Below are 57671 nucleotides of genomic sequence, written 5' to 3'. Positions count from 1 at the left end.
TGGCGTCGGCGATGCAGGCGCGCCGCATTCTCGAACTCGGCACGCTGGGCGGCTACAGCACCATCTGGCTCGCGCGCGGTGCAGGGCCGGAGGGGCGGGTGGTGACGTTGGAGTTCGATCCGCGGCGTGCCGAGCTCGCTCGGGCCAACCTGGAACGGGCGGGTCTGGGCGACCGGGTCGAGGTGGTGGTGGGCGCGGCACTGGACACCTTGCCGACGGTGACCGGCGGCCCGTTCGACCTGGTATTCATCGACGCCGACAAGGAGAACAACGCCGCCTATTTGGAGTGGGCGATCAAGCTGGGCCGTCCCGGCACGGCGGTCGTGGTCGACAACGTCATTCGCGGCGGCAAGGTGCTGACCGAGGCCGACGATGTCAGGGTCGCCGCGACGCGGGGCACCCTGCAGCTGATGGGTGAGCACCCGCGCCTGGACACCGCCGTGCTGCAGACGGTCGGCGTCAAGGGCTGGGACGGATTCGCGATGGCCGTGGTGCGCTGAGTCGACTTTCGAGGGTGCGTCAGCTGCGCAAAATCGGCGGTTTCGGCGCGGTGGACGCACACCCGAGGCGGTGGACGCACACCCGGCGCGTCAGCCGCAGACGGCTCCGTTTGCGGCCGAGCCCACCAGCTTGACGTACTTCGCCAGCACGCCGGTCTTGTAGCGCGGCGGCGGGGGAGTGAAATCCTTTTGCCGAGAGGCGAACTCGTCGGGGTCGACCAGCACGTCGAGGGTGTGGTTGGCCACGTCGAGACGGATCTTGTCGCCGTCGCGCAGGAAGGCGATCGGGCCGGCGTCGACGGCTTCGGGCGCCACGTGCCCCACGCACAGCCCGGTCGTCCCGCCGGAGAACCGGCCGTCGGTGAGCAGCAGCACGTCCTTGCCCAGCCCGGCGCCCTTGATGGCGCCGGTGATGGCGAGCATCTCGCGCATGCCGGGACCGCCCTTGGGCCCCTCGTAGCGGATCACCACCGCGTCGCCGTGGGTGATGGTGCCGTCCTCGAGCGCGTCCAGCGCCGCCCGCTCGCCGTCGAAAACCCGCGCGGTGCCTTCGAACACGTCGGAATCGAAACCGGCCGACTTGACCACCGCGCCTTCGGGCGCCAGTGATCCGCGCAGGATGGTGATGCCACCGGTCGGGTGGATCGGGTTGTTCAGGGCGCGCAGCACCTTGCCGTCCGGGTCCGGCGGCGCGATGTCGGCCAGGTTCTGCGCCACGGTCTGGCCGGTCACGGTCAGACAGTCACCGTGCAGCAGGTCGGCGTCCAGCAGTGCTTTCATCACCACCGGCACCCCGCCGATGTGGTCGACGTGCGACATCACGTGCCGGCCGAACGGCTTGACGTCGGCCAGATGCGGCACCCGCTTGCCGATGCGGGTGAAGTCGTCGAGGGACAATTCGACCTCGGCCTCGCGGGCGATCGCCAGCAGGTGCAGCACCGCGTTGGTCGAGCCGCCGAACGCCATCACCACCGCGATGGCGTTCTCGAACGCCTCCCGGGTGAGGATGTCGCGGGCGGTGATGCCCTTGCGCAACAGTTCGATGACGGCCTGACCGCTGCGGCGGGCGAACCCGTCGCGGCGGCGGTCGGTCGCCGGGGGAGCGGCGCTGCCCGGCAACGACATGCCCAGGGCTTCGGCGGCGCTGGCCATGGTGTTGGCCGTGTACATGCCGCCGCAGGCACCCTCGCCGGGGCAGATCGCCCGCTCGATGGCGTCGACGTCCTCCCGTGGCATCAGGCCGCGGGCGCACGCGCCCACCGCCTCGAACGCGTCGATGATGGTGACCTCGCGTTCGGTGCCGTCCGACAGCTTGGCGACACCCGGCAGGATCGACCCCGCGTAGAGGAACACCGAGGCCAGGTCGAGGCGGGCGGCGGCCATCAGCATGCCGGGCAGCGATTTGTCGCACCCGGCCAGCAGCACCGAGCCGTCCAGTCGCTCGGCCTGCATCACGGTTTCGACGCTGTCGGCGATCACCTCGCGCGACACCAGCGAGAAGTGCATCCCCTCGTGTCCCATGGAGATGCCGTCGGACACCGAGATCGTCCCGAACTCCAGCGGGTAGCCGCCCGCGGCGAAGACGCCCTCCTTGACGGCCTTCGCCAGCCGGTCCAGCGACAGGTTGCAGGGGGTGATCTCGTTCCAGGACGAGGCGACCCCGATCTGCGCCTTGGCGAAGTCCTCGTCGCCCATGCCTACCGCGCGGAGCATTCCGCGGGCGGCGGCCTTCTCCAGGCCGTCGGTGACGTCGCGGCTGCGGGGCTTGATGTCGGGTTCAGGCATGCAGCAAGTATGCGGTGCGGCGGCATCCCGCCAAAATCGTTTATGATCGAGAGGTAATACCCCGTCGGGGTATGCCATGGCGTTTGGGAGACTTGATGACGGCAGCACACGGGTACGCGCAGCAGAAGGACAATTACGCCAAGCGGCTGCGTCGCATCGAGGGTCAGGTGCGCGGCATCGCGCGCATGATCGAAGAGGACAAGTACTGCATCGACGTCCTCACCCAGATCAGCGCCGTCAACAGTGCCATGCGGTCGGTGGCGCTGAACCTGCTCGATGAGCACCTGAACCATTGCGTCACCCGTGCGGTGGCCGACGGTGGTCCCGAAGCCGACGAGAAGCTGGCCGAAGCCTCGGCCGCCATCGCACGCCTTGTCCGTTCCTGACCGGGCGTGTTGACACCCAATGTTTGGGTAAAGCCCGGATACGTTGCGTACGGTTATCACGGCGCAATCGTGTCGCCACCCCAACACCATGACTGCCGAATCGGGAACCATCGCCGCAACCGCACGAACGTGGACGCCACGGATCGCGGTTCAACTTGCGGTGCTCGCCGCGGCGGCCTTCATCTATGTGACCGCGGAGCTGCTTCCCGTGGGGGCCCTGTCGGCGATCGCGCGCAACCTGAACGTCAGCGTGGTCTTGGTGGGCACACTGCTGACCTGGTACGCGTTCGTGGCGGCGGTGACCACCGTTCCGCTGGTGCGCTGGACCGCGCACTGGCCGCGGCGCCGGACGCTGTTGCTGAGCCTGGTGTGTCTGACGGTCTCGCAGCTGATTTCGGCGCTGGCGCCCAGCTTCGCGGTACTCGCCGCCGGCCGGGTGCTGTGCGCGGTGACGCACGGCCTGCTGTGGTCGGTGATCGCTCCGATCGCCACCCGCCTGGTGCCGCCCAGCCACGCCGGACGCGCCACCATGTCGATCTACGTCGGAACCAGCCTGGCGCTGGTCATCGGTAGCCCACTGACCGCGGCCCTGAGTCTGATGTGGGGCTGGCGGCTGGCGGCCGTGTGTGTCACCGTCGCGGCCGCCATCGTGACGGTCGCGGCCCGGGTGGTGCTGCCCCCGCTGACGCTCACCACCGACCAGTTGCAGTACGTGGGCCGACGCTCGACGCATCACCGCAACCGGGCGCTGATCATGGTGAGCCTGATCACGATGATCGGCGTCACTGGGCACTTCGTCTCCTACACGTACATCGTCGTGATCGTCCGTCAGGTCGTCGGCGTGCGCGGGCCCAACGTCGCGTGGTTGCTGGCCGCCTACGGAATCGCCGGGGTGCTTGCGGTGGCATTGGTGGCGCGTCCGCTGGACCGCCGCCCCAAGGGGGCGATCATTGTCTGCATGGCGGGGCTGACGGCCGCGCTGGCGGTGCTCAGTGCGCTGGCCTTCGGCTGGCATCGCTCCGCGACGACGGCGCTGGTGGTCGGGACGGCGGCGATCGTGCTGTGGGGCGCCATGGCCACCGCGGTGTCTCCGATGCTGCAGTCGGCGGCGATGCGTGCCGGCGCCGACGACCCGGACGGCGCCTCGGGCCTGTACGTCACGGCGTTCCAGGTGGGCATCATGGCGGGATCGCTGGCCGGTGGCCTGTTGTACGAGCGCAGTGTGGCGATGATGCTGACCGCGTCGGCAGGACTGATGGGTGTCGCGTTATTGGCGATGGCAGCGATTCGCCCGATCGTCGATACAGCAGATTCGGCAATTTCACAGGGCGACTAACGGCGCAGGTCAGCGGCCTGAACTGGGCTTGGTAACGGTCGCGGCGGGTTCAGCGAATGGCAATTTGGGGTTTCTGCTGTGCCACACTGGGGCCAGTTCAGGTCTTGAAGTAGGTGACCGGAAGGAAAGAGTATGTCGCGCTCGATGAGGGGCCGCACGAGGGCTGGCCTCGTCGCCGCTCTCAACGCATTCGGAGTCGCTGCGGTGCTCATGATGGGCGCCGGACCGGCCCTGGCGGACCCGGACGAGGCGCCCGGCGACCCGGGACCGGTGGTGGCGCCCGTGGACCCGCCCGCGCCCGAGCCGTTGCCGATCGCTCTGCCGCCGCTGCCCGATCCGTTCGGCCTCCCGCCGGGTGACCCGGCCGCGGTTCCGGTGGCGTCCGGGCCGGTGGCCGGCCAGGACCCGACGCCGTTCGTTGGCGAACCGCCGTTCCGGCCGCCGTCGTTCAACCCGGTCAACGGGGCGATGGTGGGTGTGGCCAAGCCGATCATCATCAACTTCCAGGTGCCGATCGCCGACCAGGCGATGGCCGAGCGCGCCGTGCACATCTCGTCGATCCCGCCGGTGCCGGGCAAGTTCTACTGGATGACGCCGTCGCAGCTGCGCTGGCGGCCGCTGAGCTTCTGGCCCGCCAACACGGCGGTGAACATCGACGCCGCCGGCACCAAGTCCAGCTTCCGCACCGGTGACTCGCTGATCGCGACGGCCGATGACGCCACGCACCAGATGACGATCACCCGCAACGGTGTGGTGCAGCAGACCTTCCCGATGTCGATGGGGATGGCCTCCGGTGGGCACCAGACGCCGAACGGCACCTACTACGTGCTGGAGAAGATGCCGACGGTGGTGATGGACTCCTCGACCTACGGGGTGCCGGTCAACTCGCCGAACGGCTACAAGGTGACCGTGTCGGATGCCGTGCGGATCGACAACAGCGGCAACTTCGTGCACAGTGCCCCGTGGTCGGTGGCCGACCAGGGCAAGCGCGATGTCAGCCACGGGTGCATCAATCTGGCGCCGGCCAATGCCAAGTGGTTCTTCGACAACTTCGGCAGCGGCGACCCGATCGTGGTCAAGAACTCCGTCGGCACGTACAACAAGCCCGACGGCGCCTCGGACTGGCAGCTCTAACTTCTAACGCCGAGCAGACGCAAAGTCGCCCTTTTCGATCCTGAAAAGGGCGACTTTGCGTCTGTTCGCGGGGATGAGTTATGTATAGCATCATACATATGCGAAGTCCCCGAGAGCGGATGGTGGTGTCCGCGGCCCTGCTGATCAGGGAGCGCGGTGCGCGGGCCACGGCGATATCCGACGTGCTGGCGCACAGCGGGGCGCCCCGCGGGTCGGCCTACCACCACTTCCCGGGCGGGCGCACGCAACTGTTGTGCGAGGCGGTCGACTTCGCCGGCGAGCACATTGCCGCTCTCATCGCCGAAGCGGACAGCGGTCCGGCGCTGCTGGACCTGCTGATCGAGAAGTACCGGGAGCAGCTGCTGGCGACCGAGTTCCGCGCGGGTTGCCCGATCGCGGCGGTCTCTGTGGAAGCGGGCTTCGACCAGGACGACCGGGACCGGATGGCCCCGGTGGTGCAGCGGGCGGCGGCGGTGTTCGACCGTTGGTCGGACCTGATCGCCCAGCGCTTCATCGCCGATGGCATCGCCGCGGAGCGGGCCGCTGAGCTCGCGGAGTTTGCGACGGCCGCGCTGGAGGGCGCGTTGCTGCTGGCGCGGGTGCGACGCGACCTGGCGCCACTGGATCTGGCTCACCGCCAGGTGCGCGAGTTGATCGAAAGGAATCTGCCCCATGAATGACTGGCAGCCCACCGCGTGCATCCTGTGCGAGTGCAACTGCGGCATCGTCGTACAGACCGAAGGCCGCACCCTCGCCCGTATCCGGGGCGACAAAGAGCATCCGGCGTCGCAGGGTTACACCTGCAACAAGGCGTTGCGGCTGGACCACTACCAGAACGGCCGGGGCCGGCTGACCTCGCCGCTGCGCCGGCGTGCCGACGGTAGCTATGAGGAAATCGATTGGGACACAGCGATCGTCGAGATCGCCGAGGGTTTCAAACACATTCGCGACAGCTACGGTGGCGACAAGATCTTCTACTACGGCGGCGGTGGGCAGGGCAACCATCTCGGCGGTGCCTACAGTGGCGCGTTTCTGAAGGCGCTGGGCTCCAAGTACCGGTCAAATGCGTTGGCGCAGGAGAAGACCGGCGAGGCGTGGGTCGACGCACAACTCTACGGCGGTCATACCCGCGGCGAGTTCGAGCACGCCGAGGTGTCGGTGTTCGTCGGCAAGAACCCGTGGATGTCGCAGAGTTTCCCCCGGGCGCGGGTGGTCCTCAACGAGATCGCCAAGGATCCGCGGCGCTCGATGATCGTGATCGACCCGGTCGTCACCGACACCGCGAAGATGGCCGACTTCCATCTGCGGGTGCGGCCCGGAACCGACGCCTGGTGCCTGGCCGCGCTGGCCGCGGTCCTGGTGCAGGAAAACCTCTGCAACGAAGCGTTTCTCGCCGAGCACGTGCACGGTGCGGACGCTGTGCGGGCGGTGCTGGCCGACGTGCCGGTCAGCCAGTACGCAGGGCGGTGCGGGGTGGACGAGGAGTTGTTGCGCGCGGCGGCGCGTCGGATCGGGACGGCCGGCAGCGTCGCGGTGTTCGAGGACCTCGGCGTGCAGCAGGCGCCCAACAGCACGGTGTGCTCCTACCTGAACAAGCTGTTGTGGATCCTGACCGGCAACTTCGCGAAAAAGGGTGGCCAGCACCTGCATTCGTCGTTTGCGCCGCTGTTCAGCACCGTCTCGGGACGCACGCCGGTGACCGGAGCGCCCATCATCTCCGGTTTGGTGCCGTGCAACGTCGTCCCCGAGGAGATCCTGACCGACCACCCGGACCGGTTCCGGGCCATGATCGTCGAAAGCAGCAACCCTGCCCACTCGGTGGCCGACTCGGCCGCGTGCCGCGAGGCGTTCCGGTCGCTGGAGCTGCTGGTTGTCGTCGATGTCGCGATGACCGAGACCGCCCGACTGGCGCACTACGTGCTGCCCGCGGCGTCGCAGTTCGAGAAGTGTGAAGCCACCTTCTTCAACCTCGAATTCCCGCACAACGCAATGCAGTTGCGGCACCGGCTGTTCCCGCCGCTGCCCGGCACGTTGCCGGAACCGGAGATCTGGGCGCGGCTGGTGCGTGCGCTGGGCGTGGTCTCCGATGAGGATTTGCGGCCGCTGCACGAGGCCGCGGCACGGGGGCGTCAGGCGTATGCCGAGGCGTTCCTGGGTGCCGTCGCGGGCAACCCGACGCTGGCCCGGGTGCTGCCTTTTGTGCTGTACGAAACGCTGGGCCCGACGCTGCCGGACGGGTTGGCCGGCGCCGCGGCGTTGTGGGGACAGGCGCAGAAGACGGCGATGACGTACCCCGACGCCGTCCGGCGGGCCGGGCACGAAGACGGCAACGCGCTGTTCGACGCGATCATCGGCAGTCCCTCCGGCGTGACGTTCACCGTCCACAACTACGAGGACGACTTCGCGCTGATCGGCCACAGCGACCACAAGATCGCTCTAGAGATACCCGAAATGCTCAGCGAGATGAAGGCTTTGGCGGCCGATCCGGAGCGGCTGACCAGCGACGAGCTGCCGATCGTGCTGTCGGTGGGGGAGCGGCGCGCCTACACCGCCAACGACATCTTCCGCGACCCGTCCTGGCGTAAACGCGACGCCGACGGGGCGCTGCGGGTCAGTGTCGAAGACGCCCAGGCCCTCGGCCTGCACGCCGGCGGCCGGGCGCGCATCACCACGGCGGCCGGCAGCGCCGAGGCCACCGTCGAGATCACCGAGACCATGCTGCCCGGACATGCCGCACTGCCCAACGGTTTTGGGCTGGACTACGTGGGCGAGGACGGACGGACCGTTGTCCCCGGGGTGGCTCCGAACGCGCTGACGTCGACCAAGTGGCGCGACCCCTATGCCGGCACGCCCTGGCACAAGCACGTGCCAGCGCGTATCGAAACGGTCGGCACACCCCGGCGATCAGACGCAAAGTCGCACGCATAGCCGCGGTTTCGTGCGATTTCGCGTCTGCTCGCGCCGGAAAGGTGCGCCCTGCCCGCGCCGGAAACGCTAGTTCCAGATGCGGACGCGCCGCGGCGGCTCCAGGAACAGCTCGTCGGACTCCGAGACGTCGAAAGCCTCGTAGAACGCGTCCACGTTGCGGATTACCCCGTTGCAGCGGAACTCCGGGGGCGAGTGCGGGTCCACCGCGAGACGCCGGATCGCTTCGGCGTCACGGGACTTCGTCCGCCACACCTGGGCCCAGCCGAAGAACACCCGCTGCACGCCGGTAAGTCCGTCGATCACCGGCGCGGGTTGCCCGTTCAGCGACAGCTGGTAGGCCAGCAGGGCGATCGACAGGCCGCCCAGGTCGCCGATGTTCTCACCGACGGTGAAGGCGCCGTTCACGTGGTGACCGTTGTCCAGCCCGCGGGGCGTGTACGCCTCGTACTGCTCGATCAAAGCTTTTGTGCGGGCGCCGAACTCGGTGCGGTCGTCGTCGGTCCACCAGTCCACCAGGTTGCCGTCACCGTCGTACTTGGCGCCCTGGTCGTCGAAGCCGTGCCCGATCTCGTGGCCGATGACCGCCCCGATGCCGCCGTAATTCGCCGCGTCGTCGGCCTCGGCGTCGAAGAACGGTGGCTGCAGAATGGCTGCGGGAAAGACGATTTCGTTCATCCCCGGGTTGTAGTAGGCGTTGACGGTCTGCGGTGTCATGAACCACTCGTCGCGGTCGACGGGCCCGCCGAGCTTGGCCAGTTCACGGTCGTGGTTGACGGCGTAGCCGCGCTGGAAGTTGCCGTACAGGTCCTCGCGATCGATCACCAGCGCGGAGTAGTCCCGCCAGGTGACCGGATAGCCGACCTTGGCGGTGAACTTGTCGAGCTTGGTCAGCGCGCGCTGCCGGGTCTCCGGTGTCATCCAGTCCAGGTCGCTGATGCTGATCCGGTACGCCTCCTGCAGGTTGGCCACCAGCGTGTCGATGCGGTCCTTGGCCCCCGGCGGGAAATGCCGCTCCACGTAGAGCTTTCCGACGGCATCGCCCATCAGGGTCTCCACCAGCGCGACCGCCCGCTTCCAGCGGTCCCGGATCTGCTCGGTGCCGGTCAGCCGCCGGCCGTAGAAGTCGAAGTCCGCCTCGACCATCGCACTCGTCAGCCACGGCGAACGGGCGCGGATCAACCGCCAGCGCGCCCAGCTCTTCCAGTCTTCGAGGTCTTCGCTGCCCCACAGGTCGGCGAAGGCGGTGAGGTAGTCCGGTTGGCGGACAACCAGTTCCGCGACGGCCTCGGGGGTGATGCCCAGCCCGGAGACCCAGCCGGACCAGTCGAAGCCCGAGGTGTTCTCCAGCTCGGCGAAGGTGCGCAAATTGTAGGTGAGCTCGGCGTCACGGCGCTTGACCACGTCCCAGTGGGCGGCGGCCAGTTTGCTCTCCAGCGCCACGATCCGGCCGGCGGTGTCGGCATGGTCGTCCGCGGTGCCCCCGAAGACGAGGCCGAACATGGTGGCGATGTGCCCCGGGTAGGCGGCGAGCACGGCGGCGTGCTGCTCGTCGCGGAAATAGGACTCGTCGGGCAGGCCGATGCCCGACTGCGAGAAGTGCACCAGGTAACGGCTGGAGTCCTTGGAATCGGTGTCGACGTACAGTCCGACACCGCCGCCCACCCCGGTGCGTTGCAGCGCGCCGACGACGGCCGCCAGCGCGCTACGGTCGGCGGCGCCGTCGATCACGGTCAGTTCGTCGAGCAGCGGTTGCAGTCCGCGGCGCTCGACCGCGTCCTCGTCCAGGAAGCTGGCGTAGAGGTCGCCGATGCGCTGCTCGTCGGTGCCCGACGCGGCCTGGCTCTGAGCGGCCTGCATGATCAGGTCGCGCACCTGCTCCTCGGCCCGGTCGAACAAAGTCCGGAAGGCGCCGTCGGTCGCGCGGTCGGCGGGGATGTCGTACTCGGTCAGCCAGCGGCCGTTGACGTGCCCGAAAAGGTCGTCCTGGGGGCGTGCTGCTGGGTCGACGTAGCTCAGGTCGATGCCCGAGCGGATGGCCTCTACTGTCACCCCGCCATCCTTCCATCTCTTTTCGGGTGCAACGATCGCACCATGCCTGACCAGGACGCCGAAGACATCGACGACACCGAAGACACCGAAGACACCGAAGAAGACGACGAAGCTGATTCGCGGGTGTTCTCCACCTACGGCATCGCTTCGACGGTGCTCGGCCTGATCTCGGTCGCGGCGCTGGTGCTGGGCGGGCTGATCTGGTTCGGTCATCGCGACGACTCCGCCGAGCGGGTCTACCTGTCCCGGGTGATGGCGGCCGCGGCCGACTGGACGGAAATCCTGATCAACATGAACGTCGGCAACATCGACGCCAGCCTGCAGCGACTGCACGACGGCACGGTCGGACAGCTCAACACCGACTTCGAGGCCGCGATCATGGACTACCGGAAGGTCGTGGAGAAGCTGCAGGCCCGCAGCGCCGGCCAGATCGAGGCGGTGGCGATCGACAGCGTGCACCGCGACCTGGACACCGTGCCAGGCTCCCCGCGGCCGGTGGTGACGACGAAGCTGCCGGCATTCGCCACCCGGACCGACTCGGTCATGCTGGTGGCCACCTCGGTCAGCGAGAACGCCGGTGCCAAACCGCAGGTGGTGCACTGGAATCTGCGCCTGGACGTATCGAACGTCGACAACAAGATGATGATCTCCAAGCTGGAGTCGATCCGATGAGAAACGCATGGCGGCTCGCGGCGTTCGACGTGCTGGCACCGGTGGCGGCGCTGGTCGCGCTGTTCGGGATCGGCGCGGTGCTGGCCTGGCCGCGGTGGTGGGTGGCGGTGGCCGCCGCGCTCGCGCTGCTGATCGTCGAAGGCGTCGCGATCAACTTCTGGCTGCTGCGCCGCGACAGGGTCACCGTGGGTACCGACGACGACGCGCCGGTGCTGCGGTTGGCGGTTGCGTTCCTGGCCGCGGTCGCCCTGTGCGCGGCCGTGCTGACCGGATACACGCACTGGACGACCAAGGACGAAGACTTCAAGCGGGACTCGGTCGTGGTGGTTCAGGTCGCCACGGGCGTGGCCGAGGCGGTCGCGTCGTTCTCCCCGACGGCGCCCGGGGCGTCCATTGAGCGCGCCGCGTCGATGATGGTGCCGGACAAGGCGGGCAAATTCAAAGAGGAGTACACCAAGACCAGCGCGGACCTGCTGCAGCGCAAAATCACCGCGCAGGCGTCCACGCTGGCGGCCGGTGTCGAGGCCATCGGGCCCTCGGCGGCCAGCGTCGCGGTGATCATGCGGGTCACCCAGAACGCGCCCGGCCAGCCCGCCAGTCAGGCCGCCCCGGCGGTCCGGGTCACCTTGACCAAACGCGGCAACGACTGGCTGGTGCAGGACATCGTCCCGATCAATTCCCGCTGAGCGCCGGTGGAGCGCTAGTTGGAGTTGGCCGAGCGCTCGTTCTTCACCCGGACGAACCGGTCGGACAGCCTGCGCATCCGGATCATCAGCGACGCCGACGGGCTGACGCTGCCATCGAGGTAGGTCGCGAGATCCTCCGGAGCTACCCCGATTCGGGAGGCGAACTCCTGCTGTACCAGGCCGGACCGCTCCATCAGCAGCTTGACGTGCCGGGCCACCTCGGCGCGCTCATTGGCCTCCAGGTGGGTGCGAGCGCGCTCGAGTACCTCCCACAGCGCCTTGGCGATGCCGACGGGCCGCGACCCCCGCAGGATCTCTTCCACCTGGCGGGCGGTCCGGCCGTAAGGGTCGCGCTTGAGGGCGCCGGCGATGCGCTTCCAGGTGGCGATGTCCCCGCCCTGCAGGGCGGCGTGGATCGCGGCGGTGGACCAGAACTCCACCGGCTGATCAGGGTCCGGTCGCCGCACACCTTGGGGAGCAGGCGCAGGATTTCGCTGGTCGGCAGCCAACGTCACCTCGCCTCCTCCAGCATTGCCACGGCCACGGACAGGCAGCGCTGCCTGACCTCCTCCCAGTCTGCCCTCGCATCGGGCTCGGGCCAATCGTCGTCGAGGTCGGACGGGTCCGGATCCGCGAGCCGGCGAACCAACTCGGTGGCCATCCACTGCGATCGCGAAGACGAGCCGAGAGGCTGACAACAGTAATACCTATCCATCCCGGCCAGCACCACCGCGACGGTCTCCGGATCCATTGCGTCGACCATGTCAGCAAAATCGGCGTAATCGCGGCTGCTGTTACGGCTCATGATCAGGTAGCCCTTGAACCGCAGCGTTTCGGCCCCGGTCGGGATCAGCAAACGGTCGCCGGTCGGCAGCTGCACGTTGGTGGTCTCCACCGGGCTGCTGCGCCGGAAACCGTTCCTGGTCCCCTTGCTTTCCAGCGCGTCCAGTGCGACGGAGAGGCGGCCGCGCCACAGGGTCACCGGATGGATCGGGCGGTCGGCCAACGACATGGCACGGGCGATGCCGCTGCGGTACGCGAGACTGACCCTGCCGACCGGGCCGGTGGCCAGCGCCACCGTGTCGGCCTCCGCCGATTCCGGCTCGTCCTTGCGTGCGCAACCGGAGAACGCCAGCGGGTCCGCTACGCAAATGGCATCGGGGGCAAGGTGTTTGAGCTTGGCCGCGGACTTGATCACCACCCGCAGATCGGCGCTGGGCGCGATCGCGGCGGTGATGTCCTCGGGGATGACGACGACACCGCCGAGATCGACGTCGGGCAGCGGGCGATCGAAGTCGACGGACGGCAGGATCCGGCCCAGCCAGCCCGGTAGCCACCAGTTCCACTTGGAGAACATCGCCATCAGCGCCGGCACCATGACCAGCCGCACCACCGTGGCGTCGACTGCGATCGCGACGGCACACGCCACACCGATCTCGGCCACCAGCGGCATGCCCGCAAAGGCGAATCCACAGAACACCGCGATCATGATCAGCGCGGCGCTGGTGATGGTGCGGGCGCTGGTGCTGACCCCGTAGGCGACCGCGTCGCGGGTGTGGCCGGTCTGCAGGAAGCGTTCGCGGATCCGGGTGAGCAGGAAGATCTCGTAATCCATGGACAACCCGAACGTCATCGCGAGGACCAGCGGCGGCACGGTGCTGTCGATCGAGGTGAGATGCGGGAAACCGAGCGATTCGGCCCAGCCCCACTGGAAGACCATGACCAGGCTGCCGTAGGCGGCCGCCACCGACAGCAGCGTCATCAGCACACCCTTGAGCGCCAGCAGCACCGAGTGCACCGAGAGCAACAGCATGATGAAGGCGATCAGGGCGACGAACGCCAGCACGATGGGCTGGGTCTGCGACACCTGGTCGTCGAAGTCCTTGATCAGCGCGGTCGAGCCGCCGACGGAAACCTGGGCGTCGCCGCCGACCCTGGGCAGCTGGCTGCGCAACCAGTCGACGGTGTGCCGGGCGCGCAGGTCTTCGGGATCGACCGACAACACGGCGTTGAGCACGGCGCTCTTGTTGTCGGCGGCGTATTGCGGCGGCCCCACCGAGGCGACGTCGGGCGCCTGCGTCATCTTCTCGCGGATCGCCGCGAGCTTCTGGGCGCGCACCGGGACCGCGTCCTGTCCCTGCGGCCAGTCGGGGAAGTTCACCAGCACCTGAACGGGGCCGAGCGCGCCCGGGCCCAGTGCCTGCGACGCCGAGGCCACCCCCGCCCGGATTTCGTGGGAGGAGTCGAACTGCCGCAACAGACTGTTGCCCAGCACCATCGACAGCGCCGGTGCGGCCATCAGCAGCAGTACCGCCGAGGCCGCCACCGCGGAGATCCAGGGGCGGCGCATCACCCAGGTGACCCACCGGGTCCAGAACCGGGACACCGTGCTCTCCGGCCGGCGCGACCAGTGCAGCAGCGGCGACCTCTTGGCCGCCGCCCGGGAGAACGTCGCCAGCAACGCCGGCGTCAGCGTCGCCGACGTCAGCATCGCGACCGCGACGGCGAGGATGGCGCCGGTGGCCATCGATCTCAGCGCCGGGGTGTTGATCACGTAGATGCCGCTCAGAGAGGCGATGACGGTCATCCCGGACAGCACGACCGCCAGACCCGAGGTGCCCATCGCGGCATCCACGGCCTCTTGCGGCTGACGGCCGGTGCGCAGTTCCTCCCGGAAGCGCATCAGGATGAACAGCGAATAGTCGACGGCCAGCGCGATGCCGAACATCGACACCGTCGAGGTCACGAACACCGACATGGGCGTGTGCATGGACAGCGCGTAGACCAGTCCCATGGTCACCACGACCGTGCAGACGCCCAGCGCCAGCGGGATCGCCGCGGCGGCCAGCGAGCCGAACACCGCCAGCAGCACGACCAGGATGATCGGCAGGTTCCATTCCTCGGCCTTGGCGATGTCGTGCTTGGTGTTCGCGGCGGCGGCGGCGCTCAGCGCACCCTGGCCGATGACATAGAGCCGGACGCGGCCGTTGGCGGTCTGCCCGGACTGGTCGCCGTTGACGCCGACCCGTTCCCGCAGTTTCTTGGCGACGTCGCTGGTGCCGGGGTTGCGAGCGTCCAGGCGCAGGGTCACCACGTACGGCCGGTCGGGTTGGGGCGGCCGCTGCGTGGGGTTGGGTGCCTCGGTGACGCCCGGAAGCTCGCCGGCGATCCGTTTGAGCTCCGCGACCGCGTCGTTGATGTCCTGGTAGGTCGCGTCGGCGCGAGGGGCGGCCACCAGCGCCAGTGGTGACGCTCCCAGCTCGGGATATTGCTCGACGAGTTGGTCGTGCACAGCCAGCGACTGGGAGCCGGCAACCTCGAACCCGCCGCCGGTGAGGTTGCCCGACTGCGTCATAGCCAGATAAACCGCCGGCACCAGCGCGAGCAACCAGCCTGCAAAGACGAACCAGCGGAATCTGCGCAGGTTGCGGCTCAGCCGCATCATGAACTGCTGGATTTTCTATCTCCCCGTGTTTCTTGCGCAGCACGTGCCCGCGAGCCTACCCGAGTGCCCGGAGTCCTAGCTCTGCTTATCGGTTGCTGAGCTGCGACGACACCGGTTTGGCGGGATCGTTGTTAAGTCGTGATCGAGGTGGGCCGTCCGCTTGAGTTGGCGGCCCCACCGGGCGGGATGGCAGGATGTCGGTGGCCGCCGGTGGGGGGACTTCGGGCGGCGAATCGTGAGGAGTCATTGATGCCAAGTACGCCCTTCCTGCGCCGGGGACTGTTCGCCGTCGTGGCCGCGACCGGGTTGTCCTGCGCCGGCAGCGCCGTTCTTTCGGCGCCCGCGGCGACCGGTTCGACGGACCCGTGCGCGGCCAGCGAGGTGGCCCGCACCATCGGCTCGGTGGCCAAGTCGACGGGCGACTACCTGGACTCGCACCCCGAGACCAACCAGGTGATGACCAGCGCCCTGCAGGACCAGGCCGGCCCGCAGTCGCTCGGGACGATCAAGACCTACTTCGAGGCAAATCCCAAGGTGGCTCTGGACATGCAGGGGCTGGCCAACCCGCTGAACAAGCTGGGCACCCAGTGCAAGCTGCCGATTTCGCTGCCGCAGGCGCTCAGCATGGTGCAGGCGGCCCAGGGCGGGGGCGGACTGCCGGGTCTGCCGGCCGGCGGTGCTCCCGCTGCGCCGCTGCCGGGCCCCGCGCCCGCCGCCGGCACGGCGCCGGTGCCGGGCGTGCCCGCCGTCGCGGCGCCGACCAGCGCGCCGAAGCCCGCGCCAAAACCGGGCGGCTAGCTAGCCAGCCGGGTCCAGCGGCGGCAACGGTCCCTGCAGCGCCGAGTCGGCCGGGTCGGCCATGGCGTGCAGGTCCGGCACGCGTAGTTCGGGATCGGTGGGCGGGTCGTCGTCGCCGTCCGCGACGAGTTTCTCGGTGCGGAACATGAAGAAGAAAACCACCCAGCCGATCGCGGCGATGAACAGCCAGCTGATCAGGCGGTAGATCAGCATCGCCGAGATCGCGTTCGGCAACCCCATGCCGCTGGACACCAGCCCGGGGACCAGCACCGCTTCCACCACCAGCAGGCCACCCGGCATCAGCGGGATCGTCCCGACGGCGCGGGCCGCCGCATAAGCGACCGTCAGGCCGGCGACCGAGGCGTGGTCACCGGCGGCGTAGGCCGCGAACCCCAGGCACGCGACGTCGGCGACCCAGTTGAACAGCGACCAGCTGAACGCCACGCCCAGGTCGCGCCGGCTCAGGCTCACCGACTCCAGCTGCATCAGGATTTCGCGCCATTTGTCCAGGCCGGTGTCTGCCGGTTTGCCGCGGATGGAGTTGACCCAGGACAGAACCTTGCTGCCGATACCCTCGATCAGCTCCGGGCGGGACGCCACCGCCTGCGCCAGCAACAACAGCGCGATGAAGCCGCCGAGGGTGAACAGCAGCGAGAACGGGTTGTTCCGCGCGCCCAGGAAGAATGCGCCGCCCAGCCCGAGCACGGCCAGACCGACCGCCTGCAAGGCGCCCGACATCACCAGCTGCCAGGACGCGACCACCGTCGAAGCGCCCCAGATGCGCTGCTGGCGCAGCAGGAACGTCGCCGAGATCACCGGACCGCCGGGCAGCGTGGTGCTCAGCGAATTGGCCGCGTAGAAGGCCGCTTCCGAGCGAAGTTGCTTGACGTGCACGCCGGCGGACCGCAGCAACGTGCGCTGAATCTGGGCGAAGCTGTGCATCGACGCCGCGGCGGCCGCCATCGCGGCGACCAGCCACCACCAGTTGGCCTCGAACAGACTCGTCCACGCCTTGGCCAGCTGGTCGCGCACCAGAATCACCTCGACGCCGAGCACGATCGCGACGACGGACAGCACCACCCACCGCAGCCACCAGTATTTGCCGCGCGCCGGCTTCTCGCCCCGGGCGAGGCGTATGCCCGCAAACTTGCGGGCACCGGCGTCAGACGACATCGCATCAGGGTAGCCGGGCCGGCCTCCGGCGCATCGTTGCACGTCGCTGACGTGTCGGCGTTGTTCTGAGGTCGTAACCGGATCGTGGCGGCCGGGTTTGCGGGAGATCCCGATAGGCTGGCCCAATGTCGGCAACGGTGGACGACGAAGCGGTAAGCCCCCTGGTTCGCAAGACCGCGGCGTGGTCCTGGCGACTGCTGGTGATCGTCGCCGCCGCCGTCGCGTTGCTGTGGGTCGTCGACCGGCTCGAAGTCATCGTGGTGCCGGTGTTGCTGGCGTTGATGCTCAGCGCTTTGCTGGTGCCGGCGGTCGACTGGCTGGACGAGCACGGTCTGCCGCGCGGCGCCGCGGTGACGATGGTGTTGCTGAGCGGGTTCGCGATCCTGGGCGGCATCCTGGCGTTCGTTGTCAGCCAGTTCATCGTGGGTGTGCCCGATCTGGTCAAGCAGGTGGAGCACAGCATCGACAGCAGCCGCAGATGGTTGATCGAGGGCCCGGCGCACCTGCGCCGCGAGCAGATCGACAACGCGGGCAACGCGGCGATCGAAGCCCTGCGCAACAACCAGGCGAAGCTCACCAGCGGTGCGCTGTCCACCGCCGCCACCATCACCGAACTGGTCACGGCGGCCGTCCTGGTGCTGTTCACCCTGATCTTCTTCCTGTACGGCGGGCGCAACATCTGGCAATACGTGCAGAAGATCTTCCCGGCCCACGTCCGCGACCGGGTGCACGCGGCCGGTCACGCCGGGTACGGCGCCCTGACCGGCTACATCCGGGCCACCTTCCTGGTCGCGCTGACCGACGCGGCCGGTGTGGGCGCCGGGTTGGCGATCATGGGGGTCCCGTTGGCGCTGCCGCTGGCCTCCATCGTCTTTCTGGGTGCCTTTGTGCCGCTGATCGGTGCCCTGGTATCGGGTTTGCTGGCCGTGGTGGTGGCGCTGCTGGCCAAGGGCATGCTCTACGCGCTGCTGACGCTCGGCCTGCTGATCGTGGTGAATCAGCTCGAAGCGCACATACTGCAGCCGCTGGTGATGGGCCGTGCGGTGTCCATTCACCCGCTGGCGGTGGTGCTGGCGATCTCCACCGGCGGTGTGCTGGCCGGCATCGTCGGTGCGTTGCTGTCCGTTCCGACGGTGGCATTCCTGAACAACGCGATGCAGGTGCTGCTGGCCCGCGATCCGGAGGCCGAGGCGGCAGAGCAGGCCAACGACGAAGAGGTGTCGGCGATTTTGCAGGCTAAACCGGACAAGCCGGACAAACGGGACGCTTAGGGCACCAGATCCCAGCCCTGGTCGACGTCGCCGCCGCAGAACCGGGTGGACACCCACGTGCCTGGGTTCGGGCCGCCCAGGACGGTGAGGCACCCGTCCAGGCTGATCATGATGTGGCCGTTGGGCTGCGGGCTCCAGTGCTGGTTGAACCAGTTCAGGCAGGGCCCGAGGTGTGCCGTCCACCGGTCCTCGTTCGGCGACGTCAGGCAGTTCCCGGGAAACGCCACGCTCTCCAGCTGCTCGCCGTTCTGATTCCAGCGCTGGGAGTCGGCCCCGTTGCAGGGGTTGACCACTACCGCTGTCAACCAGCTGCTGTCCGGTGCGTCCAGGCAGACGTCGCCCATGCGGCTTTTCACCTGTACCGGGCCGTCGGCGTTCGCCGGAGCAGCGCCGAGCAGGGCGGTGCCGAGCACTGCAGCGATTGCGACGAAGGCACCGCTGACCGGTCGAAAGTTGCGCATAGCCAACGATTCTCATCCAGCCGGGCCGCGAGGGCGCGCAAATGTACACCGAATGCGGCGTGTCGCCGTACAAACGCGGGCGCTCGCCGGGAAAAACGAGCCCTCTAGAGCCGGCCCTCGCGACGCAGCAGGTCCTGCGCGGACAGCCCACCGCCGCCGGTACGACGCCGGCGGGACGTGTCCACCGTGCCGTCCTCCTGGATGCCGCGGGCGTTCAGCTTCTCGGTGGCCGTCTCGGAATCGTCACCCTCGGGCCGCTGGGCCGGCAGGGCCGCGGTCTTGTCGGACGCGTCCGGTGCCGGGGCGGGTTCCGGGCGGCTGCCTGCCACCGGCATCTTGTTCGTCTCGCCGGCAGAGGGCGGGGTGGCGTTCTTGGGCGCGGGGCCGCGGCCGGCCGGACGGGGCGCCGGGCCGTTGCGGGTAGCCCCGGGCGCCGAGAGCCGTGTGGTGGGAGCCTCGGTGGCCTGCGGAGTGGCGCGCACCGGAACCTGCGGCGCAGGCGACGGCGACGGCGACGCGGGCGCCAGCTCCGGCTGGGCTGCCCGGGTCAACGCGGCCGGGTGGGTCGGGTCGTGCGGCTTGCGCGGCGCACCGGCACCGGCCGCCACCAGTCCGGCCGTCACCGGCGGCCGTGTCTTGCTGGCGGGACGCTTGCGCTCGTCGGGCAGCTGGATCTCGCCCAGGCCGATGCGGTTCTGCAGGCGTCTCATCCAGCGCGGTGCCCACCAGCAGTCGTCGCCGAGCAGCTTCATCACCGACGGAACCAGGAACATCCGGACCACGGTCGCGTCCAGCAGCAACGCCGCCATCAGACCGAACGCCAGATACTTCATCATCACCAGGTCGGAGAACACGAACGAACCCGCAACCACCGCCAGGACCAGCGCGGCCGCGGTGATCAGGCGACCGGTGGTGGCCGTGCCGATGCGGATCGATTCCTGGGTGGACATGCCGTTTTCGCGTGCCTCGACCATGCGGGACACCAGGAACACTTCATAGTCGGTCGCCAGGCCGTAACCGACCGCGACCACCAGCGCGATGATCACCACCATCAACGGCGTGGGCGTGAAGTTCAGCAGTCCGGCGCCATGGCCTTCGATGAATATCCACGTCAGGATGCCCATCGTGGACCCGAGCGTCAGCACGCTCATCACCGCTGCCTTGATCGGCAGCACCACCGATCCGAACGCCAGGAACATCAGGACCATGGTCGTGCTGATCAGTACCAGCACCATCAGCGGCGCCTTGTCCACCAGGCTGTGAATCGAGTCCTGTTCCAGCGCCGGCGTCCCGCCGACGAGTATCTCGATGCCCTTGGGTGGCGTTATCGCGCGTAATTCCTCGAGCTTCTTCGACGAGTCAGCCGGGTTCTGCAACCCGTTCTGCAGCACCCGGACCGACGGGTCCTTGGACCCGCCCGGCGCCTGCGGGCGTTCCTGCCACATGTTCGACGGGTCGTTGTCCTGCTCGATGAACCCGCTGATCTGCATCGCTTTGCTGCGGACGTCCGCAACCTGCTGGTCGGTGACGGGCTGATGGTTCGTCGACTCGATCACGATCGTCAGCGGATTCGTCCGGTAGCCGGGGAAGAGCTTGTCGAAGTGCTCCTGCGACTGGCGCGCCGCGTTGTTGGGCGGCAGGTACTTCTCGCTCATGCCGCCCAGCGACATGTTGCCCAGCGGGATGATCAGCAGGATCATCCCCACGACGATCGGGATCGCGAACGCCAGCGGGCGCTTCATGACGAAGTTGGTCAGCTTGCCCCAGAACCCGGCTTCGACCTCTTCGCGGGTCTTGGTCTTCTGCAGGCGGTCGGCCAGCCAGTTCAGGTAGGCCCGCGAGACCTTCCAGTTCCGCAGGAAGGGAACCCGGAAGGCGGTCCGCACACCCAGCGCGTCCACGTGCTTGCCGAGCACGCCCAGGCAGGCGGGCAGCAGCGTGATGGACAGGATCGCGGCCAACGAGACCGCCGTGATCAGGGCGTAGGTCAGCGACTTCACGAAACCTTGCGGCAGCAACAACAGGCTGGCACCCGAAGCGGCGATCAGCACCGCCGAGAACACCACCGTCCGGCCCGCCGTCATCACCGTGCGCCGTACCGCGGCCTCGGTGTCGTAGCCCTCGGCGATCTCTTCCCGGAACCGGCTCACCACGAACAACCCGTAGTCCACCGCGATACCGAGACCGATCAGCGAGACCACCGGTTGGGCGAAGAAGTGCACCGGCCCGAACATCGCGATCAACCGCAGGATGCCCAGCGAACCGGCGATGCTCAGACCGCCGACCATGACGGGAAGGCAGGCCGCGACCGCGCCGCCGAAGACCAGGAACAACACGACCGCCACCAGCGGCAGCGCCAGCACCTCCATGCGGCGCTGGTCGGTGGCGATGGTGCCGGTCAGCGCGCTCGCGACCGGTTGCAGGCCGGCCAGCTGGACGGTGCCGCCGTCGAGCTTCTGCAGTGCCGGCTCGATGGTCTTGTAGTTGGTCAGGATCGTGTCGTCGTCGTCGCCCTTGAGCGGGATCGACACGAACGTGTACTTCTTGTCGTCGGTCGCCATGCCCTTGATGACCGAGCTGGTGCTGTCGGGTGCGCGCAGGTAACCGGCCCAGCCGAACACCTCTTTGGGATGGTCGGCAACGAACTGGTTCAGCTCGTCGGAGATCTTCTTCGACCACGCCGGGTCGGTGACGGTCTTGCCGTTAGGCGCATGGAAGATGGCGACGACGTGGCCGGTACGGTCGCGGCCGTACACCTGGTCGCCGAGCACCGAGGCCTTCACCGATTGGCTGCCGTCGTCGTAGAAACCGCTCTGCGTCACGTGCTTGCCCAGGCTGAGACCGAAGATGCCACCGCCCAGGCACAGAGCCACCGTGACCCCGATTACGATGTACCGGATCCGGTACACAGTTCGACCCCACCAGGCGAACACGTAAGCTCCTTACTGGATCCTCAACGACCCGCGTTTTGATCTTTGGTTGTCACACACGCGAGGTCAACAGCGACGACAGCGGGCGGAACGGCTGCAGCCAAGCCCCCTGCTCAGGTAGCGAATCGAGGCCGATTCGCGGCAGTGGCTCCCGGAAAACGCCTGCAATGTCCTCCAGGTCGACGAACTCCAAGGTATCCGACGCTAGCGCCCAACTGGCGTGTTCACGAAATCCGAGCACCTGTACTGGGGTTCCGGCGCGGGCCACCGCCTCCAGCGGCAGGCGGAACGCCTGACCGTCGGCCGAGGCCACCACCAGGCCCGCGAGGCCTTCTGCGAAGCGCTGGTCAATGTGTTCGAGCATGTCGCGGTCGACGTCGCTGTCCTCGTCGATCTTGGGTTTGGCGAAGACGGCGAAACCGACGTTTCGCAGGGCGTCCACCCAGGGCCGCACCACTTCGGCGCTGCCCGGTGCGATGTTCGTGAACACCGTGGCCTCCGGCTCGACCCGGAAATCTTCGGCTACGCCGCTACCGGCCGCGACCTCGGCGGTCCGCGCCAGCAACCAGCGCCCCAGCGCATCGAACCGGGGCCGTTCCACCCCCGTGGGCCGCCGGCCCAGGATCGAGCCCAGGCCCATGTCCAGATTCGGGGCGTCCCACACCAGCAGGACCCGCTTGACCGGTTTGGTAATCGGCTCGGCCAGGCTCAGCATGGGTGCCAGCGAATCGGAGGACTCCGTTTCCACTTCTTCAGTAATGCTCATGTGCTCAGATCCGCTTCCATACGAACTCGCAGACGTGGCTGCCCGCTTCTTGAGCCTTCGTCTCGTACTTGGTAGTGGGACGACTGATGGAGATCGGTAGTGACTCGGTGTCGCTGCCGACCCGGACGAGCCGGGACTCCGCATCGCCGACCTCCCCGATGTGCTCTGCGTAGCCGGGATGATCGGTTGCGGCATGCAGCACACCCCCGGGGAGTAGCCGATCGGCGATGAGGGAAACCGTGCCGGACTGCAGCAGCCGGCGCTTGTGATGGCGCGCCTTCGGCCATGGGTCGGGGAAGAAGACTCGAACCCCGGTCAGCGATTGCGGGGCGATCAGGTTCTTGAGCACGTCGACGCCGTTGCCGCGGATCAGCCGGATGTTGCTCACCTGCTCGGCGTCGATGGCGCACAGCAATTGCGCCAGGCCGCGGCGGTAGATCTCCACCGCGATGACGTCGATGTCCGGCTCGGCCTGCGCCATCGCCAGCGTCGACGTTCCGCTGCCGCACCCGATTTCCAGCACGAGCGGCGCGCTGCGGCCGAACCAGGCCCGGGTATCCAGAGGTGCGTCCGGGGTCTCGCCTGGCGGGGTGTCGGCCTGACGGCCGAGCTGCGGCCACAGCCGCTCCCAGGTCTGGCGCTGGGCGTCGGACAGGGCCGAACGCCGCGACCGGAAACTCGAGGCAGGCAGATAGCCCCAGGGCGCGTCGGGCCGTAACCCAACCCCGGGTTGCGCGTGCATCCGTCCATGGTGGCCCATGAAGGCCGGGTGTAGCCGCCTCTGGTCCAGATTGATACCCAACAGTTGCCTTCGGCTGGTATCAGGCGGGGACCTGGCTCGCGCGCCGGCGAGGTAGATGCCACCATTCGGTGCGGGTGCACATCGAGGGGACGGGGGGCAGCAGATTTTCGCCGACGAGCTGATGCGATTCACCCGGGGGGCCGCTGACCAGCGTGTTGTGGCGGTGGCCGAACGGGTTGCGGCGCCGCTGCGGGTGACGGTCCGCGGGCGACGGGGGGTGGGGCGCAGCACGGTCGCGCGCGCCCTGAGCCGGTGGTTCACCGTGGTGGAAAGCGGCGCGGACCTCGAGGTTCAGGTCATCGCCGAGGCGGTCAAACCAGAGGACTCGGCGCCGGGCCCGGTGCTGGCGGTCCTGAACAAGGCCGACCTGACCGGCTTCGGCGGTGACGGCCCGATGGCCGCGGCGAGCGCACGGTGCCCCGAGTTCGCCGAACGTCTCGGGGTGCCGGTGCTCCCGATGAGCGGGCTGCTGGCCCTTGCTGCGTTCGACGCGTTTGATGACCCCGGCGCCGCGCGCTGGGCGGCGCTGCGCGCGCTGGCCGCGGAACCCGCGCCGGCTCCGATACCGCGAGAGCTGCTGGCCGGCCTGGATCTGTTCGGGGTCGCCCTGGGGGTCGCCGCGCTGCGGCAGGGGAGCGGGCCCGCGCAGGTGCGGGCGCTGTGGCGACGCCTCAGCGGCTTCGATGAGGTGGTCGACCGGCTTGTCGCCGCCGGAGCTCCGGCGCGCTACCGCCGGGTGCTCGACGCCGTCACCGAGCTGGAGGCCCTGGCGGTCACGGATCCGTCCATTGGCGAATTCCTCAGCTCCGACGACACCGTGGTCGCCCGGATGGCCGCCGCGCTGGACGCCGCGCAGGCCTGCGGGCTGGAAGCCGGCCCGGAGGAGCCGCTGCAGCGTGCGGCGCACTGGCAGCGCTACCGCCGTTCGGCGGGCAGTGGCCTGCACCGTGCCTGCGGCGCGGATATCGCCAGGGGGGCGTTGCGCCTGTGGTCTCAGGGGCCGAGGTGACCCGCGACGATCCCGCGGCCCGCGTCGATGCCATGGTGGCGGCCGTCGGGCCGAACCTGGGTCCGCCGGCGATCAACCGGCGTGACGTGGTGCTGGTGACGGGGCCGTGGCTGGCCGGGGTCAGCAGCGTGGCTGCCGCGCTGCGACAACGGATTCCGCACCGGACGTTCGTTGAGTCGGGCGAGCTGGGGGCCGGCGAGGCCCCGCAGGGCGTGGTGTTCGTGGTGTCGGCGTCGGCCCCGATGACCGCCTCCGATTGCCTGCTGCTGGACGCCGCGGCCGAGAACACCGACGCCGTGGTGGCCGTGCTGGCCAAGATCGACGTCCATTTCGGCTGGCGCGACGTGCTCGAGGCCAATCGGGACACGCTGGCTGCCCACGCACCGCGGTACGGCAACGTGCCGTGGGTCGGCGCCGCGGCCGCTCCGGAGGTGGGCCGGCCGCAGGTCGACGACCTGGTCGTCATCGTCGCCGCTCAACTCGCGGACTCCGATCTGGTCCGCCGCAACCGGCTGCGGGCCTGGGAATCGCGGCTGCGGACGGTGGCCCAGCGCTTCGACCGGGACGCCGACGGCGCCGGCCGGCAAGCGCGGGTCGACGCCCTGCGCGACGAGCGCAGCGCGACCCTGCGGCAACGGCGCCAGTCGCGATCCGAGCGCACCATCACGCTGCGCGGACAGATCCAGCAGGCCAGGGTCCAGCTGTCCTACGGCGCGCGCAACCGGGCCGCCGCGCTGCGCGGTGAACTCCAGGAGGACATCGCGGGGCTGTCCCGGCGGCAGATCCCTGGATTCGCCTCCGCTGCCCAGGCCCGGCTCGATGAGGCGGCGGGGGAGAGCGTCGCGGCCGCCGACGCCCACCTAGCCGAGGTCGCGTCGGCCATGGGGGCGCCGCTGGACCTGCCGCCGGTCAACATACCGACGGTCCCGGTCTCGCCACCTCAGCTCAAGTCACGCCGCCTCGAGATGCGGCTGATGATGGTCTTCGGCGCCGTGTTCGGGCTCGGGGTGGCGCTGACGCTGAGTCGGCTGATCGCCGGTCTGACAGCCGGCCTGCACCCGGGGCTGACCGCCGCGGGAATCGCCGCGTGCGTGGCGGTGGGGCTGGCGACGACGGCGTGGGTGGTGAGTGTACGCAGTCTGCTCAGCGACCGCGCCGCGCTGGACCGCTGGGCGGACGACGCGACGGCATCGCTGCGTGCGGTCGTCGAACAGTTGGTGGCCGGCCGGGTACTGGCGGCCGAGTCGCTGCTCAGCACCGAGGTCACCGCCCACGATGAGGCGGAGAACGTCCGGGTCACCGACCAGGTCAGCGCGATCGACGGCGAGCTGCGCGAACATGCGCTGGCCGCGGCGCGGGCCGCGGCGGTGCGCGACCGGGAGATGCCGACCATCCAGGCGGCGCTCGACGCGGTGCGGGCAGAACTCGGCGAACCGGGTATACCGAAGCAGCGGGGAATCTCTCGGGCCGAAACCTCGACGCGGTACGAAAACAGACCTTTCTGAATCGGTCTTGTGAGCAGGCTTATACCCTCCTGGGACTTACGCGACAAGTGATGCGCGATAATCTGAATAAGAAAGCGTTAAGTGTGCTGAACACGCATGCCACTGGAACCGACGATTACCGAGCACCAGAATTCAGGAGAGTTCGATGACCTCAGCGACCATCCCCGGCCTGGACAACGCACCCACCAACCATCAGGGGCTGCTGTCCTGGGTGCAGGAGGTCGCCGAACTCACTCAGCCCGACCGGGTGGTGTTCACCGACGGCTCCGAGGAGGAGTTCAACCGGCTGGCCGAACAGCTGGTCGAGGCCGGCACCTTCACCCGGCTGAATCCGGAGAAGCACCCCAACTCATACCTGGCCCTGTCCGACCCGTCCGACGTCGCCCGCGTGGAGTCGCGCACCTTCATCTGTTCCGAGAACGAGATTGACGCCGGTCCCACCAACAACTGGAAAGACCCGGGCGAGATGCGCTCGCTCATGACGGACCTGTACCGCGGTTGCATGCGTGGCCGCACCATGTACGTGGTGCCGTTCTGCATGGGCCCGCTGGGCGCCGATGACCCCAAGCTCGGCGTGGAGATCACCGACTCCGAGTACGTCGTCGTCTCGATGCGCACCATGACCCGGATGGGTAAGGCCGCGTTGGAGAAGATCGGCGACGACGGGTTCTTCGTCAAGGCCCTGCACTCGGTGGGCGCGCCTTTGGAGGAGGGTCAGGCCGACGTGCCGTGGCCGTGCAACGACACCAAGTACATCACCCACTTCCCGGAGACCCGCGAGATCTGGAGCTACGGCTCCGGCTACGGCGGCAACGCGCTGCTCGGCAAGAAGTGCTACTCGCTGCGCATCGCCTCGGCGATGGCCCACGACGAGGGCTGGCTCGCCGAGCACATGCTGATCCTCAAGCTGATCTCGCCGGAGAACAAGGCCTACTACTTCGCCGCCGCGTTCCCCTCGGCGTGCGGCAAGACGAACCTGGCGATGCTGCAGCCCACCATCCCCGGCTGGCGCGCCGAGACCCTCGGCGACGACATCGCCTGGATGCGGTTCGGCAAGGACGGCCGTCTGTACGCCGTCAACCCCGAATTCGGCTTCTTCGGGGTGGCGCCGGGCACCAACTGGAAGTCCAACCCCAACGCGATGCGCACCATGGCCGCCGGCAACACCGTCTTCACCAATGTCGCGCTCACCGACGACCACGAGGTCTGGTGGGAAGGGCTGGAGGGCGAGCCCGACCACCTGATCGACTGGAAGGGCAACGACTGGTACATCCGAGAGACGGAAACCAAAGCCGCGCACCCCAACTCGCGCTACTGCACCCCGATGTCGCAGTGCCCGATCCTGGCTCCCGAGTGGGACGACCCGCAGGGCGTGCCGATCTCCGGCATCCTGTTCGGCGGTCGCCGCAAGACGACCGTCCCGCTGGTCACCGAGGCCCGCGACTGGCAGCACGGTGTGTTCATCGGTGCCACCCTGGGCAGTGAGCAGACCGCCGCTGCCGAGGGCAAGGTCGGCAACGTACGCCGCGACCCGATGGCCATGCTGCCGTTCCTCGGCTACAACGTGGGCGACTACTTCCAGCACTGGATCAACCTCGGCAAGAACGCCGACGAGTCGAAGCTGCCGAAGGTGTTCTTCGTCAACTGGTTCCGCCGCGGCGACGACGGCCGCTTCCTGTGGCCGGGCTTCGGCGAGAACAGCCGCGTCCTGAAGTGGATCGTCGACCGCATCGAGCACAAGGCCGGCGGGCGCACCACCCCGATCGGCACCGTTCCGGCGGCCGAGGACATGGACCTCGACGGCCTGGATGTCGAGGCCGGTGACGTGGCGGCGGCGCTGGAAGTCAACACCGAGGAGTGGCGCGCGGAACTGCCGCTGATCGAGGAGTGGCTGGAGTTCGTCGGCGAGAAGCTGCCGACGGGCATCCGGGACGAGTTCGACGCGCTCAAGGAGCGGCTGCGCGACGCGGAGTAACCGCTGGTCCGGCTGTTTCTGCGGAAACGTCAATTCGGCGCGGTACTCCGTCGTAGAGTCCCGGCCATGAGTTTCGCGATGTTGGCGCCCGAGATCACGTCCGCCCAGATGTATTCCGGCGCGGGGTCCGGGCCGATGCTGGGTGCGGCCGCGGCCTGGGCCGGGTTGGGCGATGAATTGGGTTCGGCCGCAGCATCTTTCGGCTCGGTGACGGCCAACCTGGCGAGCGGGGCCTGGCAGGGGCCGGCATCGGTGGCGATGACGGCCGTGGCCGCTCGATACCGGGACTTTCTGAACGGAGCGGCGGTTCGGGCCGTGACCGCCGCCACCCAGGCGAAATCGGTGGCCGCAATTTTCGAGGCGGCCAAGGCCGCGGTGGCGCATCCGGTCGCGGTCCGGGCGAACCGCCTGCAGTTCGTGTCGGCGATCCGGTCGAACTTCCTGGGCCTCAACGGTCCGCTGATCGCGGCCATCGAAGGCGCCTACGACGAGTTGTGGGCGCAGAACGTGTCCGCGTTGGTGGGGTATCACGGTGCGGCGTCGGCCGCGGCAGCTCAGATCGCGCCGTGGCAGGAGGCACTCGGCGATATCGGCGCGCGCATCGGGCGGGTGGTCGAAACCAACGGGTCCATGGTGAGTGCCAGGGTGGCGGCGAACGACGCCGAGGTCGCCGGCGCGGCGCGCTTCACCAGGGGAGCGCTGGATGCGGCGGCCGTCGAGGCTCGGTTCGGGCGGCCGGGCGCGTGGTGGCACGTTGGCTCGGCAGTCGCTTACGACGCCCAGACGGCAGGGCGACTGCTCGCCGAGAATGCCGCTCTGCCCGCGCAGATCTTCATGAAGGACATCGACATCCTGGCCGCGCCGGGCAGCAGGCCGCCGGCCACCGCGCCCGTCGCGCTGCCTGCCGCCGCGGACGATCTCGGCGCGGCGCTGCGAGCCGACGCGGCGTCGGTCAATCGTGTGCTCGCCGACAACCAGACTCAGCTGTTGCGGGCCGAAGCCGTGACCGAGAGCAGTCTGCGAGCGGCCCAGGCGGCCGTTATGGCGGGTGACCCCGTGGCAGCGGCCAGAGACGTCGCGTCGGCTGTCGCCTATGACGCGGACACGGTGGCGCGGTTAGGCGTCGAAGACTTGTCCCTGCCCGGGGAGCTGATCCGCGAAGACATCGCCATTCTGGCCGGTCTGCCGGCACCGGCGGCTGCACTGCCCGCCGGTCCGAGTAATGCCCTGCACCAGGCCACGGTCGAAGATCTGGTCGGACTGCCCCAGCGGATCTATCAGGCTGACGCGGCCGCGATCGGACACGCGGTCGGCGACACCCAGGCTGAGCTGGTCAAGGCGGCAGCGGCGACCCAGAACGGATTCGGGACGGCGACGCTGGATCTCATGGCGGGTGAGCCCGTCAGGGCAGTCAACGATCTCTCGTCGGCACTCGCCTACGACGCCGCGACCGCCGCCCGCATAGCTGCCCGAGAGGCGGCCCTGGTTGCCGAACTGGCAGCCACCGACTCGGCCATCATCGGCGGCACGTTCAGTTAGCGGTTTGCCAAATCAAATTCTTCGGGTCTGCGAAGTTTTATTTTTAGGGCGTTGATCAGCAAATATTGGCAGATGACATCGCAAAACTCGTAGCTTCGCTAAGTTGCCAGGCGTCCGAAATAAGGTTAGCCTCGGTGTAGCGAAGGGGAGTAGTTCCAGATCGTCGACATCAAGTCGGCGACTGCGGATGGTCGACATACTGGCGGTTCCGGATTCAGTTCGGACGCCCGGTCATCCACCGGGAAGTTTCCGGCGAGCGAGACCTTCGGCCGACAAAATTGTCGGTCCGAGGTCTCGCCGACGCCGACGGGGCCCGGATCGCAGGAACCGAAGGACGCTAATGGCATTGATCGCCGAACGCCGTCGGACCCGGACCCCCGCAGACGCACTGCTGCGCTCGCTGCTGACCACCCTGATTTTCATCGCACCGGCGCTGGTCGTGCGCTGTGCCGGGCTGCACCCCGCGCCGGTGGTGTCGCTGGTCGTCTACGGGGCGGCCGTCGTCGCGGCGAGTTTTCTGCTTGCCTGGGCGGCGGAGGCGGCGCAGATCGACGTCTCCGGGGGTCTGGCCATCGCCGTCCTCGCCCTGATCGCGGTGCTGCCGGAATACGCCGTCGACCTGTACTACGCCTACCAGTCCGGCTCCCACGCCGAATACACTCAATACGCCGCGGCGAACATGACCGGCTCCAACCGGTTGTTGATGGGCCTCGGCTGGCCGGTGGTGGTGCTGGTGGCGCTGTGGGTGGCACGGAAGGCGAGTGGGCCGACGGCTGCGCTGCAACTCGAGCGCGGCAACCGGGTGGAACTGGGTTTCCTGCTGGTCGCGGGAATCGCCGCGTTCGCGGTTCCGGCGACCGGCCGCATCCACATCACGCTCGGCATCGCCCTGCTGGGCTGGTTCGGGTTCTATCTCTACCGGCTCAGCCGCGGCGTCGTGGAGGAGCCCGAACTGATGGGCACCGCCGCGGCCCTGGGCGCCCTGCCCGACCGCACCCGCCGCATTGCCGTCATAACCCTGTTCGCGGTTGCCGCCGGGGTGGTGCTGGCGTGCGCAAAACCGTTCGCGGAGAGCCTGATCGGGGCCGGCACCGAGCTGGGCGTCGACCGGTTCCTGCTGGTGCAATGGCTGGCGCCGCTGGCGTCGGAAGCGCCGGAATTCGTGATCGCGATCATCTTCGCCGGCCGGGGCAAGGGCACCGCGGCGATCGCCACGCTGATCTCGTCGAAGGTCAACCAGTGGACCCTGCTGGTGGGCTCGCTGCCGATCGCGCATCTGGCCGGCGGGGGTGGCGCCGCGCTGGTGCTGGACGGCAGGCAGATCGAGGAGATGTTGCTGACCGCGACCCAGACCCTGATGGGGGTGGCGCTGATCCTGGCGCTGCGCTTCCACCGCTACACGGCGTGGGCACTTTTGGCGCTGTTCGTGGTGCAGTTCCCGGTCGCGTCGACCGAGGGCCGGTTGGCGCTCAGCGGGGTGTATGCGGTGCTGACCATCGGCGCGCTGCTGGTGAACCGCCGGCATGTGTTGCCGACGGTGCGCGCACCGTTCGTTGGCTGACTTCGTAGCATTCAGCCATGCAGATTCGCCCGCACGCGCAGGCCCATCCCGACAAGCCGGCCGTCATCCTGTACCCGTCGGGCACCGTGGTGACTTTCGGGGAACTCGAGGCGCGCGCCAACCGGCTGGCGCACTACTTCCGTGCTCACGGGCTGCGCGAAGGTGACGCCGTCGCGATTCTGATGGAGAACAACGAACACATGCACGCGGTGATGTGGGCGGCCCGGCGCGCCGGGTTGTACTACGTCCCGATCAACACCCATCTGGCCGCGGCCGAAGCGGCCTACATCGTCGACAACAGCAACGCCAAGGCAATCGTCGGTTCGGCGGCGATGCGGGATCTCTGTGCGGAACTCGGTGAGCACCTTCCCAAGGGGTTGCCGGGGGTGCTGCTCCTTGCCGACGGGGACCTCGAGGGCTGGCAATGCTATCCGGATTGCGTTGCAGATCAACCGGATACCCCGATCCCCGACGAGATCGAGGGCGACCTGCTGCAGTACTCGTCCGGCACCACCGGCCGGCCCAAGGGCATCAAGCGCGAATTGCCCCATGTGCCACCGGAAGACGCGCCGGGCATGATGTCGGCGCTGGTCGGGTTCTGGATGGACCTCGACACCGTGTACCTGAGCCCGGCGCCGCTGTATCACACCGCGCCGTCGGTGTGGTCGCTGACCGTGCAGGCGGCCGGCCTCACCACCGTGGTGATGGAGAAATTCGATCCCGAAGGGACGTTGGACGCGATCCAGCGCTACCGGGTGACCCACGGCCAGTTCGTCCCGGCCATGTTCGTGCGGATGCTGAAACTACCTGAGGCCGTGCGTAACTCGTACGACCTGTCCAGTCTGAAGCGGGTGATGCATGCGGCGGCGCCGTGCCCGGTGCTGATCAAGAAGCAGATGATCGAGTGGTGGGGCCCGATCGTCGACGAGTACTACGCGTCCTCGGAGGCCATCGGTTCGACGCTGATCACCGCCGACGAGTGGCTGGCCCATCCGGGCTCGGTGGGTAGGCCCATGGCGGGCGCGCTGCACATCCTGGGGCAGGACGGCAAGGAGTTGCCGCCCGGGCATCCCGGCGAGATCTACTTCGAAGGCGGGTACTCCTTCGAGTACCTCAACGACCCGGCGAAGACCGCGGCCTCGCGCGATACACACGGCTGGATGACCGTCGGGGACATCGGCTTTCTCGACGAGGAGGGGTACCTCTACCTGACCGACCGCCGCCACCACATGATCATCTCCGGCGGAGTCAACATCTACCCGCAGGAGACCGAGAACCTGTTGGTTACCCACCCGAAGGTGTTGGACGCGGCCGTATTCGGCGTCCCCGACGACGAGATGGGTCAGCGGGTGATGGCCGCGGTGCAGACCGTCGACCCGGCCGACGCCACCGAGGCATTCGCCGGGGAGCTGTCGCAGTGGTTGCGAGAACGGTTGTCGCACTTCAAGTGTCCGCGCTCGATCGTGTTCGAGGCGCAACTGCCGCGGACCGACACCGGCAAGCTCTACAAGAACGAGTTGATCGAGAAGTATTCGGTGTGACCCTGCGGGTAGTCGATCTGTCCCTCGCGCCGGAGCCCGACACGGCTGTGCCGCCGGGGGTGATCGTCGCCTTCGGATCGCCGCACAGCGAGTATTGGCTGGACACAGCGACTTTCACACTGTCAGAGGAACGGTCCGACGATCCCCGGGTGGTCGTCGTCGATTCGGTGCCCCGGGTGCTGGCCGGGCTGACGCAACGTTGCCGGCAGTGGCCGCTGGCCAGCGCGGTCTGTGACGACGTACTGCGCTGCCTGGACCCCGCCGGGGCCACCCTGGCCGGCCTGGTCACCGAGTCCCTGGCCTACTCGACGTTGCAGTCCGGCCCGGAGTTCGCCCGCTGGCTCGCGCAGCGCGGACCCGCCCGGGTGCCGGACAGCGTCAATCCCGTTACCGTGCAACGCGACGGCGACATCCTGCGGATCAGCTTCAACCGGCCGGAGCGGCACAACGCCTTCTGTACCGGCACCCGCGCGGCGTTGCTGGAGGCGCTGGCGGTGGCGCAGCTGGATCCGTCGGTGACCGGAATCGTGTTGAGCGGCAACGGCCCGTCGTTCTGCAGCGGGGGAGACCTCGCCGAGTTCGGCAGCTTCGCCGACCCGGCCAGCGCTCACCTGGCACGCACCCGGCACAGCCCCGCGCTGGTGCTCGACGAACTCACCACCCGGCTCGGGCCGGCGTGCCGCGCGCAGGTGCACGGACGGGTGCTGGGCAGCGGACTGGAGATGGCGGCGTTCTGCGGGTGGGTGCAGGCGGCACCGGACTGCGTGTTCGGCCTGCCCGAACTGGGCCTGGGTCTGCTACCCGGTGCGGGCGGCACGGTCAGCGTCACCAGGCGCATAGGCCGTTGGCGCACCGCATATCTCGTGCTCTCCGGTCACACCGTCGACGCTCAGACGGCGCTGGCGTGGGGTCTGGTGGACGCGATCGGCTTTGCTCAGTAGCCGGAATAGGTGGTGTAGGTGGTCGACGGCGCGTTGGACACGGCCACCGCGATCAGCACCACGTACAGGATGATCGACACCACGATCACCACCGCACCGACGATGGCGCTGATGATGGCCCACTTCTTGGCGTTGCGCGAGGCGTCCTGAGCCTCCTGGTAGCGGCCCTGTGCCCACAGCCCGGAGACCTTGGTGGAGTAGACGATCGACACAATGCCGGCCGGCAGACAGCACAGCACGGTGCTCAGAATCGCCCACACCAGGTAGTTGTCCGGCTCCGGGCCGGCTCCGTAAGCCGGCGGCCCGCCGTAGCCCGGCGGCGGCTGGCCCTGCCAACCCGGGTTGGCGCCGTACGGGTCCGACGGATAACTCATGGCCGCTGCCTTCCCTTGGGTCGCCACTTTGCTGGTGCCTCGCGGCGAGTCAGGCAAATATAGCGCACCCACCGGCGTGCGGGCAGGCCGAAGCGGACCCGCGTTGCGCTCAGATTCCGCCGCGCGACACCAGCTGTGCGGCGATGACGTTGCGCTGGATCTCGTTGGTGCCCTCGCCCACGATCATCAGTGGCGCGTCCCGGAAATAGCGCTCGACGTCGTATTCGGTGGAGTAGCCGTAGCCGCCGTGGATGCGAACCGCGTTCAGCGCAATCTCCATGGCCACCTCCGAGGCGAACAACTTGGCCATGCCCGCCTCCATGTCGCAGCGCTGCCCACTGTCGTAGCGTTGCGCCGCATAGCGGGTGAGCTGGCGAGCGGCGGTGAGTTTCGTTGCCATGTCGGCCAAGTAGTTCCCGACGGCCTGATGCTTCCAGATCGGCCGGCCGAAACTTTCACGCTGCTGGGCGTAGTCCAGCGCGTCCTCCAGCGCCGCGGTCGCCACGCCCAGCGCCCGGGCCGCCACCTGGATCCGTCCGGTCTCCAGGCCCTTCATCATCTGCGAAAACCCTTTGCCCATAACGCCGCCCAGCACGGCAGCAGCCGGAACCCGGAAGTCGTCGAACGAAAGCTCGCACGATTCCACGCCCTTATAGCCCAACTTGGGCAGGTCCCGCGACACCGTCAGACCCGGCCCGTGCTCGACCAATAGCACCGAGATGCCCTGGTGCCGCGGCGTGGCGTTCGGGTCGGTCTTGGCCAACAGCGCGATCAGCCCGGAGCGGCGTGCGTTGCTGATCCAGGTCTTGGAACCGTTGACCACCAACGTATCCGGGTCCGCGGCCGGCAGCGCGGTGGTGGTCATGTTCTGCAGATCGGAGCCGCCGCCCGGTTCGGTGAGCGCCATGGTGGCACGCAGTTCGCCAGTGGCCATGAGCGGCAGATACTTTCGCTTCTGCTCCGGGGTGCCGAACAGGGTCAGCAGCTTGGCGACGACGGTGTGCCCGCCCATGGCGCCGGCCAGGCTCATCCAGCCGCGGGCGAGTTCCTGGGTCACCTGCACATAACACGGCATCGAGACCGGTGAACCGCCGTACTCCTCGTCGATGGCCAGGCCGTAGATGCCGATGCGCTTCATCTGCTCGATCCAGGCCTCGGGGTAGGTGTTGGCGTGCTCGACCTCCCGCACGGTGGGCCGCACATCGCGGTCGATGAACGCCCGCACGGTGGCCACCAGCATCGCCTCGTCTTCGTTGAGTTCAGTACTCACCCGACTCCTTCCCGCTGTCGGCCGAGCGTGAACGGGGCGACGTGCGACCGGCGTGTCGCGTCGTCATATTCACTCTCGGCGAGGCGCGTGTTTGACCCTCGCTGAGACAGCCTGCCAGCATGGCATTCCGTGACTGACGGGTATGCAGCGGTGCGCGAGGGCGGCCCCTACTTCGACGATCTCGCCGTGGGGCAGGTGTTCGACTGGGCGCCTTCGGTCACCCTGTCGCCGGGGCTGGCCGCCGCGCATCAGGGAATCATCGGGGACCGGCTGCGGCTGGCCCTGGACGCCGACCTGTGCTTCGCGGTGACAGGCGCACCGGCCGCGCTGGCGCACCCGGGGCTGGTCTGCGACGTGGCGATCGGGCAGTCGACGCTGGCCACCCAGCGGGTCAAAGCCAATCTGTTCTACCGCGGGTTGACGTTCCACCGGTTCCCGGTGATCGGCGACACCCTCTACACCCGGACCGAAGTCGTGGGTCTGCGCGCCAACACGGCCAAGGCGGGCCGGGCGCCCACCGGGATGGCGGCACTGCGCATGACGACGATCGACCAGGCCGATCAACTGGTGCTGGACTTCTACCGCTGCGCGATGCTGCCGGCCGGGCCGGGCTGGGCGCCCGAAGACGCCGCGACCCGCGGCGACGACCTGTCCGCGCTCGAGGCGGTCCCACCGGCGGTGAACCCCACCGAAACCTGGGACGGCGAGGCCTTCCGCCGCAAGGTGCCGGGCCCGCACTTCGACCCGAAGCTGGCCGGTACGGTGCTGCACAGCACCGGCGACGTGGTCAGCAGTGCCCCCGAGCTGGCCCGACTCACCCTGAACATCGCTGCCACACATCATGATTCGCGGGTGGGCGGGCAACGGCTGGTGTACGGCGGACACACCATCGGGCTGGCGTTCGCGCAGGCCAACCGGCTGCTGCCGAACCTCGCCACGGTGCTGGGCTGGGAGTCCTGCGATCACACCGGCCCGGTGCACGCGGGCGACACGTTGTACAGCGAGTTGCACGTCGAATCGGCTGACACGGGCGTGCTGACGCTGCGTTCGCTGGTCTACGCGGTGGGCGAGCCGGACCGGCAGGTGCTGGACTGGCGCTACCGCGCGCTGCAGTTCTAGACCCGCCGGGCCGGTCAGTTGCCGGCTTTGCCGTTGTTGCCGTTGTTGCCGCCCTTACCGGCTGACCCGCCGCCGACCGCGACGCCGCCGCCGCCGCCGTTGCCGCCGTTGCCACCGCCACCGCCGTTGCCACCGTTGCCGTTGCCGCCGGCGCTGCCGCCGCCGCCCGCGTTGCCGCCGTTACCGACGGCGCCAGCGTTGCCGCCGTCACCGCCGTCGGGACCCTTGCCGCCGTTGCCGCCGCTGCCGTTGCTGCCGCCGCCGTTGCCGCCGAGGCCGCCGGTCTGGCCGAGGCCCGCGTTGCCGCCGGCGCCGCCGCTACCGGCGTTGCCGCCCTTGCCGCCGTTGCCGGAGGTCGGGCCGCCGTTGCCACCCGTCCCGCCGGCGCCACCGCCGCCGCCCTTGCCGCCGGCGCCGCTGTTGCCGCCGTCGCCGCCGTCGGGGTGGGCCAGCGTGCCGGCCGCTCCGTTGCCGCCGGTGCCCGGCGCTCCGCCGGTACCGCCACCGCCGCCGGTGCCACCGGCCCCGCCGTTGCCGGCACCGAGGGCGTTGCCGCCCGCACCGGCCGCTCCACCGGCTCCGCCGGTGCCGCCGTCCGCGCCCTTGCCGCCGGCGCCGTTGTTCACGCCGAAGGTGGGGTCGCCGGCCGCGCCGTTGCCGCCCGCGCCGCCGCTGCCGCCGGTGCCGGCGTTGCCGCCGGTACCGCCGTTGCCGGCGACGGTGCCGCCGAGACCGCCGGCCCCGCCGTTACCGCCGGCGCCGCCGTCCTGGCCGATCGTGCCGTTGTCGCCCGGGTTGGTTCCGGTTGCTCCGGCCTTGCCCGCGGTGCCGTTGCCGCCGTTACCGCCGGCGCCGCCGGTGCCGTACTGGCCGGCGTTGCCGCCGGCGCCGCCGTTACCGCCGGCCTTGCCCGGGTCGGTGGCCGCGTTGTAGCTGAAGCCGTTGCCGCCGGTGCCGCCGTTTCCGGTCTGGGTGGTGGGCGTGGTGCCGGCCGTGCCGTTGGTGCCCGCGCCACTGCCGTTGCCGTTCAGGCCGCCCTTGCCGGCCGCGCCGCCGGCGCCGGCATTGCCGCCGTCACCGCCCCGGCCACCGTCGGGGTTGGCGAAGGTTCCCGCCGCACCGTTGCCGCCGGCCCCGGCGGTGCCGCCGCTGCCGCCGTTGCCGCCGTTGCCGCCGGCACCGATGGCGCCGTTGGTGCCGGTGCCCAGAGCAGTACCACCCATGCCGCCGGCGCCGCCGTTGCCGCCGTTGCCGCCGGTCGCACCGTTGGTGCCGTTGGTGCCGGCGCCGCTGTTCACACCCTGGACGCCGGTGCTGCCGTTGGTCCCGTTGCCGCCGGTTCCGCCGTTGGCGCCGTTCCCGCCGATGCCGCCGGCGCCGCCGTTTCCGGAGATGGTGCCGCCGTTACCGCCGGCTCCGGCGTCACCGCCGCTGCCGCCGGCCTGACCGTTGATGCCGGTGCCGCCGTTCGACCCGGCGAAGCCGTTACCGCCGTTACCGCCGGTGCCGCCGTTGCCGTAGGTCCCGCCGTTACCGCCGGCGCCGCCGCTGCCGCCGTTGGCGCCCGCGGTGCTGGTCTGGGTGAAGCCGTTGCCGCCGTTGCCGCCGTTGCCGACCGGGCTGGCGAACCCGGCGCCGTCGCTGCCGTTGGCGCCGGGGGTGCCGGTGCCGCCGCTGTTGGAGCCGCCGGTGCCGCCCTTGCCGACGATCGCGGTGCCGCCGTCGCCGCCCTTGCCGCCGTTGGGGTTAGTCGAGGTGCCGTCGGCGCCCTTGCCGCCGTCGCCCGGGGTGCCGGCCTTGCCGCCGTTGCCGGCGGCGCCGCCATTGCCGTCGGCGCCGTTGGTGCCGGTGCCGAGCGCCTTGCCGCCGAGCCCGGCGTTGCCGCCGTTGCCGCCGTTACCGCCGGTGCCGCCATTGCCGCCGTTCTGCCCGGCGCCGCTGTTGACACCGCTCTGCCCGGCCGACCCGGCCACGCCGTCGCCGCCGTTGCCGCCGGCCCCGCCGTTGCCGTGGTTGCCGCCGCTGCCACCGGCACCACCGTTGCCACCGGCCGTGCCGGGGTTGGCGACGGTCTGGCTGTAGCCGTTTCCGCCGGCGCCGCCGCTGCCGGTCACGCCGCCGACGGTGCCGCCGTCGGTGCCGGCCGTGCCCGCCTTGGTGTTGGAGGTGCCACCGGCACCGCCCTTGCCCGCGGTCTCGTTGCCGCCGTTGCCGCCGTTACCGCCGTTCGGGTTGGTCACGGTGCCGTCGGCGCCCTTGCCGCCGTCGCCGGGGGTGCCGGCCTTGCCACCGTTGCCGCCGTTGCCGCCGATGCCGTCGCTGCCGGCGACGCCGTTGGTGGCGGTGCCGCCGGCGCCGCCGTTGCCGCCGTTGCCGCCGGCGCCGCCGACGCCGCCGCTGCCGCCGTTCTGGCCGCTCCCGATGCCGGTGCCGTACTGGTCGACGTCGGTCACGCCGTTGCCGCCGGACACGCCGTTGCCGCCCGCGGTGCCGTTGCCGCCGTTGCCGCCGGCGCCACCCTGGCCGCCGTTGCCGGAGATGGAGCCGCCCTTGCCGCCGGCCCCGCCGGCACCGCCGGAGCCTCCGGCGCGGCCATTGCCGCCGGAGTCTCCCGACTTGGTGCCGTTCGCCCCGTTCAGGACGCTGTCGACGCCGTTGCCGCCAGCCCCGCCGTTGCCACCGTTGCCGATGTTGCCGCCGTTGCCGCCGGCGCCGCCGTTGCCGCCGCTGGCGCCCTTGGTGAGGGGGTTGTAGCCCGCGCCGCCCTGGCCGCCGTTGCCGGCCGGCCCGGTGACCGAGGCGCCGTTGGTGCCGCTGGTGCCGGGTGTGGACCCGGTGCCGCCGCTGCCGCCGGTACCGGCGTTGCCGGCGTTGCCGCCGTTGCCGCCGTTGCCGCCGTTGGGGTTCAGAACGGTGCCGGCCGCGCCGGTGCCGCCGTTGCCGGGGGTGCCGGCCTTGCCGCCGTTGGCGCCGTTGCCGCCGGTGCCGTCGGTGCCCGCGAGGCCGCTGCCGTTGAGCAGGGCACCGGCCTTGCCGCCGTTGCCACCGGCGCCGCCGTTACCACCGTCGCCGCCGCTGCCGCCGTCCTGGCCGGCACCGCTGTTGATCAGTGGGAGGCCGGATTTGCCGCTGACCCCGTTGCCGCCCTTGCCGCCGGCTGCGCCGTTGCCGGCCGCGCCGCCGCTGCCGGCGTTGCCGGCCAGGGTGCCGCTGGCGCCGCCGGCGCCACCGCTGCCGCCGGACCCGCCGGCCTGGCCGTTGGTGCCACTGCTGCCGGGCAGGACGCCGTTGACGCCCGCCTTGCCGGCCGTGCCGTTGCCGCCGGCCCCGCCGTTGCCGCCGTTGCCGATGGTGCCGCCGTTGCCGCCGGCGCCGCCGTCACCGCCGGTCTTGCCCGGGTCGGTCAGCGGGTTGTAGCTGAAGCCGGTGCCGCCCTTGCCGCCGTTGCCGGCCGTGCCCGCGGGGACGGTGCCGGCCTTGCCGTCGGTTCCGTTGGTGAAGCCGGTACCGCCCTTGCCGAGGGCACCGGCGGAGCCGATGGTGCCACCGTCGCCGCCCTTGCCGCCGTTCGGGTTGGCGTAGGTGCCGTTGCCGCCGTCGCCGCCGTTGCCACCCAGTCCCGTGTTGCCGCCGTTGCCGCCGGCCCCGCCGTTGCCCTGCTTGTAACCGGGAGCCACGGGCGAACCGCCGTCGCCGCCCTTGCCGCCGGCGCCGCCGTTGCCGCCGCCGCCACCCTTGCCGCCGTTGCCGCCGTTGATCCCGTTACCGCCGTTGCCGCCGGTACCGCCATCGCCGCCGTTGCCCGCGGCGCCGCCGTCGCCGCCGTCGCCGGCGATGGTGCCGCCCAGGCCACCCTTGCCGCCGTTGCCGCCGGCGCTGGCGTTGCCGCCGACGGTGCCGTCAGCGCCGGGTGTGTTGCCGTCGCTGCCGGCGGTGCCCTGGGCTCCGCTGCCGCCCTTGCCGCCGGTGCCGCCGGTGCCGTACTGCCCGGCGTTGCCGCCCGTGCCGCCGTCGCCGCCGGCCTTGGTCGGATCGGTGGAGTTCCAGCCGGCCCCACCGGTGCCGCCGTTGCCGGCGATGGTGGTCGGGGTGGCGCCGTTGCCGCCGTTGGCGCCGGGGTTCAGGCCGCTGCCGCCGGTACCGCCGGTGCCGCCGCTGCCAGGGTTGGCGCCGTTGCCGCCGGCGCCACCGGTCGGGTGCGCCGCGGTGCCCGCCGCGCCGGTGCCGCCGACGCCGCTGACGCCGCCGACCCCGCCGTTGCCGGCGTTGCCGCCGTTGCCGACGGTGCCGTTGGTGACCGTGCCGGCGTTGCCGCCCGCGGCGCCCTTGCCGCCGGTGCCGCCGTTGCCGGCGTTGCCGCCGGCGCCGTTGTTGAGGGCGAAGGTGGGGTCTCCCGCGCCGCCCTTGCCGCCAACGCCACCGGCGCCGCCGTCGCCGCCCTTACCGCCGCTGCCGCTGTTGCCGGCCATGGTGCCGCCGTTGCCGCCCTTGCCGGCCGCTCCGCCGTCGCCGCCGGTGCCGCCCACTCCACCGGTGCCGCCGGTGGGACCGGTGGCACCCGTCACGCCCGTGCCGCCGGTGTATCCGTCGCCGCCGTTACCGCCGTTGCCGTAGGCGCCGGCGTTGCCGCCGTCACCCCCGGCGTAGCCGGTCTGGCCGGCGCCCGGGACGCCGAAGGCGTTGCCGCCGTTGCCGCCGTTGCCGGTCGGGGTGGTGGGTGTGGTGCCGGCCTTGCCGTTGGCGCCGCTGCCGCCGGGTCCGGTGCCCGGAGTGCCGGCGCCGCCGCCGGCGCCCGGGTCGCTGCCGTTGCCGCCCTTGCCGCCGCCGAGGTAACCGTTGCCGCCCTTGCCGCCGGCCGCGCCGAGGCCACCGGTGCCGCCGTTGCCGGCGTTGCCGCCTTCCCCGACGTTGGTGTTGAGGCCGTTGCCGCCGGCGCCACCCGCCGCGCCGCTGCCGGCGTTGCCGCCGGCGCCGCCCTTGCCGTTCAGGGTGCCGCTGTTGCCGCCGTCGCCACCGGCCCCGCCGCTGCCGCCGGTCTGGCCGTTGGCGCCGTTGGGGTCGTCGACGGTGCCGTTCGCGCCGGCCTTGCCGGCCGCGCCGTTGCCACCGTTGCCGCCGGTGCCGCCATCGCCGTAGAGGCCGCCGTCACCGCCCGCGCCGCCCTTGCCGCCATTGGCTCCGGGGGTGGTGGCGGTGTAGCCGTCGCCGCCGTTACCGCCGTTGCCGCCGACGCCGGTCGGGGTGCTGCCGCCGCTGCCGTTGTTGCCCTTCGCGCCGGAGCCGGAGCCGGAGCCGTTGGCGCCTCCGGCACCGCCAGTGCCGCCGCCGGCGCCGGTGCCCGGGTTGCCGCCCTTGCCGCCGGCCCCGCCGTCGGGGTTGGTCGCGGTGCCGGCCGCGCCGTTGCCGCCGTTGCCCTGCAGGCCGCCGTTGCCGCCGTTGCCGGCGTTGCCGCCGGCCGCGCCGGCGCCCGCCACGCCGTTGGTGGCCGCACCGCCCTTGCCGCCGGCGCCGCCGTCGCCGCCCAGGCCGCCGCTGCCGCCGCTGCCGCCGTTCTGACCGCCGCCGATACCGGTGCCGTACTTGTTGGAGTTGGCCACGCCGTCGTGACCGTCCACGCCGTTGCCGCCGTTGCCGCCGCTGCCGGCGTTGCCGCCTAGGCCGCCGGCGCCGCCGTTGCCGGTCGTGGTGCCGCCGGCCCCGCCGGCGCCGCCCGTGCCGCCAGCGCCACCCTTGCCGCCGTTGGTGCCGGAGTCGCCGGTGTTGAGCCCGTTGGTACCGGCCGCGCCATTGGAGCCGCTGCCGCCGGCCCCGCCCTTACCGCCGTTGCCGTTGCTGCCGCCGCTGCCGCCCTGGCCGCCGGCGCCGCCGTTGAGGCCGTTGCCGTTGGCGTCGGTGGCGTTGGGCGCCCAGCTGTAGCCGACGCCGCCGTCGCCGCCGTTGCCGGAGGGGCCGGTGAAGGCCGCACCGGCGGTGCCGTTGGTGCCGCTCGCGTCGCCGCCGCCGTCGAGGCCGCCGGTGCCGCCGCCGCCGGCGGTGCCGACCTTGCCGCCGTTGCCGCCGTTGCCGCCGGCGGTGCTGCCGGCGATACCCGCGGCGCCGTTGCCACCGCTGCCCGATGCGCCGGCCGCGCCGCCGTTGCCGGCGTTGCCGCCGGATCCGACCGTTCCGGCGGTGCCGTACAGGCCGGCCTTGCCGCCGGCGCCGCCGGCGCCGCCGTTGCCGCCCACTCCGCCGCTACCGCCGTTGCCGCCGTTCTGGCCGCCGCCCTTGCCGGTGCCGTACTCGTCGAGCCCGGAGACGCCGTTGGCGCCGTCGGCACCGGTGCCACCGGCGCCACCGTCGGCACCGGTCCCGCCGTTGCCGCCGGCACCGCCGTCGCCCAGGTTGGCGCCGGCGTCGCCACCGACGCCGCCCTTGCCGCCGGCGCCGCCGGCCTGACCTGTGCTGCCGTTGTTGCCCGCGCTGACGCCGTCCTTGCCGACCGCGCCCGCCACGCCGTTGCCGCCGTCACCGCCGGCGCCGCCACTGCCGTAGTTGCCGCCCTTGCCGCCGGCCCCGCCGTCGCCGCCGTTAGCGCCGGCAGTGGTCGAGGTGAACCCGGTGCCACCCTTGCCGCCGTTGCCGACCGGGGTCTGCGGCAGAGCGCCGTCGATGCCGTACTTGCCGGTGCCGACGCCGGTGCCGTTGCTGCCGCCGGTACCGCCGGCGCCGACCGTGCCGGCGTTGCCGCCGTTACCGCCGACCCCGCCGTTCGGGCTGGTCGCCGTGCCGGCCGCGCCCATGCCGCCGTCGCCGGGCGTCCCGGCGTTACCGCCGTTACCGGCGTTGCCACCGGCGCCGGAGGTGCCGGCGATGCCCTTGGTGGAACCGCCGCCGGCGCCGCCGGCGCCGCCGTTACCGCCGTTCGCGCCGTTGCCGCCGTTGCCGCCGGCCTGACCCGCGCCGTTGTTGACGCCGGCCACACCGTTGGCGCCGGTCTGCCCGGTACCGCCGTTGCCGCCGCTGCCGCCGCTGCCGCCGGCGCCACCGGCGCCGCCGTTGCCGAAGTTCACGCCGGCCTTGCCGCCGCGGCCACCGTCGCCGCCGGACCCACCGGCCTGCGCGTTGCCGCCGCTGTCACCGGCCTTCACACCTGCGCTGCCGTCGTTGCCGGCCACACCGTTGCCGCCGGCCCCGCCGTTGCCGCCGTTGCCGTAGTTGCCGCCGTCACCGCCGGCCCCGCCGTTGCCGCCGCTGGCGCCGGGAGCCTGCGGGTTGAAGCCGCTGCCGCCGTTGCCGCCGTTGCCGACGGGTCCGGTGACGTTGGTGCCGTTGGCGCCGTTGGCGGCGCTACCGCCGCCGCCATTGGTGCCGCCGGCGCCGCCCTTGCCGACGGCTCCGGCGTTGCCGCCGTTGCCACCGGCGCCGCCGTTGACGTTGGTGCTGGTGCCGGCCGCGCCGTTGCCGCCGCTGCCGGGCGTGCCGGCGTTGCCGCCCTTGCCGCCGACTCCGCCGTTGCCGTTGCTGCCTGCGGTGGCGCCGGCTCCGCCGGCCGCCCCACCCTTGCCGCCGGCCCCGCCGGCACCGCCGGTACCGCCGGCTCCACCGTCGCCGCCGGCCTGGCCGCCGCCGATGCCGTTGTTGTAGTTGTTCTGGTCGCTGACGCCGTTGGCCCCGGTGATGCCGGTGCCGCCGGACCCGGCCGCGCCGCCGGTGCCGCCGTTGCTGGCGTTGCCGCCGCCGGCGTTGGTGCCCGCGGTGCCCGCGGTGCCGCCATTGGTGGCGCCGGCCGCTCCGCCGGTGCCGCCGGCTCCGCCGTTGCCGCCCTTGCCGCCGGCCCCGCCGTCGCCACCGGCGTAGCCGGCGCCGTTGTTGAAGCCCGAGCTGCCGTTGGCGCCCGCCGCGCCGGTTCCACCGTTGCCGGCGGTGCCCGCGTTGCCGCCCTTGGCCGCGTTGCCGCCGTTGCCTGCCGTGCCCGCACCGGCGCTGCCGTTCGCGGCGCCCGCCGCGCCACCCGCGCCGCCGCTGCCGCCGGCGCCGCCGTTACCGGCGTTGCCGCCGGCCGTGCCGGAGCCGCCGATTCCGGTGGTGGCCACGCCGTTGCTGCCGTCTATGCCGCTGCCGCCGGCGCCGCCGACGCCGCCGTTTCCGCCCAGGCCGCCGGTGCCGCCCTTGAAGCCGCTGCCCGCGCCTTTGCCGCCCGCGCCACCGGCGCCGCCGGTGCCGCCCGCGGTGCCGTCGGTGCCGTTGGGGTTGTTGGCGTTGACGCCGTTGGACCCGGCCGTGCCGGCCGCGCCATTGCCGCCCACGCCGCCGTTACCGCCGTTGGCCCCGGTGCCGGTGCCGCCGCTGCTGCCGCCCGAGCCGCCGGTGCCGCCGGTACCCGCCGCGCCGCCGGCGCCGCCCGTGCCGGTGGCCCCGGCGTTGCCGCCCGCTCCACCGACTCCGCCGTTGGGGTTGGTTGTGGTGCCGGCCGCGCCGTCGCCACCGCTGCCGGCCGCGCCGGAGGCGCCGCCCTTGCCGCCCGCGCCGCCGTTGCCGTTGGCGCCCGCGCTGCCACCGGTGCCGCCGGTACCCGCGGTGCCGCCGCCACCTCCGGCGCCACCCTTGCCGCCGGTACCGCCGGCCCCGCCGTCGCCGCCGGCCTGGCCGCCGCCGATGCCGGTGCCGTACTTACTAGAGTCTGCGATTCCGTTGGCGCCGGTGATACCGGTGCCGCCGGAGCCGGCCGCGCCGCCGGCGCCGCCGCTGCTGCCGGCGCCGCCGCTGCCGTTGACGCCCGCGCTGGCCCCTGAGCCGCCGGCCGCACCGGCGTTGCCGCCCTTGCCGCCCGCAGCGCCGGCACCGCCGGCCCCGCCGTTGCCGCCGGCATAACCGGCACCGCTGTTGACTCCCGAGACACCGTTGGCGCCGTTGGCGCCGATCCCGCCGGCCCCCGCCGTTCCGGCCGCGCCGCCGTTGCCGCCCGCACCGCCGTTGCCGGAGATGCCCTTGGTGATGCCGGTGCCGGGCGTGCCTGCGGCACCACCGGATCCACCGGCACCGCCGGCGCCACCGGCACCCGCATTGCCGCCGGCCTGGCCGGCGTTGCCGATGCCCGTGGTCGTCGTTCCGTTGCTGCCGGCCACGCCCGAACCACCCGTGCCGCCGGCGCCACCCTGGCCGCCGGCCCCACCGCTGCCGGTGGTGGTTCCGACGCCGCTGGCCGTACCGCCGGCGCCGCCGTCACCACCCTTGCCGCCGGCCGAGCCGGCGGTGCCGCTGTCGCCGGGATTGACGCCGCTGACGCCGTTCGCTCCGGCCGCGCCGTTACCGCCGGCCCCGCCGCTGCCGCCGTTAGCGCCTGTTCCGCCGTTGCCGGCGACGCCGCTACCGGCGGGACCGGTGCCCGCCGTGCCGCCCAGGCCCACCGCGCCGGCGTTGCCGCCCTTGCCGCCGGCTCCGCCGTCGACGAACGTGCTGGTGCCGTCGGCGCCGCGGCCGCCGTTGCCGGCGCTGCCGGCGTTGCCGCCCTGACCGCCGTTGCCGCCCTTGCCGCTGGCGCCGTTGGTCGCGCCCGCGCCGCCGGCGGACCCGCCGGTGCCACCGGTGCCGCCCGCTCCGCCCTTACCGCCGGCGCCGCCGTCGCCGCCGGCCACTCCGGCGCCGCTGTTGACGCCCGCCACGCCGTTGGCCCCGGTGACTCCGGCGCCACCGTTTCCGGCCGCTCCGCCGGCGCCACCGCTGCTGGCGGCCCCGCCGTTACCGTTCGTGCCCGCTTTACCGCCGGTCCCGGTGCCGGCCGCTCCGCCGGTGCCGCCGTTACCGCCGTTGGCGCCGTTGCCGCCCGCGCCGCCGTCACCGCCGGCCGTGCCCGCGCCGCCGTTGACGCCGGTCAGACCGTTGGCGCCGGTGGCGCCTATGCCGCCCTTGCCCGCGAGGCCCGCGTTGCCGCCGGAACCGGCCGCTCCGCCGCTGCCCGCCGTGCCGGCCGTCCCGCCGCCGGTGCCGGCGCCGCCGGCGTCGCCGCCCTTACCGCCCGCACCGCCGTTGCCGCCCGCACCCGCATTGCCGCCGGCCTGGCCGGCGCCGTTGTTGAGCCCGGCCACGCCGTTACCGCCGTCGACGCCCGACCCGCCGGTGCCACCGCCGCCACCGGTGCCGCCCTGCCCACCGGTGCCGCCGACGCCCTTGCCGCTGGCCGTGCCGCCGGCACCACCGTCGCCGCCCTTGCCGCCGGCCGACCCGTTGGTACCGCTGTCACCGGGGTCGACGCCGTCTTTACCGGCTGCGCCGGCCGTGCCGTTGCCGCCGTCGCCGCCCTTGCCTCCGTTGGCGCCCGTGCCGTCGGCGCCGTTGGCGCCGCTGCCGGCAGGCCCGCTGCCGGCCTTGCCGCCGGTGCCGACCGCGCCGGCGTCGCCGCCCTTGCCGCCGGCTCCGCCGTCGCTGAACGTGCTGGTGCCATCGGCGCCACGGCCACCATCACCGGCGATGCCGGCGTTGCCGCCCTGACCGCCGTCGCCGCCCTTGCCGTTGGCGCCCGCACTGGCGCCGGCGCCACCGGCCTTGCCGCCGGTGCCACCCGTGCCGCCGTCGCCGCCCTTGCCGCCGGCTCCGCCGCTACCGCCGGCTTGACCCGCGCCCGCGTTGACCCCGGCCTGCCCGGTGGCGCCGGTGATACCCGCGCCTCCGTTGCCGGCCGCTCCGCCGGCCGCGCCGCTGCTGGCGGCCCCGCCGTTGCCGTTGGCGCCCGCCTTGCCGCCGGCGCCGGTGCCGGCGGCTCCGCCGACACCTCCGTTGCCGCCGTTGGCGCCGCTACCGCCGGCGCCGCCATCGCCGCCGGCGTAACCGGCGCCGCTGTTGACGCCGGAAATGCCGTCGTGACCGGCAGCGCCGGCGCCGCCCTTTCCGGCGGTACCCGCCGCGCCACCGCTGCCCGCCGCACCGCCGTCACCGGCCTTGCCGGCGGTGGGACCGCTGCCCGCCGCGCCGCCCTTGCCGCCGGCGCCGCCGTCGCCGCCGCTGCCGGCGTTACCGCCGGCCTGGCCGTTGCCGCCGGCGCCGCTGGTGGCGACGCCGTTGTTGCCGTCGACACCCGAGCCGCCCTTGCCGCCGGCCCCGCCGATGCCGCCGGCCCCGCCGTCGCCGCCCTTGGTGCCGACTCCGCTGGCCGTGCCGCCCGCGCCGCCGTCGCCACCCTTGCCGCCGGCGAGGCCGTTGGTGCCGTTGCCGCCTGCGTTGATGCCGTTCTCGCCGTTGGCCCCGGCCGCGCCGTTACCGCCGGCGCCACCGCTACCACCGTTGGCGCCGGCGCCGCCCTGGCCGTCCGCGCCCTTGCCCGCGGGACCGCTACCGCCGGTGCCGCCCTGGCCGACGGCCCCGGCGTCGCCGCCCTTGCCGCCGGCTCCGCCGTCGACGTACGTGCTGGTTCCGTCGGCGCCGCGGCCACCGCTACCGGCCGTGCCGGCGTTACCGCCCTGTCCACCGGCGCCGCCCTTGCCATCGGCTCCCGCGGTGGCGCCGGCGCCGCCGGCCTGTCCGCCGGTGCCGCCGTTGCCACCGGCGCCGCCCTTACCGCCGGCGCCGCCGTCGCCGCCGGCCTGTCCGGCGCCCGCGTTGGTTCCGGCCACTCCGTTGGCGCCGGTGATGCCGGCGCCGCCGGATCCCGCAGCGCCCCCGGCGCCGCCGCTGCTGGCAGCCCCGCCGTTCCCGTTGGCGCCCGCGCTGCCACCGGTGCCGGCCCCGGCCGCGCCACCGACGCCACCCTTACCGCCGTTGGCGCCGTTACCGCCCGCGCCGCCGTCGCCACCCGAGTAGCCGGCGCCGTTGTTGACGCCGGAGACGCCGTCGTGGCCGATGGCGCCCGCGCCGCCCTTGCCCGCGCTGCCCGCCGCGCCACCGCTGCCGGCCGCGCCACCGCTGCCTGCCTTGCCCGCGACGCCGCCGCCGGTGCCGCCGCTGCCGGCGTCACCGCCCTTACCGCCGGCTCCGCCGTCGCCGCCGCTGCCGGCGTTGCCGCCGGCCTGGCCGTTGCCGCCGGCGCCGCTGGTGGCGACGCCGTTGTTGCCGTCGACACCCGAGCCGCCCTTGCCGCCGGTCCCGCCGATGCCGCCGGCCCCGCCGTTACCGCCGTGGGTGCCGGATCCGCTGGCCGTGCCGCCCGCGCCGCCGTCGCCGCCCTTGCCGCCGGCGAGGCCGTTGGTCCCGCTGGCCCCGGTGTTGATGCCGTTCTCGCCGTTGGCCCCGGCCGCGCCGTTACCGCCGGCGCCGCCGTCACCGCCGTTGGCGCCGGTGCCGTTGATGCCGTCCGCGCCCTTGCCCGCGGGACCGGTGCCGCCGGTGCCGCCCTGGCCGACCGCCCCGGCGTTGCCGCCCTTGCCGCCGGCCCCGCCGTCGACGTACGTGCTGGTGCCGTCCGCGCCGCGGCCACCGCTACCGGCCGTGCCGGCGTTACCGCCCTGGCCGCCGGCGCCGCCCTGGCCGTCGGCGCCTGCACTGGCCCCGGTGCCGCCGGCCTTACCGCCGGTCCCGCCGGTCCCGCCGGCGCCACCCTTACCGCCCGCGCCGCCATCGCCACCGGCCTGCCCGGCGCCCGCGTTGGTTCCCGCCGAGCCGTTGGCGCCGGTGATCCCGGCACCGCCGGAACCGGCCGCGCCGCCGGCAGCGCCGCTGCTGGCCGCGCCGCCGTTGCCGTTGGCACCCGCGGTGGCACCCGCACCGGCTCCAGCTGCACCGCCGACGCCGCCGTTACCGCCGTTGGCGCCGTTGCCGCCGGCGCCGCCGTCACCGCCGGCGTAACCGGCTCCGCTGTTGATGCCGGTCACGCCGTCATGACCGGCAGCACCCGCGCCGCCCTTGCCCGCCGTGCCCGCGGCGCCACCGTTACCGGCCGCGCCACCGTTTCCGGCGGTGCCGGCGACTCCGCCGCCGGTGCCGCCGCTGCCGGCGTCGCCACCCTTGCCGCCGGCGCCGCCGTCGCCGCCGCTGCCGGCGTTGCCGCCGGCCTGCCCGTTGCCGCCGGCGCCGTTAGTGACCTGACCGATGGCACCGCTGATGCCCGAACCGCCCTTGCCGCCGGTTCCGCCGATGCCGCCGGCACCACCGTTACCGCCGTGGGTGCCGGATCCGCTGGCCGTACCACCGGCGCCGCCGTCACCGCCCTTGCCGCCGGCGAGACCGTTGGTGCCGCTGTCGCCGGCGTTGACGCCGTCGGCGCCGTTCGCGCCGGCCAGGCCGTTGCCGCCGGCTCCGCCGTTACCGCCGTTGGCGCCCGACCCGTTGAGCCCGTTCGCGCCCTTACCCGCAGTTCCGGTGCCGCCGGTGCCGCCCTGGCCCACCGCGCCGGCGTTACCGCCCTTGCCGCCGGCGCCGCCGTCGACTGCTCCGGTCACCCCGTCGGCGCCACGGCCGCCGTCGCCGGCCGTGCCGGCGTTACCGCCCTTACCGCCGGCGCCGCCGCTGCCGTCGGCGCCCGCGTTGCCGGTGACCCCGCCGGCCTTGCCTCCGGTGCCGCCGGTTCCGCCGGCGCCGCCCGTGCCGCCGGCCCCGCCGTCACCACCGGCGACACCCGCGCCGCTGTTCACGCCGGCCACGCCGTTGGCGCCATTGACCCCGGCGCCGCCCTTACCGGCCGCGCCACCCGCGCCACCGTTGCTGGCCGCGCCGCCGTTGCCGTCCTTGCCCGCGCTGCCGCCGGCACCGGAGCCGGCCTGACCGCCGGCGCCGCCGTTACCGCCGTTGGCGCCGTTACCGCCGGCGCCGCCGTCACCACCGGCCGCGCCGGCACCGTTGTTGACCCCGGCCACGCCGTTCGCGCCGCTCGCGCCGTTACCGCCCTTGCCCGCTGAGCCGGCGTCACCGCCGCTGCCGGCCGCACCACCGCTGCCGGCCTTGCCCGCGACGCCGCCGCCGGTGCCGCCGCCACCGGCGTCACCGCCCTTGCCGCCGGCGCCGCCGTCACCACCACTGCCTGCGTTGCCGCCCGCCTGTCCGGCGCCGACCCCGGTTCCGTAGGCGTCTTCCCCGGCCACGGCGTTGCCGCCGTTGAGGCCGGAGCCACCCTTGCCGCCCGCGCCGCCCTGGCCGCCGGCACCACCGGCGCCACCGTGGGTGCCGGATCCGCTGGCCGTACCACCGGCGCCGCCGTCACCGCCCTTGCCGCCGGCGAAGCCACTGGTCCCACTGTCACCCGCATTGAGCCCGTTGGTGCCGTTGGCGCCGGCCAGGCCGTTACCGCCGACGCCACCGTTGCCGCCGTTCGCGCCGGCCCCGGACAGGGCGTTCGCGCCGTTGCCGGCCGGCCCGAGGCCGCCCGCGCCACCGGCGCCGACCGCGCCGGCGTTGCCGCCCTTGCCACCCGCGCCGCCGTCGATGGCACCGATCACCCCGTCGGCACCCCGGCCGCCGTCGCCCGCCGTGCCGGCGTTGCCGCCCAGACCGCCGGCTCCGCCCTTGCCGTCGGCACCTGCCGTGCCGGTGGCGCCACCGGCCTTACCCCCGGTGCCGCCGGTGCCACCGTCACCGCCCTTGCCGCCGGCGCCACCGTCACCACCGGCGACACCCGCGCCGTTGTTGACGCCGGACTGGCCGTTGGCGCCATTGACACCGGAGCCGCCGGCGCCGGCCGCGCCACCGGCGCCGCCACTGCTGGCCGCGCCGCCGTTGCCGTCCTTGCCCGCGGTGCCACCGGCACCGAGGCCGGCCTGACCGCCGGCCCCGCCGTTGCCGCCGTTGGCGCCCTTACCGCCCGCGCCGCCGTCGCCCCCGGTGTAGCCCGCGCCGTTGTTCAAACCGGCGGTGCCGTCGTGGCCGTGGGCGCCGATGCCGCCCTTGCCGGCCGTGCCGGCCGCGCCGCCGCTGCCGGCGTCACCGCCGCTGCCAGCCTGACCCGCGACGCCGCCGCCGGTGCCGCCGCTGCCGGCGTCGCCGCCCTTGCCGCCGGCGCCGCCGTCACCACCGCCGCCGGCGTTGCCGCCGGCCTGACCGGCTTGCCCGGCTCCATCGGTGGCAACCCCGTTGCCGCCGTCGACACCGCTGCCGCCTCTGCCGCCCTGACCGCCCTTGCCGCCGGCCCCGCCGCTGCCGCCGTGCGTGCCGGATCCACTGGCGGTGCCGCCGGCGCCGCCGTCGCCGCCCTTGCCGCCGGCGAAGCCACTGGTCCCGCTGTCGCCGGGGTTGACGCCGTCGGTGCCGTTGGCACCGGCCAGGCCGTTGCCCCCGGCGCCACCGTTGCCGCCGTTCGCGCCGGCTCCGGACAGGCCGTTCGTGCCGTTGCCGGCCGGCCCGAGGCCACCGGCACCGCCCGCGCCGACCGCGCCGGCGTTCCCGCCCTTACCGCCGGCGCCACCATCGACGGCACCGGACACTCCGTCGGCGCCGCGCCCGCCGTCGCCGGCCGTGCCGGCGTTGCCGCCCAGACCACCGGCGCCACCCTTGCCGTCGGTGCCTGCCGTGCCGGTCGTGCCGCCCGCCTTGCCGCCGGTGCCGCCGACGCCGCCGTCGCCACCCTTGCCGCCCGCGCCGCCGTCGCCACCGGCGACACCCGCGCCGTTGTTGACGCCGGCCTGGCCGTTAGCGCCGTTGAGGCCGGCACCACCGTTGCCGGCCGCGCCGCCGGCGCCGCCGCTGCTGGCCGCGCCGCCGTTGCCGTCCTTACCCGCGCTGCCGCCGGCGCCGGCGCCGGCCTGACCGCCGGCCCCGCCGCTGCCGCCGTTGGCGCCCTGGCCGCCCGCACCGCCGTTGCCGCCGGCGAATCCGGCGCCGCTGTTCACACCGGCCACGCCGTTCGCGCCGCTGGCGCCGTTGCCGCCCTTGCCCGCCGTGCCGGCGTCGCCGCCGCTGCCGGCCGCGCCACCGCTGCCGGCCTTGCCCGCAATCCCGCCGCCGGTGCCGCCGCTGCCCGCGTCGCCGCCCTTGCCGCCGGCGCCACCGTCGCCGCCGCTGCCGGCGTTACCGCCGGCCTGGCCGGCCTGTCCCGCGCCGTTGGTGAGCTGCCCGTTGCCGCCGTCGACGCCCGAGCCGCCCTTGCCGCCCGCGCCACCGACGCCGCCGGCGCCGCCGTCACCGCCGTGGGTGCCGGAACCGCTGGCCGTGCCACCGGATCCGCCGTCGCCGCCCTTGCCGCCGGCCAGGCCGTTGCCGCCGCTGGCACCGGCGCCCACGCCGTTGGCCCCGTTGGAGCCGGTTAGACCGTTACCGCCGGCACCACCGTCGCCGCCGTTGGCGCCCAGCCCGCTGAGGCCGGTCGCGCCGTTACCCGCAGGTCCGCTGCCACCGCTACCACCGACGCCTACCGCGCCGGCGTTGCCGCCCCGGCCGCCGGCCCCGCCGTCAACGGCGCCGGACACTCCGTCGGCACCGCGCCCGCCGTCGCCGGCCGTGCCGGCATTGCCACCGTGCCCACCGGCGCCGCCCTTGCCGTCGGCGCCCGCCGTCGCACCCGAACCACCGGCCTGGCCGCCGGTGCCGCCGGTACCGCCGGCACCGCCCTTACCTCCGGCGCCACCGTCACCACCGGCCACCCCGGCGCCGTTGTTGACTCCGGCCTGGCCGTTGGCGCCGTCCACGCCGGACCCACCTGCGCCGGCCGCGCCACCGGCGCCGCCACTGCTGGCCGTGCCGCCGTTGCCGTTCGCACCCGCGCTGCCGCCGACTCCGGTGCCGGCGGCGCCACCGACGCCGCCCTTGCCGCCGTCGCCGCCCTTACCGCCCGCACCACCGTCTCCACCGGCGTAGCCGGCGCCGTTGTTGACCCCGGCCGCGCCGTCATGTCCAATCGCGCCGACACCGCCGGCCCCGGCGAGTCCCGCGTCACCACCACTACCGGCCGCGCCACCGCTTCCGGCGGTACCGGCCGCTCCGCCCAGGCCGGTGCCGCCCGCGGCGCCACCTTTACCGCCATCGCCGCCGGCGCCACCGCTACCGGCATTGCCGCCGGCCTTGCCCGCACCGCCGTCGCCGTTGGTGGCAACCCCGTCGGAGCCGTTAACGCCGCTGCCGCCCTTGCCGCCGGCGCCGCCCTGGCCGCCGGCTCCACCGGCCCCGCCGTGGGTGCCCGCGCCGCCCGCGGCGCCACCGGCGCCACCGTCGCCGCCCTTGCCGCCGGCCAGACCGTTGGTGCCGCTGTCGCCGGCACTGACGCCGCTCGCGCCGGCCGCGCCCGCCGCGCCGTTGCCGCCGGCGCCGCCGTCACCGCCGTTTCCGATGTTGCCGCCGGCACCGCCGGTGCCGCCGCTGCCGCCGCTGGCACCGGCCACCGTGGCGCTGTAACCCGCGCCGCCGTCACCACCGGAGCCGGCCGGACCCACCACTGCGGCCCCGTTGGCGCCCTTGACGCCCGTGCCGCTCCCGCTGCCGTTCAGGCCGCCGTTGCCGCCGGAGCCAGCCGTACCGGCGTTACCGCCCTTGCCGCCCGAAGCACCGTCGATGTGGTTCGCGTCGCCGGCCGCACCCACGCCACCGTCGCCGGGACGCCCGGCCGCGCCGCCGTCACCACCGGCTCCACCGGCGCCCGCGGCACCTGCGACGCCCTTGCCCAGCACCGTGCCGGCCTTGCCGCCGGCCCCGCCGTCGCCGCCCGCTCCGCCGTCGCCGCCACTGCCACCGGCCTGGCCCGCCTGGCCCGCGACCGCGCCGTCCCTGCCGTCGACGCCGTATCCGCCCGCGCCGCCGCCGCCGCCGTGACCGCCGGCTCCGCCGGCGCCGCTGTTGCCGGAGATCGAACCGCCATTACCCCCGGCGCCGCCGCTACCGCCGGATCCACCCGCGAGGCCACTGGTGCCGCTGTCACCCGGGTTGAGCCCGTTGACCCCGGCCTTGCCGGCCGCGCCGTTGCCGCCGGCGCCGCCGACGCCACCGTTGCCGTAATTGCCGCCGTTGCCGCCGGCACCGCCGTTGCCGCCGCTAGCGCCGGCGACCGAACCCAGGGATGCGTCGTAACCGGCCCCACCGTTGCCGCCGTTACCGCCGGCGCCGGTGACCGTGGTGCCCGCCTTGCCGTGCGCGCCCGCGACCGACCCGGACCCGCCGGTGCCGCCGGCCGCGCCGAAGCCGTTATTGCCGCCGTTGCCGCCGTTTCCACCGTTCGGGCTGGCGGCGTTGCCCGCCGCGCCGTTGCCGCCATTGCCGCCGAGGCCGCCGGTGCCGCCGTCGCCGCCGGCTCCACCGCGGCCGGTGATGCCGGACTCGCCGAACAGCAGGCCACCCCGCCCGCCGGCGCCCCCGTTACCGCCGTTGCCGCCGATGGCGCCCGTGCCGCCGTCGCCGCCGTTGGTGCCGTTGCCGCTGGGATACGTACCGTCCAGGCCGTTGGCGCCCTGGGTGCCGGTGCCGCCCTTGCCGCCGATGCCGCCGTTACCGCCATTGCCGCCGTCGCTGAAGAGCAGGCCGCCCCGGCCGCCGGCGCCACCGTTGCCGCCGGTGCCGCCGTTGACGCCGATGGATCCGGCCCCGCCGTTGGCGCCGTTGCCGCCGACACCACCGTTGCCGTACAGCCATCCGCCGTTGCCGCCGGCGCCGCCGTTGCCGCCGGGGTTACCCGCGCCACTGGATCCGCCGCTGCCGCCGGTGCCACCGGTGCCCAACAGCCAGCCCGCGTTGCCGCCGAGCCCGCCGGTACCACCGGCCGCGGCGCCGGCGCCACCGGTGCCGCCCGCCCCGCCCGCGCCGTACAGCCCACCCGAGCCGCCGGCGCCGCCCAGGCCGCCGTTGCCGCTCTGGCCGATGCCGCCGACGCCGCCGGCTCCGCCCGATCCGCCGGACAGCCAGCCCGCGTCGCCGCCCGTGCCGCCGCCGCCCCCGGTCGCGCCCATGCCACCCGCACCACCGGCGCCACCGGCGCCGGTGAAGAGTCCGCCGTGGCCACCGTGGCCGCCGAATCCGGCCTGGCCACCGACGGTCGGGCCGGCGCCGCCGGATCCACCGGCGCCGCCGTTGCTGAACAGGTATGCATCTCCACCGCGGCCGCCGGTCCCGCCGATGCCGGTGGGACTGGTGTTGCCGCCGCCGGCCCCGCCGGTGCCGCCGTCGCCGTACAGGTAGCCGCCGTTGCCGCCGGCCGCACCCCAGCCGCCGTTCGCGCCGGTGCCTCCGGCGCCACCGGTGCCGCCGGCGCCGATCAGCCAGGCCCGGCCGCCGGCACCACCGCCGCCGCCGGTTCCGAGAGCGTTGAGGTTGGCGCCGCCGGCGCCCCCGGCGCCGCCGCTGCCGTACAGCCAGCCACCGCTGCCGCCGGCGCCACCGGCCCCGCCGTTACCGATGGTCGAGGCTCCGCCGGCGCCGCCGACGCCGCCGTTGCCGATCAGGCCGGCGCTGCCGCCCGCGCCGCCGGCCTGTCCCGCCGCACCCGCCGCACCGGCGCCGCCGTTGCCGTACAGCAATCCACCGGCGCCGCCGGCCGCACCCGGGGTGCTGCCGTTGGCCCCGTCACCGATCAGCGGCCGTCCGAGCAGCACCTGGGTGGGGGCGTTGATCGCCCCGAGCACCGCCTGCTCGAGCCCGGCCAGCGGCGCGGCGTTGGTGGCCTCGGCGAGGCCGTAGGCGCCCGCGCCGGTGGACAGGCTCTGCAGGAACTGGCTGTGGAAGGCGGCGGCTTGGGCGCTGACGGCCTGATACGCCTGGCCATGCGTGCCGAACAGCGCGGCGATGGCGGTCGACACCTCGTCCTGCGCTGCGGCCAGCAGCTCGGTCGTAGAGGCCGCGGCGGCCGCGTTGGCCCGCTCCAGCGTGGCCCCCAGGCCGGCTAGATCCGACGCCGCGGCTGACAGCACATCCGGCGTTGCAAGTACGTATGACATCGGGAACCGCCCACTAGCTAGGTCACGACCTAAGAGGTCGTTTCATGTCCCCAGGTCATGCTGATCGGCCAGGCCGATACGGACGATAGCTGTAAAACCCTGAGACCATACTGACTTTTGTCCAAAAACAGCCTAAATCATCTAAATAGTCTCTAAAAAGTGGTCTACGCCACACTGGAGACATCTAGTTGAGGGTCAACTGCCTGGATGAGCACCGAATCCCGGGTTTGCTATGACACGCGGTACCGGCATCTTGTTCGGTTCGCGGATACCGCTGACGCAGGACGGATACTGCGGGCTATCCGGTGGTCCCGGGCTGGCCGAAGAAGCCGCCCCGGCCGCCTCCGCCACCGGTCCCGGTGATTCCGGGCGAACCGCCGGTACCGCCGCCGCCACCGCCGCCGCCGTTGCCGCCGTTGCCGATGAAGGTGGCGTTGCCGCCGCCACCGCCATTGCCGCCGGGTCCACCGGGCTGCGCGCTGAGATTGTCGCCGCCGGCGCCGCCGATGCCACCGGCCCCGCCGTTGCCGAAGATAAAGCCGCTGTTGCCCGCGGCCCCGCCGTATCCACCGGCTGCGCCCGCACCGGTGGCGTTGGCCCCGTCACCGGCCGCCCCGCCGTATCCACCGGCCCCGCCGTTGCCGAGCAGGAACGTCGATGCGCCGGCGCCGCCGTTACCGCCCGTACCGCCGGTTGCGGCGACCCCACCGGCACCGCCCGCGCCGCCGGCGCCGCCGGCGGCACCGTTGCCGTAGATGAATCCGCTGCCGCCGGCGTTGCCGCCCTGGCCGCCGGCCCCTGCAGCGGCGCTGACGTTGTGGTCGCCGCCGCTGCCGCCCGCGCCGCCATTGCCGCCGGTGCCGAAGATCCGGGCGGTGCCGCCGTTACCACCCGTGCCGCCGTGGCCGGCCGTCGCGAGGAAGGTGCCGCTGCCGCCGGCGCCGCCGGTGCCGCCATCTCCACCGATGCCCCAGATCCATCCGGCATCACCGCCGGCGCCCCCGGCGCCGCCGTTGCCGGACCCGGCGATGGTGACCAACCCGGCACCGCCGCTGCCGCCGTTGCCGCCGAAGCCGAACAGAAGTCCGGCGGCGCCGCCGTTACCCCCGGCGAAGCCGTTGCCGTCGGCGACGGCGACGATGCCGGCACTGCCCGCACCGCCGTGCCCACCACTGCCCAGCAGCCAGGACCGGCCCCCGGCGCCACCGTCGGAGGGCAGTTCGACACCGCCGTTGCCGCCGTTGCCGCCGTCTCCGAACAGCAGGCCGCCGTTGGCGCCCGCCCGCGCGGTGCCGCCGTCGCCGCCGTTGCCGATCAGGAACCCTGCCCGGCCCGCGGTGCCGCCGATCACGCCGTTTCCGCCGTGGCCGCCGTTGCCGAGCAGCCAGGAGTTCCCGCCGCCGCCGCCGATGCCGCCGCCCGCGCCGCCGGCTCCGCCGTTGCCGCCACTGCCACCGTTGCCGAGCAGGAATCCGGCATTGCCGCCGGCCGCGCCGTTACCGCCCAGGCCGCTGATGCTGCTTCCGCCGCTGCCGCCGATGCCGCCCCGGCCGAAGATCCAGGCATTGCCTGCCGTGCCGCCGTTGCCGGCGGTGCCGTTGAGGAAGGTCGTCGAGCCGCCGTGGCCGCCGGACCCGCCGGTGCCGATCAGGAAGCCGCCGTTGGCTCCGGCGCCGCCGGCACCACCGACCCCGCTCGCACTGTTGGCCCCGGACCCGCCGGAGCCGCCCTCGCCCAGCAGATAGGCGTTGCCGCCGGCGCCGCCGGCGCCGCCCGCGCCGTTGCCGCCCAGGTTGGCGCCACCGTTACCGCCGACACCGCCGCTGCCGAGCAACAGGCCACCGGCCGCTCCCGCGCCCCCGGCGCCGCCGAAGCCGGCCAGGCTGATGCCGCCGGTTCCACCATTGCCGCCGTAGCCGATCAGCACCGCAGCCCCGCCGGCGCCACCGGCGCCGGCGGGGCTG

31 protein-coding genes (1 of these 31 running past the window's edge) are annotated in these 57671 nt (G+C 72.6%); 18 read left to right on the top strand and 13 right to left on the bottom strand.

Annotation, left to right across the window (positions count from 1 at the left end; genetic code table 11):
* Positions 1 to 500: the 3' portion of an O-methyltransferase gene (locus AO501_RS07040; protein WP_055577045.1), read on the top strand. Its footprint begins 157 nt before the window's first position; the window shows 500 of its 657 coding nt (coding positions 158-657); its start codon lies beyond the left edge, outside the window; it ends in the stop codon at positions 498 to 500.
* Between the two features lie 90 nt (positions 501 to 590).
* Here the strand turns inward: AO501_RS07040 and ilvD are convergent, their stop codons facing one another.
* The gene (gene ilvD, locus AO501_RS07035; protein ID WP_055577044.1) at positions 591 to 2285 is read right to left on the bottom strand and encodes a dihydroxy-acid dehydratase; all 1695 of its coding nucleotides are present in this window, start codon (positions 2283 to 2285) and stop codon (positions 591 to 593) included.
* A gap of 95 nt (positions 2286 to 2380) precedes the next feature.
* Between ilvD and AO501_RS07030 the strand changes: the two genes are divergently transcribed.
* The 5 genes from AO501_RS07030 to AO501_RS07010 all read left to right on the top strand — a co-directional run bounded on the left by AO501_RS07030 (position 2381) and on the right by AO501_RS07010 (position 8069).
* Positions 2381 to 2671, top strand: a complete 291-nt coding sequence (locus tag AO501_RS07030; protein ID WP_055577043.1) for a metal-sensitive transcriptional regulator — start codon at positions 2381 to 2383, stop codon at positions 2669 to 2671.
* 88 nt (positions 2672 to 2759) lie between these two features.
* Positions 2760 to 4007 carry an MFS transporter gene (locus AO501_RS07025; protein WP_055577042.1) on the top strand — a complete coding sequence of 416 codons (1248 nt, stop codon included), beginning with the start codon at positions 2760 to 2762 and terminating at the stop codon, positions 4005 to 4007.
* A gap of 132 nt (positions 4008 to 4139) precedes the next feature.
* Positions 4140 to 5141 carry a L,D-transpeptidase gene (locus tag AO501_RS07020; protein ID WP_055577041.1) on the top strand — a complete coding sequence of 334 codons (1002 nt, stop codon included), beginning with the start codon at positions 4140 to 4142 and terminating at the stop codon, positions 5139 to 5141.
* Positions 5142 to 5239: 98 nt separating this feature from the next.
* Positions 5240 to 5821 carry a TetR/AcrR family transcriptional regulator gene (locus AO501_RS07015; RefSeq protein WP_055577040.1) on the top strand — a complete coding sequence of 194 codons (582 nt, stop codon included), beginning with the start codon at positions 5240 to 5242 and terminating at the stop codon, positions 5819 to 5821.
* Entirely contained in the window at positions 5814 to 8069 is a 2256-nt protein-coding gene (locus tag AO501_RS07010) for a molybdopterin-dependent oxidoreductase (RefSeq protein WP_055577039.1), read from the top strand. Before AO501_RS07015 ends, AO501_RS07010 begins: the two co-directional genes overlap by 8 nt.
* A gap of 66 nt (positions 8070 to 8135) precedes the next feature.
* Here the strand turns inward: AO501_RS07010 and AO501_RS07005 are convergent, their stop codons facing one another.
* Positions 8136 to 10118 carry a M13 family metallopeptidase gene (locus AO501_RS07005; protein WP_055577038.1) on the bottom strand — a complete coding sequence of 661 codons (1983 nt, stop codon included), beginning with the start codon at positions 10116 to 10118 and terminating at the stop codon, positions 8136 to 8138.
* A 42-nt stretch (positions 10119 to 10160) separates the two neighbouring features.
* Between AO501_RS07005 and AO501_RS07000 the strand changes: the two genes are divergently transcribed.
* Together AO501_RS07000 and AO501_RS06995 are read left to right on the top strand one after the other, a co-directional pair.
* Positions 10161 to 10790 carry a hypothetical protein gene (locus AO501_RS07000; protein ID WP_055577037.1) on the top strand — a complete coding sequence of 210 codons (630 nt, stop codon included), beginning with the start codon at positions 10161 to 10163 and terminating at the stop codon, positions 10788 to 10790.
* Entirely contained in the window at positions 10787 to 11476 is a 690-nt protein-coding gene (locus AO501_RS06995) for a hypothetical protein (RefSeq protein ID WP_055577036.1), read from the top strand. Before AO501_RS07000 ends, AO501_RS06995 begins: the two co-directional genes overlap by 4 nt.
* A 14-nt stretch (positions 11477 to 11490) precedes the next feature.
* Here AO501_RS06995 and AO501_RS06990 read toward each other — a convergent pair whose 3' ends face one another.
* Together AO501_RS06990 and AO501_RS06985 are read right to left on the bottom strand one after the other, a co-directional pair.
* Positions 11491 to 11991, bottom strand: coding sequence for a hypothetical protein (locus AO501_RS06990; RefSeq protein WP_055577035.1), 501 nt, complete (start codon positions 11989 to 11991; stop codon positions 11491 to 11493).
* Positions 11988 to 14921 (bottom strand): MMPL family transporter, encoded by a 2934-nt coding sequence (locus tag AO501_RS06985; protein ID WP_055577034.1) that lies wholly within the window; start codon positions 14919 to 14921, stop codon positions 11988 to 11990. Before AO501_RS06985 ends, AO501_RS06990 begins: the two co-directional genes overlap by 4 nt.
* Before the next feature lie 249 nt (positions 14922 to 15170).
* Between AO501_RS06985 and AO501_RS06980 the strand changes: the two genes are divergently transcribed.
* Positions 15171 to 15719: a hemophore gene (locus tag AO501_RS06980; protein WP_055577033.1), complete on the top strand. Its 549-nt coding sequence runs from the start codon at positions 15171 to 15173 to the stop codon at positions 15717 to 15719.
* On the opposite strand, the gene AO501_RS06975 is transcribed toward AO501_RS06980, so the two are convergent.
* Complete coding sequence (locus tag AO501_RS06975; protein WP_055577032.1) at positions 15720 to 16892, bottom strand: TIGR00374 family protein; 1173 nt, start codon at positions 16890 to 16892, stop codon at positions 15720 to 15722.
* 125 nt (positions 16893 to 17017) lie between these two features.
* On the opposite strand from AO501_RS06975, the gene AO501_RS06970 reads away from it, so the two are divergent.
* Positions 17018 to 18163 (top strand): AI-2E family transporter, encoded by a 1146-nt coding sequence (locus AO501_RS06970; protein ID WP_055577031.1) that lies wholly within the window; start codon positions 17018 to 17020, stop codon positions 18161 to 18163.
* On the opposite strand, the gene AO501_RS06965 is transcribed toward AO501_RS06970, so the two are convergent.
* The 4 genes from AO501_RS06965 to trmB form a co-directional block, all read right to left on the bottom strand.
* Positions 18160 to 18624 carry an RICIN domain-containing protein gene (locus AO501_RS06965; RefSeq protein ID WP_055577030.1) on the bottom strand — a complete coding sequence of 155 codons (465 nt, stop codon included), beginning with the start codon at positions 18622 to 18624 and terminating at the stop codon, positions 18160 to 18162. The two genes, AO501_RS06970 and AO501_RS06965, sit on opposite strands and share 4 nt — an antisense overlap.
* A 104-nt stretch (positions 18625 to 18728) precedes the next feature.
* Positions 18729 to 21557, bottom strand: coding sequence for an MMPL family transporter (locus AO501_RS06960; RefSeq protein ID WP_055577029.1), 2829 nt, complete (start codon positions 21555 to 21557; stop codon positions 18729 to 18731).
* 49 nt (positions 21558 to 21606) lie between these two features.
* Complete coding sequence (locus AO501_RS06955; protein WP_055577028.1) at positions 21607 to 22320, bottom strand: NYN domain-containing protein; 714 nt, start codon at positions 22318 to 22320, stop codon at positions 21607 to 21609.
* Between the two features lie 4 nt (positions 22321 to 22324).
* Entirely contained in the window at positions 22325 to 23080 is a 756-nt protein-coding gene (trmB, locus tag AO501_RS06950) for a tRNA (guanosine(46)-N7)-methyltransferase TrmB (protein ID WP_055577027.1), read from the bottom strand.
* A 97-nt stretch (positions 23081 to 23177) separates the two neighbouring features.
* Between trmB and AO501_RS06945 the strand changes: the two genes are divergently transcribed.
* The 7 genes from AO501_RS06945 (at position 23178) to AO501_RS06915 (ending at position 33193) form a co-directional block, all read left to right on the top strand.
* Positions 23178 to 24131, top strand: a complete 954-nt coding sequence (locus AO501_RS06945) for a hypothetical protein (protein ID WP_055577026.1) — start codon at positions 23178 to 23180, stop codon at positions 24129 to 24131.
* 32 nt (positions 24132 to 24163) lie between these two features.
* Positions 24164 to 25636: a hypothetical protein gene (locus tag AO501_RS06940; protein ID WP_055577079.1), complete on the top strand. Its 1473-nt coding sequence runs from the start codon at positions 24164 to 24166 to the stop codon at positions 25634 to 25636.
* Between the two features lie 145 nt (positions 25637 to 25781).
* The gene (locus AO501_RS06935) at positions 25782 to 27611 is read left to right on the top strand and encodes a phosphoenolpyruvate carboxykinase (GTP) (protein WP_055577025.1); all 1830 of its coding nucleotides are present in this window, start codon (positions 25782 to 25784) and stop codon (positions 27609 to 27611) included.
* 66 nt (positions 27612 to 27677) lie between these two features.
* Positions 27678 to 29150 (top strand): PPE family protein, encoded by a 1473-nt coding sequence (locus tag AO501_RS06930; RefSeq protein ID WP_055577024.1) that lies wholly within the window; start codon positions 27678 to 27680, stop codon positions 29148 to 29150.
* 340 nt (positions 29151 to 29490) lie between these two features.
* Positions 29491 to 30711 carry a sodium:proton exchanger gene (locus tag AO501_RS06925; protein WP_055577023.1) on the top strand — a complete coding sequence of 407 codons (1221 nt, stop codon included), beginning with the start codon at positions 29491 to 29493 and terminating at the stop codon, positions 30709 to 30711.
* A 17-nt stretch (positions 30712 to 30728) separates the two neighbouring features.
* Complete coding sequence (fadD4, locus tag AO501_RS06920; RefSeq protein WP_055577022.1) at positions 30729 to 32252, top strand: fatty-acid--CoA ligase FadD4; 1524 nt, start codon at positions 30729 to 30731, stop codon at positions 32250 to 32252.
* 2 nt (positions 32253 to 32254) lie between these two features.
* Positions 32255 to 33193: an enoyl-CoA hydratase/isomerase family protein gene (locus tag AO501_RS06915; RefSeq protein ID WP_055577078.1), complete on the top strand. Its 939-nt coding sequence runs from the start codon at positions 32255 to 32257 to the stop codon at positions 33191 to 33193.
* Here the strand turns inward: AO501_RS06915 and AO501_RS06910 are convergent.
* Together AO501_RS06910 and AO501_RS06905 are read right to left on the bottom strand one after the other, a co-directional pair.
* Positions 33187 to 33567: a CD225/dispanin family protein gene (locus AO501_RS06910; RefSeq protein WP_055577021.1), complete on the bottom strand. Its 381-nt coding sequence runs from the start codon at positions 33565 to 33567 to the stop codon at positions 33187 to 33189. The two genes, AO501_RS06915 and AO501_RS06910, sit on opposite strands and share 7 nt — an antisense overlap.
* A 109-nt stretch (positions 33568 to 33676) precedes the next feature.
* The gene (locus tag AO501_RS06905; protein ID WP_156452364.1) at positions 33677 to 34837 is read right to left on the bottom strand and encodes an acyl-CoA dehydrogenase family protein; all 1161 of its coding nucleotides are present in this window, start codon (positions 34835 to 34837) and stop codon (positions 33677 to 33679) included.
* A gap of 129 nt (positions 34838 to 34966) precedes the next feature.
* Between AO501_RS06905 and AO501_RS06900 the strand changes: the two genes are divergently transcribed.
* Positions 34967 to 35956: a MaoC family dehydratase gene (locus AO501_RS06900; RefSeq protein ID WP_055577020.1), complete on the top strand. Its 990-nt coding sequence runs from the start codon at positions 34967 to 34969 to the stop codon at positions 35954 to 35956.
* A gap of 14 nt (positions 35957 to 35970) precedes the next feature.
* Here the strand turns inward: AO501_RS06900 and AO501_RS36900 are convergent, their stop codons facing one another.
* Positions 35971 to 55707, bottom strand: coding sequence for a PE family protein (locus AO501_RS36900; RefSeq protein WP_156452363.1), 19737 nt, complete (start codon positions 55705 to 55707; stop codon positions 35971 to 35973).
* 298 nt (positions 55708 to 56005) lie between these two features.
* Positions 56006 to 57671: PE family protein (locus AO501_RS40070; protein WP_197419780.1), on the bottom strand; the 1666-nt coding region annotated here is incomplete at its 5' end.

The sequence above is a fragment of the Mycobacterium gordonae genome (assembly GCF_001417955.2).
GTDB lineage: Bacteria > Actinomycetota > Actinomycetes > Mycobacteriales > Mycobacteriaceae > Mycobacterium > Mycobacterium gordonae_B.
Note: the sequence above shows the minus strand (reverse complement) of the source record. Positions and strands in the feature narration are given on the sequence as shown.

Excerpts from the sequence above, each read along its gene's own strand:
- fadD4 (WP_055577022.1), top strand. The coding sequence starts at position 30,729 with ATGCAGATTCGCCCGCACGCGCAGGCCCATCCCGACAAGCCGGCCGTC.
- AO501_RS07015 (WP_055577040.1), top strand. The coding sequence starts at position 5,240 with ATGCGAAGTCCCCGAGAGCGGATGGTGGTGTCCGCGGCCCTGCTGATC.
- AO501_RS07030 (WP_055577043.1), top strand. The coding sequence starts at position 2,381 with ATGACGGCAGCACACGGGTACGCGCAGCAGAAGGACAATTACGCCAAG.
- AO501_RS06945 (WP_055577026.1), top strand. The coding sequence starts at position 23,178 with ATGCCACCATTCGGTGCGGGTGCACATCGAGGGGACGGGGGGCAGCAG.
- AO501_RS06910 (WP_055577021.1), bottom strand. The coding sequence starts at position 33,567 with ATGAGTTATCCGTCGGACCCGTACGGCGCCAACCCGGGTTGGCAGGGC.
- AO501_RS07010 (WP_055577039.1), top strand. The coding sequence starts at position 5,814 with ATGAATGACTGGCAGCCCACCGCGTGCATCCTGTGCGAGTGCAACTGC.
- AO501_RS06995 (WP_055577036.1), top strand. The coding sequence starts at position 10,787 with ATGAGAAACGCATGGCGGCTCGCGGCGTTCGACGTGCTGGCACCGGTG.
- trmB (WP_055577027.1), bottom strand. The coding sequence starts at position 23,080 with ATGGGCCACCATGGACGGATGCACGCGCAACCCGGGGTTGGGTTACGG.
- AO501_RS07000 (WP_055577037.1), top strand. The coding sequence starts at position 10,161 with ATGCCTGACCAGGACGCCGAAGACATCGACGACACCGAAGACACCGAA.
- AO501_RS07020 (WP_055577041.1), top strand. The coding sequence starts at position 4,140 with ATGTCGCGCTCGATGAGGGGCCGCACGAGGGCTGGCCTCGTCGCCGCT.
- AO501_RS06955 (WP_055577028.1), bottom strand. The coding sequence starts at position 22,320 with ATGAGCATTACTGAAGAAGTGGAAACGGAGTCCTCCGATTCGCTGGCA.
- AO501_RS06930 (WP_055577024.1), top strand. The coding sequence starts at position 27,678 with ATGAGTTTCGCGATGTTGGCGCCCGAGATCACGTCCGCCCAGATGTAT.
- AO501_RS07025 (WP_055577042.1), top strand. The coding sequence starts at position 2,760 with ATGACTGCCGAATCGGGAACCATCGCCGCAACCGCACGAACGTGGACG.
- AO501_RS06980 (WP_055577033.1), top strand. The coding sequence starts at position 15,171 with ATGCCAAGTACGCCCTTCCTGCGCCGGGGACTGTTCGCCGTCGTGGCC.
- AO501_RS06940 (WP_055577079.1), top strand. The coding sequence starts at position 24,164 with ATGGTGGCGGCCGTCGGGCCGAACCTGGGTCCGCCGGCGATCAACCGG.
- AO501_RS36900 (WP_156452363.1), bottom strand. The coding sequence starts at position 55,707 with ATGTCATACGTACTTGCAACGCCGGATGTGCTGTCAGCCGCGGCGTCG.
- ilvD (WP_055577044.1), bottom strand. The coding sequence starts at position 2,285 with ATGCCTGAACCCGACATCAAGCCCCGCAGCCGCGACGTCACCGACGGC.
- AO501_RS06985 (WP_055577034.1), bottom strand. The coding sequence starts at position 14,921 with ATGATGCGGCTGAGCCGCAACCTGCGCAGATTCCGCTGGTTCGTCTTT.
- AO501_RS06965 (WP_055577030.1), bottom strand. The coding sequence starts at position 18,624 with ATGCGCAACTTTCGACCGGTCAGCGGTGCCTTCGTCGCAATCGCTGCA.
- AO501_RS06925 (WP_055577023.1), top strand. The coding sequence starts at position 29,491 with ATGGCATTGATCGCCGAACGCCGTCGGACCCGGACCCCCGCAGACGCA.
- AO501_RS06975 (WP_055577032.1), bottom strand. The coding sequence starts at position 16,892 with ATGTCGTCTGACGCCGGTGCCCGCAAGTTTGCGGGCATACGCCTCGCC.
- AO501_RS06935 (WP_055577025.1), top strand. The coding sequence starts at position 25,782 with ATGACCTCAGCGACCATCCCCGGCCTGGACAACGCACCCACCAACCAT.
- AO501_RS06970 (WP_055577031.1), top strand. The coding sequence starts at position 17,018 with ATGTCGGCAACGGTGGACGACGAAGCGGTAAGCCCCCTGGTTCGCAAG.